We start from the raw sequence: 57671 nt of genomic DNA, 5'->3' as shown, positions 1-57671 counted from the left end.
GGTCGGTGCCGATGCCCGCTTCACCGCGGACCGGGTGATGCGGGAAATCACCACGATCTACGACATGCCGCTTTATGAGAGGTTGCTCTACCGTTTCGTTCTGATCCCGGCAACCCGCAAGGCATTTCAGGATCAGGCACGGCGGTTCGCTTGGCAGGACACTCGACCCGATTGGGGCCCGGGCCGCATCGATCCTTTCAACCCCGTCAAATTCCAGAACCTTGAGCTCCCGGACGACGGCACGATCGGCAATTCCGACATGATGCCGCTGTGGAACATGAGCGAGCTTGCCCCGACGAACATTCGCACCTTCTCGCTCCATTGGGACGGGTTGCAAACGGATGTGCGCGAAACCGCGGTATCGGGCGCCATCGGCGATGGCATGAGTTCCAAAACCGTTCTGCGGACCCAAGAAAACCTCGACCGGATGATCGCCTTCACCTCGGTGCAGCGGCCGCCGCCTTCGCCGTTCAAGAGTAGTCGTGAGACGGACGATCCCCTTCGGGTTGACGCCTCCGCCGTCGATGCGGGGCAGGGGGTCTACCAGGCGCAGTGTGCCGTTTGCCATGACACGAACGGTGCGCGCTACCGATCTCCGATCCCGATTGTCGAACTCGGAACGGATCGGCATCGCATCGACATGTGGAGCCCCGCGGCGAAGTCCCGATATGCCGATTACGAGACTGGCTACCGGTGGGGGTTCACGCATTTCCAGAAGGCGGAAGGCTACGTGGCCGTCGATATGGCGGGCCTGTGGTTGCGCGGGCCATATCTCCACAATGGCAGCGTTCCGACGCTTGCCGATCTCCTCAAATCGCCGGAACAGAGGCCGAAGCAGTTTTATCGCGGCTCCGATCTCGTCGACACGGTGAACGGGGGTTTCGTCAGCGCCGAGCGACCGGAAACGGGCGGGTTTCTCTATGACACGAGCCTGCCGGGCAACGGCAATGGCGGCCATCTCTGGGGCACGGACCTGCCGCAGGCCGAAAAGGACAATTTGCTCGCCTATCTGAAGACACTTTGAAACCGGGGAGGGGGACGCATGCACGGTTGGACCAAGAAAGCGAAGCGTTTCCTCTTCTGGCTGGTCACGGCCGCTGTCACTTTGGTGGTGATCGTTCTGTTTGTGGCCGGCTTCGTCGTCTGGTCGCTCATCCAGCCGCCATCCGATCAGTTCGGCAAGGTCGAGGACGAGGCCAAGCTTGCGCGGCGCGACGTGTCCAGTCTGCCAGCCGCAACAGAGCCCTATTTCGCCGAGATGGACAAGGGTCTCCTCAAGGGGATTGAGGGAGGGGAGTACCCGCAGGAAATCCGCCAGATTGCAGCCGCGACGGGGCTTGACCCCGAGGCGATCCGACAGGCGGCAATCCGCGGTCAGAATGCCTGGATTGTCTGGACCGGCGGCAATGATCGCTTCTGGGATTTTGCCGCGCGCAACACGATCGGAGCATTTGATCTTCTGAAGACGGTTTCCTCGCATCCGAGCCAGGCCTATGGCCGCGACAATCGCTTTCGGTATCTCGGGCTCGTCAATGAGCCGGGCTTTGACGAGGCGACGGGACCGGACCCGAAACACTTCGGACTGTGGCTCGACCAGCGCCGGACTGACACGCCTCCCGATCCGTTCGGCGGCAATCCGGACGCGGACAGGCGATACCCAGGCGTGGAAGTGGGTGCGCGGGGTAAACCGGTTGAGTTTGAAGCCCGGGAGGTGACCCTGCCGGTCGGCTCCTATTACGGGGAACCGACCGGCGTCATGGGGCTGCGCCTGTTTCCCAACCCGGATTTCGACTTGAAGGCCTCGAAAAAGTGGGACCCCGACCGCTACTATAACGACCCTTCCTACTACAACGACAAGGATCTGGTGCGTCCGTACCGCGTCGGCATGTCCTGCGCGTTCTGCCATGTCGGACCGAACCCGATCACGCCGCCGGCGGATGTGGAAAGGCCGCAGTTTTCGCAGATCACCTCGAACCCGGGAGCGCAGTACTTCTGGGTGGACCGGATCTTCTTCTGGAACACGCAACCGCGCGGCGAGGACGATAAGCCGACCTCCAACGAAGGCAATTTCCTTTTCCAGCTGTTCCACACCAATCCGCCGGGCTCGCTGGATACCTCGCTCGTTTCGAGCGATTACATCAACAACCCTCGCACGATGAATGCGGTCTATGAGACAGTAGCGCGCCTTGGAATTGCATCCGGTACGGGCTGGGAGAATTTGACCGGCGACGAGCTGGCGAACAAGCAGTTTCAGGATTACTCGCAGACCGCGGCACTGCATGCCTTCTTCAACAAGCGGGACGGCAAGTCTGCTTCGATGCGGGTGCTGAAGGATGGGTCTGACTCCGTCGGCACGCTTGGGGCGCTCAACCGTGTTTACTTGAACATCGGGCTGTTCAGCGAAGAGTGGCTTCTGCACTTCCGCCCCTTCCTGGGTGGCCAGAAGATATCGCCAATCCGCGTTCCGGATGCACAAAAGAACTCCGTCTATTGGCAGGCGACCGAGACGATGACGGCCGACATGGCGATCTTTTTTCTCGTCACCGGTCGCTCCGATCTCCTCAAGGACGCGCCGGGCGGAAAGGAGCTGCTGGCCGCGCTGGATCAGCAGCAGGTAGCCCGTGGTCGTGATGTCTTCGCTGAAAACTGCGCGGCGTGCCATTCGAGCAAACAACCCAAGGCTCCGGCCGAATTCGGCGTTGGCGAGGGCATCTGCGAGGGCGGCGGCGCGGGGCCGCAGTACCGTGAATGCTGGGACCGCTACTGGGCCTGGGCACAATCGGCGCAGTTCAAACAATTGATGCGTGCGCAGGCCGAGAAACCGGACTTTCTCGTCGACAACTATCTGTCAAATGAACGAAGGGTGCCGATCGATCTGGTGCGCACCAATGCGTGCAGTGCCATCGCCACCAATGGCCTGGCCGGCGATATCTGGGATAACTTCACCTCGTCGACATACAAAACCCTGCCTGCACCGAAGGAAGTGACGGTGCACCATCCGGTTTCGGGTGCAGCAACGCCGATGCAATCACCTGGTAACGGACGCGGCTATTTGCGACCGCCTTCGCTGATCAGCATCTGGTCGACGGCGCCCTATCTCCTCAACAATTCCGTCGGGCACGAGATCCCCTATTCCTATCCGCGTTATGGCAAGGATACGGAAAGCGGGCCGGTTGGGACGTCCGGTACGCAGGCGAACTCCGGCAACGGAAACTACCCACGATCTCCCAGCGCCTGCCCGGCTGCGGATCCCAAAGACCCCTACATGCCCTGTATCGAAAACCGGCTTTCGGCCTTCGACACGTCGATCCGGCAGATGCTTTCACCGGAAACGCGGCGGATGGACAAAGCGACCGAAGAGGCCGTGCCAGGCTATATCTATCGTACCAGCGCTCCTTCCTGCCTGATCATCCCAAAAGGCTTCGTGCCGGATCAGATCCGCCCCTTTAGCGGCTTGCTCAGCCGCATTGCGCCCTGGGCGTTCAAGGATGATGGATCGATTGCACTCGGGCCCTTCCCGTCGGGATTTCCGGTCAATGCGCTGGTCAATACCAAGCTTTTGCCGGATCATGACGAAGATGCCTGGCCCGTTTACAAGCGGCTGATCACCAATGGTCCCGGCCTGGTTTCGGCCTTCGCAGAGCTGGGCGGGCAATGCTCCGCGCAGGAACTGGCCGACCCGGCGGTGCGGAGCCATTCCGAGACGGTCGTGCGCGAGACCGGCCTGATCGATCGGCTCGTGACCCTCAGCAAGTGCCCCGATTACGTCGTCAATGCGGGACATGCCTTCGGCTCGGATCTGTCGCAGGCGGACAAGGACGCATTGATTTCATTTCTGAAGCAGCTTTGACATGGCAGGGAGCGAAGCGACCCACGACTACATCGTGATTGGCGCCGGTGCGGGTGGGGCGGTCGTGGCTGCGCGGCTTGTGGAGGCGGGGTGCACCGTTCTGGTGATCGAAGCTGGTGGTGATCCGCTCGCCGAACGGCCTTACAGCGATGCGGTTGCAGATGACGACCCCGATATGCCTCTGGCCGATGCTTATAAAGTGCCGGCGTTCCATGCTTTCGCGTCCGAACACGAGGGTTTGGCGCGTGATTACTATGTCAGGCATTATGAGGATACGGCCGTGCAGAAACGCGACTGGCGGTACTGCGATGAAAAGGGCGGAATTCTCTATCCCCGTGCACAGGGGCTGGGTGGCTGCAGTGCCCATCATGCGATGATCATCGTCAAACCGAATGCCTGCGACTGGAACCATATCCGCGACCTCACAGGCGACGAGAGCTGGCGAGCTGCGCATATGCAGACCTATTTCGAACGGATCGAACGCTGCCGCTACCGCATCTTTTTCTGGCGCTGGCTTTCCTTCCTCACGGGTCTCAATCCGACCGGACACGGCTGGTGGGGCTGGATGCAAACGGAACTGGTTTTTCCGCTGAGACCAATCCGCGACCGCCTGCTGTTGAGCTCGCTTCTGCGCTGTGTGCGCGCGGCAGCTGATGCCTTCGGTCATTCCGGGACGCAATGGGAGACGGCGGAAACCGATCCGAATGCGCACCGGGTCTGGAACCCCTTCGCAAGCGGCATCCGCATCGCGCCCCTTTCCACCCGCAGGCATGTGCGGCATGGGCCGCGCGAACGGTTGCTCGACGTCAAGGCGAGGTATCCCGACAGGCTCGATATCCGGCCGAGAACAGCGGTGGCGCGTATTGCGATTGAGGATAGGCGCGCCGTGGGCGTCCACGCGATCGATGCGAACGGCAACGAACTCTTCGTTGAGGCGCGGCGAGAGGTCATCCTCGCAGCCGGCGCTTTCGCATCGCCGAAGATCCTGATGCTGTCGGGAATTGGCGATGCCGCTCATCTCGCTCGACACGAGATCGCCGTCGTCGAAGATCTGCCGGGCGTTGGCCGCAATCTGCAGGACCGATATGAGATCGGCGTCGTCAGCCGCATGAACAAGCCCTGGGCGACGCTTAAAAAAGCAGCCTATTCGATCCGTGACGCAGAATACCGCAAGTGGCGGCGCTTTCGTCTTGGCAACTACACAAGCAACGGCCTGTTGTTTTCCATGGCGCTCAAATCGCGCGACAGCCTGAACGAGCCTGATCTCCACTGCTTTTCGCTGCTGGGTGATTTCCGCGGCTACTACAAAGGCTATTCGCAGCGGATCAGAAAGAAAGACTATCTGAGCTGGGTCGTGCTGAAGGCCTATACGGAAAACCGAGCCGGTACGGTGAGGCTGCGATCTTCGGACTGGCGGACAGACCCGGACATTCAGTTCCATTCGTTTGCCGAAGGCAGCGGTGATTACCGTCGCGATCTCGATGCGATGGTAAAGGGCGTCCGTTTCGTGCGCAAAGTGGCCGAAGGGATGGACGACCTCGTTGCCGAAGAGGAAGAGCCCGGCCGCTGGCGCGACAGCGACGAAGCACTGCGCAACTACGTGGCCGAAAACGCATGGGGTCACCACGCCTGCGGGACCTGCGCCATCGGGCCGCGTGACAGCGGCGGCGTGACGGACAGCCGGTTCAAGGTGCATGGCGTCGATGGGTTGCGGATCGTGGATGCGTCGGTCTTTCCCCGCATTCCCGGCTATTTCCTCGCCTGCGCGGTCTACATGATCGCCGAGAAGGCGGCCGACGTTTTGCTTTCGCCACCACAGGGAGAGATGGCGTGATGACGCAGGTTCAAGCACGCGGCTGGTCTCTCGTTCGGCAAGCCTATCCTTGGCTGAACGACAGGGTTGCGGATTTCGTTCGCGGCTGGCGACGTCTGGATGCGTGGGCCAACCGGCCGCTTCCGACAAGGCGACGCGCCTACTGGAAACTGCTCGCCCCGGACCGTTATCCCTGGTACGCGCCGGCGCTGTTTCTGGTTCTGACCGTCATGCTGGCGCTTGGCCCCACCATGGAAACCGATTGGCCGAACCTCATTCTGCTGGTGATCGGACTTGTACTTTTTTTGGGTCTCAACGCTCTTGCCGAGCGTCGCCAAGTCGCCAACAACTATCTGCTGACCGGGCAACTGACATGTCTGGTTGCGATGCTGGCATTGCTGTTGTGGAGTTCTCTGCCCGAGGTCTACGGAGAGATGGTCGCCGCACCCCGACTGCACGTGGGCGTGGCCGTCGTTCTTGCGATGACCGTCGCGCTTGCTGCTGCATTCGGTTTTGCCGCAGCGCTATTCAGGTCGACAGCCGATGGAGGATTGGCCGATGCCCTGCCAGAGGTGGAGCTGTTTCTTCCGAAGGATCGCTACAGTTTCGTGGGGGGCGGGGCGAAAGCTGCCTTCTTTTCCGCCTTGGCAATTGCTCCGGTTCGTTATCCGGTAGAACTCCTTCTGCCCGGGTCGCTGCTGACCCTGTTCGTACCCGACCATCTTCTTGCCCTGACTTTCCTTTTCGTCGGCGGGATCATGTGGATCTTGCTTTTCCTCGGCATTCTCTTCGAGCGGCTGATGGAAATCCTGAAGACGCTGGGCCGGATGTTTTTCATCGGTCCGCAGCGCGTGATTTCCATTCTCGTCATTGCCGTCGCCGGGGCACGGCTCGCGGAAATACATTTCATCACGTACCTCTTCAATGGCGGCAGCACGGGTTATGGCAACCCGGTCCTGATGCTTTACATCCTGCTTTCTTATGCGTGCGCCTGGTATTACGGATTTTGGACCGACCAGTTCGTTGCCCGCAGGCTCATGCGCATGCTCACACTCAAGCCCGACTGGCGCACCGCCATATCGGTCGCCTATCCCTACCACGGTGATCCGACACTCAGCCGCGTCGAAAGCGAAGGTCGCACGATCAGCCTGCATGGCGCCGGCCGCTTGAAGCTGCGGGGTCACTACGAAGACGGGTATGCCGGCGGCGGCACGGCGCTCCAGTTCATGACGCCCGCGGAGCTGATCGGTCAGTTCCGGCGCCAGATCGAGCTTCGCTCCCGCGACATAATAAAGGCAGACGATCTGCTGGCGAGCCTGCGCAATTTCGAGCGGGCGGCGGTGATCTATCCGGTCATCGTCGGAACGTTGGCCTTTGGCCTGATTGTCGGGCCGATTGTCCTGACGTTCTATTACGCGGTGCAACCGCCGGAGCTCACAGTCCATGCCGAGGGTGGGGGCGGTCGCGATGCTCTCGCGTTCATGAAGAACCAGGATTATGAAAATGGCGACTGCTCACCTCTGAAAGCGGGCATGCCTCGCATCGCCATCGCGGCTTCCGGAGGTGGTACACGCGCTGCGATCTATACCGCCTCGTTGCTGAGGGGCTTGGCGGAGGCGGGACATGTCTGCGACGTGGTGATGGCGAGCGGCGTTTCCGGCGGGAGCGCTGCGCTTGCGTATTTTGGCTTACACGAGGCGGAACTGCGCTCCCGCGGTGGCGTCGGCTTCATGGCTTGGGAGCGCTATTCGCGGGAAATGGCGCATCCTTATATTGAAGATGTCATCAATCGCGCCAGCGACCTGCGGATCACATTCGGTCGCTTTCAGTGGAGACGTTTTACATGCGGCGAGCCGGCGGTGCCGGATGGTTCTGTGAGCGGCATTGCACCAGCCCGCTCCAAACTCGGACATATCCTGGCGGAATCCTTCGCCTGCCGAATGGGGGCGGGAAAGATGGGCGACGTCTCGTTTGGATTGATGCTGAATTCGTCGATCGTCGGATCCTATCCCGATCCTGGAAATCCGTGCCGCCGAGGCGACGGGTATTCGCTGCCGGAACAGGCCAGCCGGTGCCAGGGGTTGCTGGATGGCGCGGGCGCGGGCGGGCGGCTTGTGCTGACCAACATCGGATCGACCCAGACGATGCAGGCAAATACGTCGCCCGGGATGGAAATCGTCACCATCGACGAACCCGACGTCTCTGTGTCACGGGCCGCAGCATTGAGCGCCAATTTCCCCCCTGTGTTTCCGGATGCCGCCGTGGATATCATGCCGAGCAGCGGCACGGCCAAACGCTATTGGGTGACGGACGGCGGGACGGTCGAGAATCGCGGTACAGTGACCATGTATCGTGCCTTGCGCGATGCGGCGAGACGAGAACCCAAATCTTGCGGGTGCGGCAATTCGCCAAGGTTCGCCCCGCTCCACGTCATCGTCGCGGATGTTTCCGCTCTCGCGGGGCCCTATAGCGAAAGTTTCGGTTTCGACTCTGTGCTTGGAGCCGGTGGACAGCTCGGGCTCGGCATGGAAGCGGAACTGCGCGCCGACCTCAAAACGCTCTACGAAACGACCCACTGCAGCAAGATCTACTTTCATGACATCGTGATACCGCCGGTTTTTTCGAGCAATGGAGGCATCGGAACGCACTGGCTGCTGCCGGGCTCGATGACGTTTCGCGATCCCAACCATTCGGGCGAACAGGTTACGCTCCATGCCGAGGACGTCGAAAAACTCGTGTTGTCTCTGCACAGCAGCCGGGCCTTCACCTATCAGGACAACGCGGGCGTCAAGAGGGTCTTGGGTTGGGCGCAGGATGGTCCCGGTAACCGGCATCGTGCCAATTGGGTCAGGCTGCTCGACATGTTGAACGGAAAGCTGCCGCCTCAACTCTGACCAGTGGTCTTGGACCTATCGTTCCTTCACCGCCTCCATGGCAACCGAGGTTGAGGTGCTTGCCACAAATGGCAGACTGGAGATTTTTTCGCCAAGCACTTCGCGATAGCGGCGGATGTTGGGTGTGCGGATCTTCAGGAGGTAATCGAAACGTCCGGCTATCATGTGGCACTCCTCGACCTCGGGAATTCGCCATACTGCTGCGTTAAACGCGTTGAGTGCCGTTTCGCGCGTATCGGACAGTTTCACCTCTGCGAAAGCCACATGGTCGAGGCCGAGTTTCTTCGGGTTGAGAACGGCGCGAAAGCCGAGAATGAAGCCATCCTGCATCAGCCGCTTCAGGCGCGCATTCACCGGGGTCTTGGACAAGCCGACTTTGTCGGCAAGATCCGTCACCGAGACCCGGCCATCGCCGACAAGGACATCCATGATCTTCCGGTCGAAGTGGTCGATATCCCCAGGTCTATCGCTCTTCCTCTCCATTTTCTCTGTCCTCCTCCCGAAACGTGGTGAATTTCTCCAAATTCTACCCATTTTCAGAGAAGCTATATAGAGCAGATTCGATTATTTTTCTCGCACCGCGGGATCGTCGCTGATCCGCTAGATTGGCTTGATATTCGGGAGGCGGAACAATGGCATCTGCGACGGAACACAACACATTCTTGCCTGGCTCTTTGGAGACCATGCCCTTTGAAGATTTCGCCCCGCCGATCCGGCCGCAGTCCGATTTGCGCAAGGCCATCACAGCGGCCTATCGCAGACCTGAAATCGACAGTGTGCTGCCGCTTCTCGAGCAGGCAACACTGCCCGCCGACCTCGCTGACAAAGTCCGTTCGACAGCGCGCGATCTGATTGTCGCGCTGCGCCGCAAGGCCAAGGGCTCGGGCGTCGAAGCGCTTGTGCAGGAATACTCGCTTTCCAGCCAGGAAGGCATCGCCCTGATGTGCCTGGCTGAGGCGCTGCTGCGCATTCCGGATATGGCGACGCGCGATGCGCTGATCCGCGACAAGATTTCCGGCGGAAATTGGAAGTCGCATGTGGGCGAGGGCCGTTCGCTCTTCGTCAACGCGGCGACCTGGGGACTTGTCGTGACCGGCAAACTGACCTCGACCGTCAGCGACCGCAGCCTTTCGGCGGCCTTGACGCGTCTGATCGCCCGCTGTGGCGAACCGGTCATCCGCCGCGGCGTCGATATGGCGATGCGGATGATGGGCGAGCAGTTCGTCACCGGTGAGACGATCGAGGAAGCACTGCGCCGCTCGCGGACCATGGAGCAGAAGGGCTTTCGCTATTCCTACGACATGCTTGGCGAGGCAGCGACGACAGGAGAGGACGCGGAGCGCTATTACAAGGATTACGAGAAGGCGATCCATGCGATCGGCAAGGCCTCTGCCGGACGCGGGATCTACAACGGCCCTGGCATTTCCATCAAGCTCTCGGCACTTCATCCGCGCTATACCCGCGCCCAGGCTGGCCGCGTCATGGAAGAACTTCTGCCGCGCGTGAAGGCGCTGGCCGCCATTGCCAAGTCCTACAATATTGGTCTGAACATCGATGCGGAGGAGGCCGATCGCCTCGAACTGTCGCTCGATCTTCTGGAGGACCTCTGCTTCGACCCTGCTCTTTCCGGCTGGGACGGCATCGGCTTCGTGGTGCAGGCCTATGGCAAGCGATGCCCGTTCGTGCTTGATTTCATCATCGACCTCGCACGCCGTTCCAACCGCCGCATCATGCTGCGTCTGGTCAAGGGCGCCTATTGGGATGCGGAAATCAAGAAGGCGCAGATCGAAGGCCTCGAAGACTTCCCGGTCTTTACCCGCAAGGTGCACACGGATGTCTCCTACATCGCCTGCGCCCGGAAACTGCTCGACGCACGCGACGCCGTCTTTCCGCAATTTGCATCACACAACGCCCAGACGCTTGCCACGATCTATCAGCTGGCCGGACCTGATTTCAAGGTTGGCGATTACGAGTTCCAGTGCCTGCACGGCATGGGCGAGCCGCTCTATGAAGAGGTCGTCGGTCAGGCAAAGCTCAACCGGCCGGCCCGCATCTATGCCCCGGTCGGGACGCACGAAACGCTTCTAGCCTATCTCGTCCGCCGTCTCCTGGAAAACGGCGCGAATTCGTCCTTCGTGAACCGGATCGGCGATGATCAGGTTTCGATCGACGATCTGATTGCCGATCCGGCTGCCGTCGTTCGCGCCATGCCCGTTCCCGGGGCCAAACACGATCAGATCTCGCTGCCCGCCGACCTGTTCGGCAAGGACCGTCAGAACTCCCTAGGGTTCGATCTCGCCAACGAAACGACGCTCGCCTCGCTTGCGGCAGTTTTCCAGGACGGCGCCCGGGCTCCCTTCACGGCGGCACCGGAGCTTGCTGATGGAACTTCATCAGGAGAAACGAGGCCGGTGCTCAATCCGGCTGACCATCAGGATGTGGTCGGCTCAGTCACCGAAGCAGGCGTGGAGGATGCGCAAAAGGCAGCGGCTCTCGCAGAGGAGGCTTTTGCCGAGTGGCAGTCCGTTGCGCCGCAGGAACGGGCGGCCTGCCTCGAAAGGGCTGCCGATGCCATGCAGGAAAGCATGCCTTCCCTTCTCGGCCTGATCATGCGCGAGGCCGGAAAATCCCTGCCGAACGCGATTGCCGAAGTGCGCGAGGCGATCGATTTTCTGCGCTATTATGCGGAACAGGCCAAGCGCACGCTGGGGCCGGGGCATAAGGCGCTCGGGCCGGTGGTCTGCATCAGCCCGTGGAACTTCCCGCTGGCAATCTTCACCGGTCAGATCGCGGCCGCTCTCGTCGCTGGCAACAGCGTGCTGGCAAAGCCTGCCGAAGAAACGCCGTTGATCGCAGCGGCAGGCGTGAAACTTCTCTATCAGGCCGGCGTACCACGCGGCGCGCTTCAGCTTTTGCCGGGTGATGGAAAGATCGGCGCAGCACTCGTGGCCGCCCCCGAAACACAAGGCGTGATGTTTACCGGTTCAACCGACGTCGCTCGCCTGATCCAGGCCGAGCTTGCCGGCCGGCTGTCGAACGCCGGAAAGCCGATCCCGCTGATTGCCGAAACGGGCGGCCAGAACGCAATGATCGTCGATTCCTCGGCTCTGGCCGAACAGGTGGTCGGCGATGTCATCGCGTCCGCCTTCGACAGCGCCGGTCAGCGTTGCTCGGCCCTGCGTGTCCTGTGCCTGCAGGAAGACATAGCGGACCGCGTGCTGACCATGCTCCGCGGCGCCCTTGCCGAACTGACCGTCGGGCGCACCGACCAGCTGAAGATCGATATCGGGCCGGTCATCACAGCCGAAGCGAAGGGTGTTATCGACGGCCACATCGGTGCGATGCGCGCCAAGGGCCGGCGCATTGAGCAGGTCGCTATCCCCGCTGCAACGGCCGCCGGAACCTTCGTCGCGCCGACGATCATCGAACTGGACAGCCTTTCCGACCTCGAGAGGGAAGTGTTCGGACCTGTCCTCCACGTCATCCGCTATCGCCGTGAGGATCTTGACCGGCTGAGCGACGATATCAACGCCACCGGCTACGGACTGACATTCGGCCTCCACACGCGTCTCGACGAAACGATTGCGCATGTGACGAGCCGTGTCCGGGCCGGCAATATATACGTCAACCGCAACGTCATCGGTGCTGTCGTCGGCGTGCAGCCGTTCGGCGGACGCGGCCTCTCGGGCACGGGGCCCAAGGCCGGCGGTCCGCTCTATCTCGGCCGCCTGCTGCAGCAGCCGCCGGTGCCGCCGCGCCACAGTTCGGTTCATGTCGATCCGGCGATCTCGTTGCTGGCCGAATGGCTGCGCGCCAAGGGCAAAACCGAGGACGCCGAAGCGATCCGCGAACTGGGTGGCGAATCAGCTCTCGGCATGTCGCAGGAACTTCCCGGCCCCGTCGGCGAGCGCAACACCTATAGTCTGCATCCGCGCGGGCGCATCCTGCTCGTGCCGCAGACAGAGGCGGGTCTCGTTTCCCAGCTGGGTGCCGCGCTCGCAACAGGCAACAGCGTCACCATCGACACGGACTCCGGCCTGGAGGGCAAGTTCTCCGATCTACCGGCCGAAATCGCTGCCCGGATCATCTGGTCTTCCGATTGGGCAAACCATGGACCCTATGCCGGTGCGTTGGTGGAAGGCGACGGCAATAGCCTGATCTCCGTCTCGCGCCGTATTGCCAGCCTTCCCGGCCCGCTGTTGCTGACGCAGGCGGCTTCCTCAGCTGACGTCGCCGGCATGGATGATCCCTATTGCCTGAACTGGCTGCTTGAAGAAGTGTCGGTCTCCGTGAATACGGCGGCCGCTGGCGGCAATGCGAGCCTGATGGCGATAGGGTGAGGACAGCATGGACGATCTTCAGACGGCGCGCGTCATCATAGGCAGCTACACGGAATCGATGCCGCATGTGGAGGGAAAGGGAAAAGGCGTCAGCCTGCTTTCCCTCGATTTCCAGACGGGCCGGTTCGAAGAGGTCGCGGCGTTTGAAGCGATCCGCAACCCGACCTATCTGGCGCTGGCGCAGGATGGAAACGTCCTCTATGCCGTCGAGGAACTCGACGACGAGGCGCAGGCGGGCGTGGTTGTTCTGCAGATCGATGGGGACGGCGGTCTAAACTTGGCGAAGCGCATCTCGGCGAGAGGTTCAGCGCCGTGTCATGTCTCGCTCGACAGTTCAGGGAAACGGCTATTCGTTGCCAATTACGGCAGCGGAAGTGCGGTCGCTTACGGTCTTGATCATCAGGGTCTTCCTAATGACGACGAGGTCATGGTGATCCAGCGGACAGGATCCGGCCCCGTCACCGACAGGCAGGAAGGCCCGCATGTGCACCAGGTTTTGGTCATGCCTGGCGATCGGCATGTTCTCGTTTGCGATCTCGGGACCGACGAGATCGCCAGATATGCATTCGGCGATCAGGGAATAGGCTCAGAGCCGGATGTCGTGCTGCACGTGTCCGGCGGTTCGCTGCCACGCCATATCGTCTGCTCGCAGGATGGTCGCCGGCTCTACGTCGCGCATGAGGCCGCCTGCTCTGTCGGGGCCTATGCCATCGAGGGAGACAATTTCACGCTCCTGTCAGAAACCAGCACAGTGCCGGCCGATTTTGCCGGCACGTCGTCCTGCGCGGCGATCAAAATTCATCCGAATGGCAGGTTTCTTTATGTCTCCAACCGCGGCCATGACACGATCGTCGCCTGTGAAATTCTGGCCGATGGCGGGTTGAGAACCCTCGGCTGGTATCCCACCATGGGTAGAACCCCGCGGGATTTCGCCATCGATCCCACCGGTCGCTGTCTCATCGTCACCAACCAGGACAGCCACTCGCTGGTCTGCTTTGAGATCAATGGGGAACACGGGACGCTGACGACCATCGGCGAGCCGTTCGAGATCGGCAGTCCCGTCTGCGTCCTGTTCGCCTGACGTCTAGACCGGCTGCAAACGACCGAAATAGGCGACGAAGGCGAGCACTCCGAGGCTAAGCCCGATTTCCGTGACGGTCGCGCAGACGAGGCTTCGATACATCAGCGGGCTGCGGTCGAGCAGCCGCACGAAGACGTAACGGTTGACGATCGCCAGCGCGACCATGGTTGCAACGATCAGGATCTTGGCCGAAAGCAGCTGCTGATAGGGCAAGGACCAGTTAAGCGGCAGGCCGCCGACGATGAGCCATGTGCTGAACAGCCCTGTCACGATCACAAGTGCCACGGCAACATGACCTGCCCGGGAAAAGCCGATCAAAGCGGTCGTGGCATCGTGTCGCGTCGACTGGTCCCTGAGCGCGGGGAGAAGCAGAGCGACCGGTAACAGCGCCCCGAACCAGAACCCGCCCGAGAGAAGGTGCAGCAGATCGTTCGCCCGGTGCAGCAGGCGCAACGGTCCATCGTGGATAGCGGCGTGTCCGGAAATCGGAAGGCTGGCGAGAGCGACCAAAGCCGCCAGCGCCGTCGGCAGGATTTTCGAGCGCGAGGAGGGCGTAAGGGCCGCGAACAACAGGCCTGCAGCAATCGCCTGCACTATCCAGACGGTGCCGATACTGGTCTGGGTTATGACCGTCCACAGTATACCGAGATCCGCCGCATCCTGCCAGCCGTCGCCGAGAAGGGCGGCGTTGAGCGGCAGAGATGCAACCGTCGCACCCGCTATCACAAGCACCGACAGGCCGCGGATCGGTGTGAGCTTCGCCCACACCGATTGCCTTAGACCGTCCGGCACAAAACCGGCGATATAGGTTGCGGCGCCCCAGAGGAACAGGGCGCCTGCGTAGAAGCCGAAACGGCAGACTACAATGAGGGTCTCAGCCGTTGTCACGGCTTCACGGTGAACGTGTAAGTGCCGTTGGTCTTGTGGCCATCGACCGAAAGCACATTCCATCTGACCGTATATGTGCCGGGCTTCAGCGGCCCGGTGACCGGCGCAGTCAGCGTCTTGTCAGCGTCTTTCAGCACGCCTTTGCCGATCTCGATCTCCTTGCCGTCGGGGCCGAGAAGGTGAAGCTTGCTGAACGGCAGGTTCAGGGCTTCGGAAAATGTCAGGTCCAGTTCTTCCGGCGATGCAACGGATGCCTTGTCGGTTGGGGTCGTCGATTTGACGCTGGCATGGGCAGCAGCCTGGCCAGCGGCGGCAACAAAAGCCGCGAGTGCAAGCGAAGCGATGAGTGTGTTACGCATGTGTTTTCCTTTAAGCGAAGGCGCGTTTGAGCGGCGGAACGAAGCGGACGACGATCTGGTCGAAGGCGATCATCGCGACGATCGCAATCCCGCTCATCGGAAACGCGATGGCAAAAACCAGCGTGATCAGCCACAGACCGAAATAGACGGAACGGCTCGGCGGCATCGGCGGGACGCCAAGGCGGCCGGATGGACGGCGTTTCCACCACATGACGACAGCGGTGACGCAGGTAAAGACGATTGCAAGGCAGGTGGCGAGCATCAGCATCTGGTTAAACCGACCCCATTCCTGGCCCATATGAACATTGACACCCCACGCGACGGCCTTTCCAGGCGCCGGATAGAGCGGATAACCCATGTCGACCAGCGGTGTTCCGGAATACTGATCAATATGGATCGTCCTTTCCTTCGAAAGGTCGTCAGGAAAGATGGAAGCTGTATAGACGCCCGTTCCTGTCCGCGGGATCGCCGTATCGAAACCCGGGGCTATGCCTAGATCCTTCGCGATCGCGACGGCCTTTCCGAGGCCTATCGGTTCGCCGGTCAGCGTACCCGACATCGGCACCGGCGCCTTTTCGACGCTCCAGCCGCTATTGGGCGCGACATCGCCCGTCACCTTCTTCGACACCGGCACGTTGTCCCAAAGCTCTGCCGGATAGCCGAGGCCCTTGTTGGTGAGCCAGGCCTGGACATTGCTGCCCCAGGTGTTCGACCAGAACATGCCTGTGGCGGCGAGAAAGAAGATCAGCAACCCTGAGAAAGCGCCGGTGACCGCGTGCATGTCGCGCCAGAACACCCGCCGCGAAGGATTTCCGCGCACCGTCACCACACCGCCGGTCTGTCGCCGCGGCCACCAGAGATAGATCCCGGTCGCGACCAGAACCATGGCAAAGCCGCCGGCGATCTCTGTCAGGATGTTGGGAAATGTACCGAAATAGGCGAGGCTGTGGATGCTTCTGACCACCTGATTGAACTCTTCGGCGGACGCGACCGTATCCAGCACGTCGCCATCGTAGGGATTGACGAAGACGAGCGTGGAGCCGGCTTTGGACGACACGGTGACTATGGCGCTCCGTGTTGCCGAAGCAGGGTCCTTGTAAGAGCGCGCCACCGAACCCGGGACGGCGGATGCGGCGACTTCGACGATCCGGTCCGGCGAAAGCGGCGAACCGGCGGCTTCCACCTGGTAGCGATATGCAAAAAACGTATCGTTGATTTCGTCCTTGAACAGGTAGAGCCCACCGGTGATGGCTAGGTTGAGCATGAAGGGAATGGCGAGAAGACCCGCAAAGAAATGCCAGCGCCATAGGGCGCGGTAAAGCGAAACGCTCGAGGCGTCGCTTTCCGCGGGTGAGGCGGAAGTTAAGATGGTCATTCGGTATCATCCTGATGGCAGGCGGGGCTGTGCCGATCTGCAACATTGAACAAGCCGCGGGCAAAAGCCGCAGCGGAGGCTCAAATGATCATCAGGCGAAGGGGGGTGCTCGGGGACCGGTATTCGGCGGATATAACTGGCGGGTGATCTCGCCCACCGGGAACGGATACCTGGCCAGTTCTTGGGCGAGGAATACCCGTTCTGCGTGGATCGGCGCGGGTGGCACCATGGCCGCGGCGCTGATGCGGCAGGCTTCGCAGTCGGTCTTGGGGCCTTGGCTATGGTGGTGTTGTCCGTCGCGGTCAGGCCGATCGCTGTTTGACGTGACGCAGAGCGTCGGCAGCGTGCCGTCCGGCAGCACATACTCGGCATAGTCAGCCGGATCGAAACCGGTGGCTGCAAGGGCATGCGGCTGATGCGAGAGGCCGAGAACAACAAGCGCGATGGCGCATAGAATGCGCACCGCCCATTGTTCCGATTTACCGACCAGCCTTCCCATCGCGTCCTCGTGCACGGGGTTCGATCTTTCGATAGCACACCCCGGCGCAAGTACAATGCGGCATACTGTACGCGTGATGACGAACGGGATCAGGTCAGATCGCTACCTGCTCTCCCAGCTCGACGACACGGTTGGGTGGGAGCTTGAAATAGGCGGATGGGTCGATCGCGAAATCGGCCAGCGCCATGTAGATCTGCTCCTGCCAGGCCGGCAACCCGGTATTGGGTGTGCTGACCAGGTTGCGCCGTCCCAGATAGAATGAGGTCTGCATGATCTCGAACTTGAAGCCCGCCTTCCGACAGAGCGTCAGCGCTCTGGTGACATTTGGCTCGTCCATGTAGCCGAAGGTGATGTCGAGGCGGATAAAACGCTTGGAGATGCGTTTCATTTCCACCCGTTCGCGATCGGGAACGTAAGGTTTGTCCTGCGTCCAGATTGTCAGGATGACGTTTTGCTCGTGCAGGACATGGTTGTGCTTGATGTTGTGCAGCAGGACTGCCGGCGTCCGGTTGGGAACGCTGGTGAGAAAGATTGCAGTGCCGGGAACCACGACCGGCGAATGATCGGATTCCTTTTCGATCATCGGAATGAAGACTTCCAGCGGGATGTCGTTCCTGGCGGTCTTGTCCTTGATGTATTTCGAACCCTTCGTCCACGTCCACATCAGGATCATGATGAAGAAGGCAAGCGCCACGGGCACCCAGCCACCGTCGTGGATTTTGAGAAGGTTTGCGGCAAGGAACACCGCTTCGATCAAGAGCAGCGGCAGCAGAAGTGCGCCGGCGATGAGGGCCGAGTATCCGCGCACCGCCCGCAGAAACTGGAACGACATCAGCGTTGTCACGACCATCGCGCCGGTGACCGAGATACCGTAGGCGGTTGCCAGCGATTCCGAATCGCCGAAGGAGAAGATCAGCACCAGGACGCCGATGAACAGAATCATGTTCACGGCCGGAACATAGATCTGCCCGGTATTGGTTTCCGAGGTGAACTTGATCATCAGCCGCGGCAGGAAGCCGAGATGCACGGCCTGGCGCGCAAGCGAAAACGCGCCCGTAATGACAGCCTGGCTGGCGATGACGGTTGCCATCGTCGCCAGAATGACCATCGGCAGCAACGCCCAGTCAGGATAGAGCAGATAGAACGGGTTCTCGATGGCGGCCGGGTTGCTCAGGACCAACGCGCCCTGCCCAAGGTAATTCAATGCCAGCGCGGGAAATACGAGGATGAACCAGGCGACACTGATTGGCTTGCGACCGAAATGGCCGAGATCGGCGTAAAGGGCTTCCGCGCCCGTCACGGTCAGAAATACCGCGCCGAGCACGATGAGACCCGCCCAGCCGGCGTGGGTGATAAACCAGAGCGCATTAATGGGGTTGAGGGCCTCGAGGATGGTCCAATCGTCGCCGATATGGATCATGCCACCCCATGCCATCGCCAGAAACCAGACGACCGTGATCGGGCCGAAGAATTTGGCAACTGCTTCCGTCCCCTTGGACTGGATTGCAAACAGGCCGACCATGATTGCGGCTGAGAGCGGCAAAACATAGTCGGAAAAGGCGGGCGTCACGAGCTTCATACCTTCAAGCGCCGACATGACCGACAGTGCGGGTGTGATCATCGCATCGCCGATGAACAAAGCCGAACCTATTAGACCTGCGAAGAACAGGACAGGCATGTAGCCGCCTGTCTTCTTCATCAACAGGGCAAGCAGCGACAGCGTGCCGCCTTCGCCGTCATTATCGGCGCGAAGCAGGAACAGGACGTATTTGAACGTGACGATGATCGTCAGTGTCCAAACCATCAGAGAGATCAGTCCGATGACATGTTCGGGCTGGACGCCATTCTCTGAAAATGGTCTCAGAGCCTCCCGGAACGCGTAGAGCGGACTGGTGCCAATATCACCGTAGACGACGCCGATCGAGCCCAAGAGCAGGACAAGAAATTTCCGGTGGCCTGCGGCTTTGTCGGCCGAACCGGCGGTCGAGGATGTCATGCGGACTCCAGTCTGAGGGTTTTCCAACCGAACAAGCTTGAACGGTTTACTGCCGGAATAGACGCGTAAACACGTGTTGAACGAATTCGATCCACGCATTCCTATTTCATCTGAAGTCGCAGGTCGATATCCTTCAGCAGGCCGTCATTCGCGTGGTCACAGAAAAGCAGGGCGGAGTGATCCGCCCTGCTGGTGAAGGTCCGAAAGGTGTCTCGGAACCGGTTGTTCTTGTCGTCTATTCTTCGCGCTGGCCGGTGAAATTGAGCAGCAATTGGAAGATGTTGACGAAGTTCAGGTAGAGAGACAGCGCGCCCATCACGGCCATTTTCTGCTGGCTTTCCTGATCGTAGTTTTCTGCATACTGCTGCTTGATGTTCTGGGTATCCCAAGCAGTCAGGCCGACGAATACGACGATACCGATCACCGATACGGCAAACTGCAGGGCGCTGGAGCCGAGGAAGATGTTGACGATCGAAGCGATCATCACACCGATCAGACCCATGATCATGAACGAGCCGAACTTGGCGAGGTCACGCTTGGTGACGTAGCCGTAAAGGCTGGTCGCGCCGAACATGGTTGCGGCGATAAAGAAGGTGCGTGCGATGCTTGCGCCGGTAAATACAAGGAACACCGAAGCAAGGGACAGACCCATGACGGCGCAGAACGCCCAGAAGGTCATCTGCGCGGAGGCGGCCGACATGGACTGGATCTTGAACGAGAAGAAGAACACGAAGGCGAGCGGCGCAAGCATCACCACCCACTTCAGCGGGCTGGAGAAGATCGGCACGTAAAGCGCCGGCGTGGTGCCGACGATGAAGGCGACGATACCGGTGATGACGAGGCCAAGCCCCATGTAATTGTAGATGCGCAGCATGTGTTGGCGAAGGCCTTCATCGAAGACTGCGCCGGATTGTGCTGTCGTGGCGCCCCAGCGCCGGTCGTTTTCATACATTCGGAATCTCCTGTTGATCAGTAAAGGGAATTCTTGAGAAGCTCGGCCTCGTCTGCGAGGCCGATATCGGTCGTGCTCGACACCACGGCGTAAGCCACGTCGCCGATCTGCCACCAGGCCGCTTCGGCCTTCGGCATATTCATGTCCTTGATCGGCTCGACCGCGAAATGGCCAGGTCGCACGGCATAGAGAGATACCCTGATGCCATCGGCGGTGCGCATGCTCGCCTCGACGCTCGGGCCGTAATCCGAGGGAAAGATCTGCACGTCGGTCACCTGCCAGCCCTTTGGCAATTCGGGCATGACGATTGCCGTTGCGGCGCGGATGTCCTCCCGGTCGTAGGTCCTTGCTTCCGGCTGGGATGGCATTTTTTCGCGAACGAGCGACGTCTCGTGCGCCCGCACCGCGTTTTCGATCAGTGCTGGCGGCTGGACCGAAGCATTGACTTCGCTCGGACCGAACGGACCGATCGAGGAATTGGCAAACCATCCTGCCGAAACAAGCATGGCAATCGCCGCGACGCGCCTGAGAGCGGTGAAGGTGCGCCGGCTTTCAAGGCTCGCGGAAAGTCGTCTCGCCGCCTCGCGGGTCTCCGTCCTGCCATGCACGGCGTCATCGGTGAGAGCGAGCTTCAGCGTCGTCCGCATTCCGAGATCGGCCATGACGCGTGCGGCGTCTTCCGGGTGGCTGGACAGGTAGTTCTCGACACGCAGGCGTCCCGCCGCGTCGAGCTGGTTGTCCACGTAGGCGTCGAGGTCATTCAACACGACCGTTCCGGTCTCATTCATCTTTGCCTCCAACGATTTTCAGGTGGCCGCCACGCCCTTTGTCATCTTCCATGCTGCGCAGCCGAGCCCGCGCCCTCGATATCCGCGACATCAGCGTGCCGACTGGAATACCCAACGTGTCGGCGGCTTCCTGATAGGACAGGTCTTCCACCGCAACGAGGTGCAGCGCTTCGCGCTGATCCTCCGGCAAGGTCATGAAAGCCTCGCGAACCTGCTGTAGGCGAACCGAATGTTCCTGCGCTGCCGGATAGGACGGCTCGGTTGCGGTCGAGCCATCATCGGCAAACAGGTCGTCGCGGCGGCGACGGGCAAGAGCGTTGCGGCGACCGTCCAGATGCGTGTTGTGGACGATCGAGAGCAGCCAGTTCCGCAGATTTCCACCCGAGTGGAAGGTTGAACGCTTCTCATACGCTTTGACCAACGCGTCTTGCACCAGGTCTTCGGCGTCGACAGAGTTGCGCGCAAGCGAACGTGCGTAGCGTCTCAGCGCGGCAAGCTGTGCGATCACGTCGAATGAGCGTTTGTTCGGGTCCATACCTGCTTATACGAACGCCGGCCGGATTTTATTCCATTAGTCAGAAATTATTTTCGTGATTTTTTGCCCTTCAAAGACGTAGGGCAAACCCTCGTTTTGACGGCCAAGGGAGGTATGCGCCCGGTGCATGTCTGCCCTGACAATTCCTGCCTAGAAAATGAGCGGGTTTAGCGTATCTTCCATCTTGTCGAAACGATTTACCTCCTCCCAAATCGTCAGACACGCAGAACCCTCCCGCCTCCTCCCAGAGGTTTCTGCAGCAGAGCACCGGCACTCCTCCTCCCAGCCGTTGCTCTCGTCTTTTGAAGAGCCTGCCGCACCTCCTCCCGCGGCGGGCTCTTTTCGTTTTCACCCCATGGCAACGTCCTTAGGCGACCTCCTTCGTAAAGGCTGTTGCCTGCGCGCGGCTTTTGTCTCAAAGTGAAAGAAAACGAAAGCACGGGGACGAGATGCATCTGACGGACAGGCAGGCAAGGATCGTCGAGGTGGCGAGGATGACCGGGCGGGTCCTGGTGGAGGATCTGGCCACTCAGTTCTCCGTCACGCCGCAGACGATCCGCAAGGACTTGAATGATCTCTGTGAGGCGGACGTCCTCAACCGCATCCATGGTGGAGCCACGTTTCCGCGCAGCATCGAGAACATGCGCTATGAAGCGCGCCGCCAGATCGCTGCCGTCGAGAAGCAGGCGATCGGCGAGGCTGCGGCAGCCCTCATTCCGGACGGAGCGTCCCTGTTCATCAATATCGGGACCACGACGGAGGCCGTCGGTGAAGCGCTGGCCGCCCACAAGGACCTTATGGTCATTACAAATAATATCAACGTTGCCAACAGGTTGAGAGTAGTCGACGATATCGAGGTCGTCATTGCCGGCGGTGTCGTTCGCCAGTCTGATGGCGGCATCGTCGGCGAGGCGGCCGTCGACTTTATCCGGCAGTTCAAGGTTGACTATGCGGTCATCGGTGCGTCGGCCATCGACCACGACGGCGCTCTGCTCGACTACGATTTTCGCGAAGTGAAAGTGGCACAGGCGATCATTGCCAACGCCCGGCATGTGATCCTCGTGGCCGACTCGACAAAATTCGAACGAACGGCGCCGGTTCGTATCGCCCAGATCTCCCAGGTTCATACGTTCATCACCGACGCCTGCCAGTCCGAACTGATCCGTGATCTTTGCCATCAGACGAATGTTGCGCTGATCGAAACAGCCACCGCGGATGCTGCAACGCACGCGTCTTCTTTCGTTTGACATTCGAGATATTTTCACTCTAATGGGGCTAGCTTTCGATTTGCCGCTGCCGGCATGTCGAGCCGGGCTCTGTGAGGGGACAGGGCTTAGCGAGGGGATGATGAGTAAGGCAATTCACGACGTCTTTGTGATCGGTGGAGGGATCAACGGTTGCGGTATCGCGCGCGATGCTGTGGGTCGCGGCTATTCGGTCGCCTTGGCAGAAATGAACGATTTTGCCTCAGGCACGTCGTCAGGCGCCACCAAGCTTATCCATGGCGGGCTGCGCTATCTCGAACATTATGAATTTCGGTTGGTGCGCGAGTCTCTCATGGAGCGCGAAGTGCTCTGGGCAATGGCACCGCATATCATCTGGCCGATGCGCTTCGTTCTCCCCTATCACAAGGGTGGCGTCCGACCCGCCTGGCTGATCCGGCTGGGGTTGTTTCTCTACGATCACCTGGGTGGCCGCAAGCTCCTGCCGCCGACGGCAACGCTTGATATGCGCAAAGATCCGGCCGGAAAGCCTTTGAAATCAGTGTTTACGAAGGCCTTCGAATACTCCGATGGCTGGGTGGACGACGCGCGGATGGTGGTGCTGAACGCCCGTGACGCTGCCGACAAGGGTGCCCTGATCCTTCCGCGCACGAAAGTCGTTTCGGCGCGGCGCGAAGAAGGCATTTGGACGATTGTTACCCGAAGCACGGTCACCGGCTCCAGTCAGACCCACAAGTCTCGTATGCTGGTCAATGCCGCCGGCCCGTGGGTGGACCAGGTGATCCGCTCCGCCTTCGGCGAAAACGAAGCGCACCATGTCCGGCTGGTTCAGGGCAGCCATATCGTCGTCAAGAAGAAGTTCGACGACCCTCGCGCCTATTTCTTCCAGAACCCGGATAACCGGATCATTTTTGCTATCCCCTATGAAGAGGATTTCACGCTGATCGGCACGACCGATCGCGACTTCAAGGAGGATCCGAAGGACGTTCGGATCTCCGAAGAGGAAACCAACTATCTCTGCAAGGCGGCGAGCGAGTATTTCAAGGAGCCGGTGCGCAAGGAAGATATCGTCTGGACCTACTCGGCTGTCCGACCGCTGTTCGACGACGGCGCCTCGAAAGCGCAGGAGGCAACCCGCGACTATGTACTGAAGCTGGATACGGTCGGCCTCGGGGAGGGCGGAGCGCCGCTTCTCAACGTGTTCGGTGGAAAGCTCACCACCTATCGTCGGCTTTCGGAACATGCGCTCGAAAAGATCGGCGAAGCCATCGGCGTCAAAGGCAAGCCCTGGACCGCTGACAGCCACCTCCCGGGTGGCGATTTCCCTGCCCGCGGCTACGAAAGCGAAGTCGCTGGGCTGAAGGCACGATATCCCTTCCTGACCGATCGCCATGCGCGTAGGCTGGTCCGGCGTTACGGTACGAGGGCCGCGACTTTGCTCGGCAACGCTGCTCGAGCAGAGGATCTTGGGCATAATTTCGGCGGCGAACTCTATGAGGTGGAGGTTCGCTATCTTGCTGATCAGGAATGGGCGTTAAGCGCCGAGGACGTCCTTTGGAGGAGAACAAAGGACGGGCTACGGCTCGACGCTGACGAGAAGAGGGTTTTGGAGGAGTACATGGCCGCAATACCGGAAAGGATCGCCGGATAAGCGGCATGTGTTCCCGCTGTGAGGAGGCAGGGGAACAAGAATGTTGGAATTGCGAAAAGCTGCGAAAATGGTGGCGGGCGAATATCATATTCACCCGAAAGACCTTACGCTCGAGCGTGGCAGTCTGAATGTGCTGCTCGGCCCGACGCTTTCGGGCAAGACATCGCTGATGCGGCTGATGGCTGGATTGGACCGGCCGACAGAGGGTGCTGTCTATTTCGATGGAATAGACGTGACCGGCATGCCGGTGCAAAAACGCAATATCGCGATGGTGTACCAGCAGTTCATCAACTATCCGCTCCTGACCGTCTATGAAAACATTGCCTCGCCGATGCGCATTTCCGGCAAGGACAAGGCGACCGTCGACCGCGAGGTGCGCAAGGCTGCGGAACTCTTGCGGTTGACGCCCTATCTCGACCGTACGCCGCTGCATCTCTCCGGCGGCCAGCAGCAGCGCACCGCGCTTGCCCGCGCCCTGGTCAAGAACGCCAGCCTCGTGCTGATGGACGAGCCCCTTGCCAACCTCGATTACAAGCTGCGTGAAGAACTGCGCGAAGAGCTTCCCAAGATCTTTGCCCAGTCCGGCGCAATCTTTGTCTATGCGACGACCGAACCATCGGAAGCGCTGATGCTGGGCGGCAATACGGCAACCCTTTCCGAGGGCCGCATCACCCAGTTCGGGCCGACGATCGACATTTATAGAAGGCCGGCGGATCTGACGACCGCGAAGACCTTTGCCGATCCGCCGCTGAATTTCATCGAGGTGGTCAAGTCGGGTGGCGGGCTCCGCCACCGCGAAGGCGACGTTCTTCCCTTGCCTGCGCATCTTGGAACCATACCGGACGGTCCCCTGACGGTTGCGTTTCATCCACATCATCTGGGCTTCACGCAGCAGACCGAGAATTCGGCCCGCCTTGCCGCCCGCACGCAGATCTCGGAAATCACCGGTTCGGAAAGCTTCGTGCATCTTGAATATGACGGCGTGAAATGGGTCATGCTGGCGCCCGGCATTCACAACATTGATCCAGATACCGGCATCGAAGTCTTTCTCGATACCCGACATCTGATGGCGTTCGGCAGCGATGGCCGGGCAATCGCTGCGGCTGCGGCTTAGGGGGAAACATCATGGCACGCATCACCCTCGACCATATCCGCCACGCCTACGGCGCCAACCCTGTCGCCGACAGCGACTATGCGCTTCGCGAAGTTCATCACGAATGGAACGACGGTGGCGCCTACGCGCTGCTTGGCCCCTCCGGCTGCGGCAAGACCACGCTGCTGAACATCATCTCCGGGCTGCTGCAGCCGTCGCACGGGCGTATCCTGTTTGATGGCAACGACGTGACGGAAGTCTCGACACAGGGCCGCAATATCGCGCAGGTCTTCCAGTTCCCGGTCATCTACGACACGATGACGGTCTACGACAATCTGGCCTTTCCGCTGCGCAACCGAAAAGTACCGGAGGCAGAAGTCGATCGGCGCGTTCGCGACATGCTGGAGATCATCGATCTTGCCGATTGGGCCGACCGCAAGGCGCGGGGCCTGACCGCCGACCAGAAGCAGAAGATATCACTCGGCCGCGGCCTCGTGCGCAACGACGTCAACGCCATCCTGTTCGATGAACCGCTGACCGTGATCGATCCCCATATGAAATGGGTGCTGCGTTCGCAGTTGAAGCGGATCCACAAGCAGTTCGGCTTTACCATGGTCTATGTCACCCACGACCAGACCGAGGCCCTGACCTTCGCAGACAAGGTCGTCGTGATGTACGAGGGCGAGATCGTGCAGATCGGCACGCCTGCGGAATTGTTCGAGAAGCCCAGCCATACATTTGTCGGCTATTTCATCGGATCGCCCGGTATGAATGTCCTGCCGGCGCAGCTGAACGAGCGGTCTGTCGTGGTCGGCAGTCAACGAATGGACCTCAATGTGCCGCCGAAGACGAAGCTGGGCGACCGGATCGAACTCGGCATCCGTCCGGAGTTCATCCATCTCGGTCGAGAAGGCATGCCGGTGAAGATCAGCCGGATCGAGGATATTGGCCGACGGCGCATCGTCCGCGCCGAATTCGAGGGAAAGCCGCTTGCGATCGTCGCCGACGAGAATACCGAAATTCCGGCGGAAGCCCGCGTGAGCTTTGATCCTGCAGGTATCAATATTTACGCCAATTCCTGGCGCGTCGGCGGGGAGGCGTGAACGGCATGGAAAAGACCTATAACAACAAGGCCTGGTTCTTCGTTCTTCCGGTGCTGCTGCTGGTCCTGTTTTCAGCGGCGATACCGTTGATGACCGTTGTGAACTACTCGGTGCAGGACACGTTCGGCAACAACGAATTCTTCTGGGCAGGCACTGGCTGGTTTACCGAAATCCTGAATTCGGATCGGTTCTGGGCGGCGTTGCAGCGCAACCTGCTGTTCTCTGTCATCATTCTTGCGCTGGAAATACCGCTCGGCATCTTCATCGCGCTGAACATGCCGAAAAAGGGTCTAGGCGTCCCGGTCTGCCTCGTTCTGATGGCGCTGCCGCTGCTGATCCCGTGGAACGTAGTCGGCACCATCTGGCAGGTGTTCGGTCGCGTCGATATCGGCCTTCTCGGCCGCACGCTCGCCATCCTCGGCATCGACTACAACTATGTCCGGGATCCGATCGATGCCTGGGTCACCGTCATCGTGATGGATGTCTGGCACTGGACGAGCCTTGTCGTTCTCCTCTGCTATGCCGGTCTCGTGTCGATCCCGGATGCCTACTATCAGGCCGCGAAAATCGATGGCGCGTCGCGCTGGTCGGTGTTCCGATTTATCCAGCTTCCGAAGATGAAGCGGGTGCTGCTGATCGCCGTGCTCCTGCGCTTCATGGATAGTTTCATGATTTATACCGAACCCTTCGTCGTCACCGGCGGCGGGCCCGGCAACTCGACAACCTTCCTGTCGATCGATCTCGTCAAGATGGCGGTCGGGCAGTTCGACCTCGGGCCGGCCGCGGCGATGTCGATCATCTACTTCCTCATCATCCTGCTGATGTCGTGGATCTTCTACACGGTCATGACCAGCAGCGACAAAGACGCGTGAGGAGGACGGTTACGATGGCTCAAGTCAACACATTCAAGCCGGCGCGCAGCTACTCCTGGCTCGTCTCGACGATCTACATCATCTTCCTGCTGCTGCCGATCTACTGGCTGGTCAATATGAGCTTCAAGGAGAATGCCGAGATCACCGGTACCTTCTCCCTCTTCCCGCATAACCCGACGCTGCGGAATTACACAGTGATCTTCACCGATCCGTCCTGGTACAACGGCTATATCAACTCGATTATCTATGTGGGTCTGAACACGCTGATCTCGGTGGCGGCGGCACTTCCCGCGGCCTACGCCTTCTCGCGCTACCGGTTTCTCGGCGACAAGCACCTGTTCTTCTGGCTGCTGACCAACCGGATGGCGCCACCTGCGGTCTTTGCGCTGCCATTCTTCCAGCTCTATTCCGCCTTCGGACTGATCGACACGCATATCGCCGTTGCACTCGCCCACTGCCTGTTCAACGTCCCGCTGGCCGTCTGGATTCTCGAAGGCTTCATGTCCGGAGTGCCGAAGGAAATCGACGAAACAGCTTATATCGACGGCTATTCCTTCCCGCGCTTTTTCGTGAAGATCTTCATGCCGTTGATCGCGTCCGGCATCGGCGTCGCGGCCTTCTTCTGCTTCATGTTTTCGTGGGTCGAACTGCTGCTTGCCCGCACGCTGACGACGACTGCCGCGAAGCCGATTTCGGCCATCATGACCCGCACCGTTTCGGCGTCCGGCATGGACTGGGGCGTTCTGGCAGCCGCCGGCGTGCTGACGATCGTGCCGGGCGCGCTCGTGATCTACTTTGTCCGCAACTACATCGCCAAGGGCTTTGCCCTGGGTCGGGTCTAGAGGGAGAACGCACATGAGTTTTTCATGGATGGCCTGGACGCTGCCGACGACGCTTTTCTTCGTGACCATCTTCGCCTTGATTGCAGCGATGGGCATCTGGGAGTATTTTTCTCCGGGGGGAGCGCCACGGGTTGGGATCCTGCGCTTCGAGACAACGCGGGGGGACCGGCTCTTCATTTCGCTGCTTGGTGCAGCATTCATCAATCTCGCATGGTTGGGGCTGATCGGCCCCAATCTGTGGTGGGCTCTTGCCCTCGCTGTGGTCTACGCCGTCGGCGTTTTCCGCTTCGTCTGAAGGCAAGTTTGATACGGCGCGCGGGAGGACTGGCGCCGAAACGAAATCGCAATCGCAACTCTGGGAGGACATTATGCGACGGCATCTTTTGACAACGACAGCAGGCATATTGCTGGCACTGGCAGGCACGGCTCACGCCGGCATGAACGAGGCGAAGCAGTTCCTTGACAAGGAAATCAAGGACCTTTCTTCCCTCTCGCGCGCCGAGCAGGAAAAGGAGCTGCAATGGTTTATCGATGCGGCGAAGCCCTTCTCCGGTCTCGACATCAAGGTCGTCTCGGAAACGCTGACCACGCATGAATACGAGTCGAAAGTGCTGGCGCCAGCCTTCACGGCGATCACCGGCATCAAGATCACCCACGACCTGATCGGCGAAGGCGATGTCGTCGAAAAGCTGCAGACGCAGATGCAGTCGGGCGAGAACATCTATGACGCCTATGTCAACGATAGCGACCTGATCGGCACGCATTGGCGTTACCAGCAGGCCCGTTCTCTGACGGACTTCATGGCGAAGGAAGGTAAGGACGTTACCAATCCCGGCCTCGATCTCGACGACTTCATCGGCCTGAAGTTCACCACCGCGCCCGACAAGAAGCTCTACCAGCTTCCGGACCAGCAGTTCGCCAACCTTTACTGGTTCAGGTACGACTGGTTCAACGACGCCAAGAACAAGGCTGATTTCAAGGCCAAATACGGCTACGACCTCGGTGTTCCCGTCAACTGGTCCGCTTACGAAGACATCGCGGAATTCTTCACCGGCCGTGATATCGGCGGCAAGAAGGTCTTCGGCCACATGGACTACGGCAAGAAGGACCCGTCGCTCGGCTGGCGCTTCACCGACGCCTGGCTTTCGATGGCTGGCAACGGCGACAAGGGTCTACCGAACGGTCTGCCGGTCGATGAATGGGGTATCAAGGTCAACGAAAAGTCACAGCCGGTCGGCTCCTGCGTGGCGCGCGGCGGTGACACCAATGGTCCTGCCTCCGTCTATTCGATCCAGAAATATCTCGACTGGATGAAGGCCTATGCACCGCCAGCTGCCCAAGGCATGAACTTCTCGGAATCCGGTCCTGTCCCCGCGGGCGGCGAAATCGCTCAGCAGATGTTCATGTACACGGCCTTCACCGCCGACATGGTGAAGCCAGGCCTGCCTGTCATGAACGAGGACGGCACGCCGAAATGGCGTTTCGCGCCAAGCCCCCACGGCGTCTACTGGAAAGACGGCATGAAGCTCGGCTATCAGGACGTCGGTTCCTGGACGCTGATGAAGTCCACGCCCGATGACCGCGCAAAGGCGGCCTGGCTCTACGCCCAGTTCGTCACGTCCAAGACCGTCGACCTGAAGAAGAGCCATGTGGGCCTGACGCTGATCCGCGAAAGCTCGATCCGCCATCAGAGCTTTACCGATCGCGCACCGAAACTCGGCGGCCTGATCGAGTTCTACCGCTCGCCGGCACGTGTTCAGTGGTCGCCGACCGGCACCAACGTTCCTGATTATCCGAAGCTCGCACAGCTTTGGTGGCAGGCGATCGGCGATGCCGCATCGGGTGCAAAGACGCCACAGTTGGCGATGGACTCGCTTTGCGCCGAGCAGGAGAAGGTGCTCCAGCGTCTGGAACGCGCTGGCGTCCAGAAGGACATGGGCCCCAAGCTCGCCGAAGAGCATGACCTGGCCTACTGGAACAAGGATGCGGTCGCCAAGGGCAATCTGGCTCCGCAGCTGAAGATCGAGAACGAAAAGGAAAAGCCGATCACCGTCAACTACGACGACCTGGTGAAGAGCTGGGCTGACGCGAAGAAGTGATCTGACCGATCAAGGCTCCCGAAGGGGAAGCGGCGGCAAGAGACGACCGCGTCGAACATCATCGGCGCGGTCGTTTCGCGTTCGTCACTGTTGCGGACACACGGCAGAGCCTCCCAACCTGCCTTGATCCGGTCCTATGCCTTGTTCAGCTTGGCATCGACACTGATCGGTCCGGCTCCGGACGTGACGAAATACAGGAACACGAAGCAGAGCACGGCAGCGGCCATTACGCCGTTTTCGGGCGGGAAAATGCTTTTGGGAAAGTGGCTGATGAAGTAAGCCGCGGCCATTAGTCCGGACAGGAGGAATGCCGCTATCCGTGTCTGGAAACCGACCAGGAAGAGGAAGCCGCAGACAAGCTCAAAGAGACCCGCGATCCAGGGCAACGAGCCCGTGGGCGGCATGAAGGTACCGGCGTGGAAATGAAAGATTTTTGCCATGCCGAAGGAGAAGATGACAAGGCCGACGGCAATACGCAGGATGCTGAGAAGAACAGGCTGGTAAGCCTGGATTTTGTTGACCATTGGGAAGCTCCGTTAAATGTCGATGCTCTTCTGACATCGACCAAACGAAGGTCAACTGCACGTCTTCGTGAAACAGTTATGGAATGCGCGAGACCTCTAGAGCGCCGAAGCGTCTTCTCAAATGGTGACCGCGTTGACGATCATCAAAACGGGGACACAGCCCAAGGCAATTGCCCCAATCCAGGCCATCAGTATCTTCATGAAATACCGCTGCTGCATAAAGATCTCGTTGTATTCGTGAAGCATTAAGCACCCCTACGCCGTTGAAGGGAATGAACCACCTCTTCAGAAGCGAGTCGAGTGCAGCCTTGCAACAGACTGAATCAGACGTATACGCGGACCACGTCCTCCAACGATAAAGTCAATTCACTGCAGGTTGAGAGGCAGTTGAATCCCCTTGGGAACATGCGGCTTGCGAAGATTGGCAATCTCGATCCGTCCATAGATCTCCTTGCGTTCCTTGTCATGACGTTCCCTGAGCGCCTTCGACTGAGCCACGAGTGCAAGAGCACGGGCGACGACCTCTTCAGTTCTCTGCATGGCGTTCTCCTCAATGTTCTTTCTTTGTTCTCATTTTCGCCGAAGGTTGTCAACAGTATTTTCTTCCCGTGCCGAGGCTGGCGGTTTCGGCGCATCTGCTGTGCATGTCTGCACGTGTCAATTTCTGAACGAACTGATATGCCTCATCTCAGTCGGGCCTGATGGTTCGGACCCACAACATGGTTTTTCGGAAGGGAAACGGAATGCAGATCGGAATGATAGGCCTCGGCCGTATGGGCGCCAATATGGTGCGACGGCTCCTGCGTGATGGCCATGAATGTGTGGTATTCGATGTCAGTCAGGCCAATGTCGAGGCTCTGGAGCGGGAAGGGGCCGTGGGCGCCACCTCGCTGGAAGATATGGTCGCCAAGCTCGCGAAACCGGCGACCGTTTGGCTGATGCTGCCTGCAGCGATCACCGACCAGACGATCGAGAAGCTCTCGGGTGTCATGGCGGCCGGCGACGTGCTGATCGACGGCGGAAACTCCAACTACCAGGACGATATCGATCGCGCAGGGCGTCTTTCGGGCATCGGCCTCGACTATATCGATGTCGGCACGAGCGGTGGCGTCTGGGGTCTGGAACGCGGCTATTGCCTGATGATCGGCGGACCGGATGAAGCGGTGAAGCGCCTCGATCCGATCTTCCTGTCGCTGTCCCCGGGAGCCGGCAAGGAGGCACAGCGGACCTCGGAACTTGGCTATATCCATTGCGGCCCGGCAGGATCAGGTCACTTCGTGAAGATGGTCCACAACGGCATCGAATACGGCATGATGGCGGCCTATGCCGAAGGCCTCAACCTGATGAAGTCTGCCAATATCGGCAAGGTGGCACGTAGCGCCGATGCGGAAACCAGCCCGCTCGCCAATCCGCACTACTATCACTACGATCTGGACGTGGCCGAAATCACCGAAGTCTGGCGTCACGGCAGCGTCGTTTCGTCGTGGCTGCTCGATCTTCTCGCCGGCTCTCTGCACAACGATCCGACGCTTGACGCCTTCAGTGGTCGAGTTTCGGATTCCGGCGAGGGACGGTGGATGATGAAGGCCGGTATCGATACCGGCGTGCCGCTTCCGGTCCTGTCGTCCGCTCTCTTCCAGCGCTTTTCGTCGCAGGGTCACGAGCAGTATTCGAACCAGGTTCTGTCGGCGCTTCGGGCAGCCTTCGGCGGCCACTCTGAAAAGAAATAGGCTGGGTCATATCCCATACGAAATCCGGCACCCCTCGGGTGCCGGACTCTTTTGAAAAGCTCGATAGACTGGGCTTAGTCCTATTCTACCGTCTTTGTCTCGTAGAACGCTTTCGCATCGCTCAGGAATGCCGCCCTCGACGACGGGTTGGTATAGAACATGTGGCCGCCGCTATAGGTCTTCAGTTCTGCCCGGCCGGCTGCCAACTGTGTCGGCAGATGATCAAGCACGTAGCGGCTCACACCATAGGGTGTCAGCGCATCGCTGTGACCATGCGCGACCAGCAGGCGGAAGGACGGGGTGACCGACAGCAGGTCGCGGATGTCAGTTGAAGCGCTGGCAAGCGCGCGAGCATCGCCGCCCCGGCTGCCATTCCATTCCCACCGGCGGTTCACATCCTCGTTCAAAAGCGAGTAGGTCATGTCGCTTGAAAACTTCAGCTCGCCTTTCGCATAGGAGGTGAAGGCTGCACTGTAGGCACGGGTGTAGCCCTCCAGAATGGGATCGTCGTTGCGCCCATACGCATCCTCGGGATAGGCGTCCGGTACGGCATAGGATGCATCATAGGGGCTGACGACCCGGCCCGGTCCACCCATCTGCTTCCCGTAGACATCGCCGACCAGCCCGCGCGTTCTGGCAACGACATCTTTCGGGATACCCGTGAGACCAGCGAGCTTTCCATAGAAAGCCTCGGCTTCTTCGCCCGTCGGAGCAGCACCCGCCACTGTCGGAAGATAATCGCGCAACGCAAAGCGTTCGGCTTCGGCGAGCTTTTCAGGCGTGAAGCTTTTGGTACGCTCCATCTCGGCTGCCGCAAGCGAGGGCAGTTGCAGTGCGGCGCTCAGCGGATCGTCGGAATTGGCGAGGAAGCGGCCCTCGATGAACGGCGAGAGCATGATGATGCCGGAGGGGATGATGCCCTGGTTGTTCTTCATCGCGATCGCGACTTTCGCCGCGCGAAAACCTCCGTAGCTTTCGCCGACGAGATATTTCGGCGTATTCAGCCGGTCGTTCTTCTGGACGTAGAGGGAGATCACCTTGGCAAGGCTGTCGGCATCCTGACGGACACCGTAGAAATTCTTGGCGACATCGTCGCTGGCGGCACGGCTCCATCCGGTGCCAACCGGATCGATCATGACGAGATCGGTGAACGCGAGCCAGCTCTGCGGATTGTCCCTGATCTCAGGTGCGGTGCCGTCGTTGCCGTTCTTGCCGAATTCGATGATCCGCGGGCCCAGCAGCCCGAGATGCAGATAGGCCGATGCGGCACCCGGGCCGCCGTTGAAGGCGAAGGTGAGCGGACGACCCGGCGTACGATCCTTGGCGATATAGGCCGTGTAGAAGATCTTGGCAGTTCGGTTGCCGTCCTGGCCGAACAGGTCAAGCGTCCCGGCGGTCGCTGTATAGGGCAGATCGGCGCTGCTCCCGGTTTTGAGAACATGCTCGGTCGTGCTGTCATCGGGGATAAGCCCGAGTATGCCAGGGGGCTGTTGCGCCCCAACCGGGGCGGAAAGCGCAAGAAGCACCAGGATGGATGCAAGGATCCGGTAAAGACGCAAAGCTGTTTCCTCCGTGACGGCTATATCAGTCATGTAGGGCGGCATGACCCATCCGGGAAACTCAATTCCGCTTGAGGCTCAAGTCAGCCCGCCAGTCGTCCGCCCTGCAGAGGCCGTGGCGCACCTGTCGTCGTCGGAAAACTGATCGGCAGACCGCGTAGCACGCGCACTGCGAGGAACGCGAACAGTTCCGCCTCGACGGCATCGCCCCGCCAACCGAACTCGTCGGCAGAGACGGCCTCGACGCCGGCGCGTTGTTCGAGCATCGCCATGATCGTCGGGTTGCGACGTCCGCCACCGGCCACGATCAGCCGTTTCGGACGTCTCGGCAAGAGATCGAGCGCCTTGCCGACCGCTGACGCGGTGAAGGCTGAAAGTGTGGCCGCGCCGTCTTCCGGCGAAAGACCGTCGGCCATGGCCGCGGTAAACGAATAGCGGTCGAGCGATTTCGGATAGGGCGCCGTCATGTACGGATGCTGGAGCAGACGTGCCAGGCGCTCTTCATCGACCGTGCCCGAAGCACCAAGCGCGCCGTCCCTGTCCATCTCGCCAAGCCCGAGCGACTTGATGAAATCGTTGAGCGGGGCGTTGGCCGGGCCGGTATCAAAGGCGATCACCAGATCCTCGCCATCCCACCAGCTGATATTGCCGACACCGCCGAGGTTGAGAACGGCGCTATCTCCCGATCGATCGACGCCACGCAGCAGCGCCGCGTGATAGACCGCGGCAAGCGGTGCGCCCTGACCACCGGCGCGAACGTCCGCGGTTCTGAAATCATAGGCGACCTTGCAGCCCAGGATCGACGCCATCAATTCGCCATCACCGAGCTGCCGCGTGTCGCCGAGGCGTTCCCGGGTCGGTGCACGGTGGAGAACGGTCTGGCCGTGAAAGCCGACAATGTCGATATCGGCCATCGTCATGCCGGCGCTTTCAACAAGATCCTGCACTGCGCGCGATTGCGCCCGCGTCAATGCCTCCTCGGCCACGGCGAAGATCGCGGGCTCCGGTCCTTCGAATTCCCAGACGCGCGCTTGGGCGAGCGTTTCCTCGAGAAGAGACCGGATCTCGGGCGGATAGGGCGCCAACGTATAGGCGCCTGCTGTCTCCACCGTTTCGCCGTCGGTCTTCAAGAGCGCAACGTCGATATTGCCGTCGAGGACGGTCCCGGTCATCAGGCCGACGGCCCAGATTGGCTCCATTGGAGATCCCCCTCGAGTTCAAGCGACGCAATTACCCGGGAGTAACAGAGACCGCCATCGCCCTCAACGTCCGAAGCGGAATTCCTCAAGCGTCTCTGCCTTCATCTCGATCGAGAAGCCGGGCATTTTCGGCGGCTTATAGGCGGCGTTCTCGATGACGCAGGGTTCGAGGAAATGCTCGTGCAGGTGATCGACATACTCGATGACGCGGCCTTCCATCGTGCCGCACACCGCAACGTAGTCGATCATCGAGAGATGCTGGACATATTCGCAAAGGCCGACGCCGCCGGCATGCGGCCAGACCGGGAGGCCATATTTGGCGGCAATCAGCAGGACGGAGAGAACCTCGTTCAGCCCGCCCATGCGGCAGCTGTCGATCTGCACGATATCGATCGCACCCTCGGCGATGAACTGCTTGAACATGATACGGTTCTGGCACATCTCGCCAGTGGCAACCTTCACCAACCCGATCGCCTGGCGGATCTTTCGGTGACCGGCAATGTCATCCGGGCTGGTCGGCTCCTCGATGAAGAAGGGCTTGGAGAACGCGAGCTTGTTCACCCAGTCGATCGCCTGGTCGACCTCCCAGACCTGGTTGGCATCGATCATCAGGTAACGGTCCGGGCCGATCACCTCGCGCGCGATGGTCAGACGGCGAATGTCGTCTTCCAGATCGCGACCGACCTTCATCTTGATATGATCGAAACCGGCATCGATCGCTTCCTGGCAAAGCCTGCGCAGCTTCTCGTCATCATAGCCGAGCCAGCCGGCGGAGGTCGTGTAGCAGGGGTAGCCCTTGCTTTCGAGATTGGCGATCCGTTCCGGCTTCCCTGCCTCGGCTTTTCTGAGAATGGCAAGAGCCTCGTCGCGTGTGAGGACGTCGGTCAGATAGCGATAGTCGATGATATCGGCGATTTCTTCCGGCGACATGTCCGCCACAAGCCGCCAGACCGGCTTGCCTTCTTCCTTGGCGAGCAGATCCCAGAAGGCGTTGACGACGGCGCCGGTCGCAAGATGCATGGCGCCCTTGTCCGGGCCGATCCATCGCAACTGGCTGTCGCCGGTCAGGTGCCGCCAGAATTTACCCGGATTGGCCTTCATCACCTCCGTATCGGCGCCGACCACGAGATGGCGCATCGCCTCGATCGCCATGCAGCAGATGTCGTTGCCGCGGCCGATCGTGAAGGTCAGGCCGTGTCCTTCAAGGGCCGGATCGTCGGTTTCGAGGATCACGTAGGCTGCCGAATAATCCGGATCCGGGTTCATGGCGTCGGAACCGTCGAGGCTCTGAGAGGTCGGAAAGCGCAGGTCGACAACCCGCATATCGATAACTTTGGCCATAGCTATTCCTTCCGCTGGTCGGCGGTTCAAGATGATCGGGTGGTGCGCCGTAAAGGACGGCAGAGGATTGAAAGGCTCAGATGGTCCAGCCGCCGTCGATGGCGAAGGCCTGTCCGCTCGTATAGGTGGCCGTGGCAATATAGACGGCGAGATCGGCGATCTCTTCCGGCGATCCAAGACGGCCCATCGGCTGGCGGGCGATGAAGGCGGCACGGGCCGTTTCGTAATCGCCTTGGGCGCGCATGCGGTCCTGAAGCGACGGGCTTTCCACTGTGCCCGGGCAGATCGCATTGCAGCGGATGCCTTGCGTCACGTAATCGGCCGCGACCGATTTGGTCAGTCCGATCACAGCTGCCTTGGTCACACCATAGGCGAAACGGTTCGGCACGCCCTTCACGCTGGAAGCCACGGAGGCCATGTTGATGATCGCGCCATCCCTGCGCTCCAGCATGCCCGGCAGCACGGCACGGATCGTGCGGATCATGGCCCGCACGTTGAGATCGAAGGCAAAATCGAGATCGCTATCCGGCATCTCCAGCACCGAACCGGCGTGCACGACGCCTGCGCAGTTGAAGAGCACGTCGACCTGACCGATATCAGAGACGCAGGCCTTGACCGCGTCCTCGTTCAGCACGTCGAGCTTTGCCGTTGTCAAGTTGTCGAGCTTCGGCAACTCGGAAAGAGCCGTCTCGTTGATATCGGTGGCATGAACCTTGGCGCCTGCCGCGATGAAGGCAAGCGCACTGGCGCGGCCGATCCCCTGACCCGCCGCGGTGATCAGAACTGTCTTGCCATTCAGATTTGCCATCGACTTCAACTCTCCTCTCTGCATGTCAGTCATGATGGAAAACTTCTTCCATCATCGCCCACCATTCACCTTCAGCCCGCGTTTCCAGGGGCTTCTGGCAGGGAATGGTAAAGGCCCACCATTCCTGGTTCTTCTCATTGGCCGCCATCCGCGCCATGTCGGCTGCGAAATCGGTGCCGTGATATTCCCATGTGCCGAACAGGAGGTTTTCCGGTTCGCGCAGGAAGATCGTATAGTTCCTGATGTTGCAGCGGGAAATCAAGTCGAGGATTTCCGGCCATACCGCCGCATGCAGTTCCCGATACTTGGCAAGCATCTCCGGCTGCACGCCGATCATCATTCCCATGCGTTGCATGACTTTACTCCTCAGGCGACTTCGATGAGCGCCTTGACCACCGCCTGCGCGGGGTCGGTCAGCTTGGAAAACCGGTCCGGGACCTCTGAGAGGTGCATGCGGTGCGTAATCAAGGCGTCCGGCACCTCACCAGCGCGCATCGCGTCCATCACCCGCTCGAAGTCTGTGATCGTCGCGTTGCGGCTGCCGAGAAGCGTCGTTTCGCGTTTGTGAAACTCGGGATCCGAAAAGCCGATCGTGCTGGAGACGATCGACACCAGGACATAGGTGCCGCCATGCCCGACAAAGGAGAAGCCGCGCTCCATCGCTTTCGGGTTACCGGTCGCGTCGAACACCGCGTCGAAAAAATCGCCATTGGTGATCGCGGAAAGCTGGTCGGCGTCATCAGCGGAAAGCGCGACCGTGGACGTAATGCCCAACTGGCTCTTGGCGAACTCCAGCCTGTCTTCACGACCGTCGATGACAGTAACCTCGGCACCTTCCAGCTGCGCAAAAATTGCGACCGACAGACCGATCGGGCCGGCCCCGACGACGAGAACCTTCTGACCGTTTTCGACCCGTGCGCGGGCGACGGCATGTGCGCCGATCGCCAGAAACTCGACCATGGCAGCCTGATCAAGCGTCAGTCCGTCTGCCTTCACCGCGAACTGCTCGGGAATGCTAAGATATTCCGTCATGCCGCCATCGCGATGGACGCCGAGCACGCCGATATTGCGGCAGCAGTTGGTCTTGCCCTTCAGGCAGGCATTGCAGTGGCCACAGGAAATGTAGGGGATGATCGAGACGATATCGCCGACCTGAAGCGAGCTTCCCTCAGGCGCTTCCTCGACGGTTGCCGCGAGTTCGTGACCCATGACGCGCGGATAGGAAAGATAGGGCTGGTTGCCGGTGAAGATATGCAGGTCGGTACCACAGACGCCGATACGGCGGACCTTCAGAAGCACCTCGCCTTCGCCACGTGCGGGCTTGTCTCGCTCGATCGCCGAAAGTTTGCCCGGTTCATCGCATATGATAGTCAGCATCCTAGATCTCTTTCAGTCGATAGAAACGTTTGGCATTGCCGCCGAAGACGGCCGCATGGTTCTCTTTCGGAACGATGTCCAGGCATTGCTGGAGCCACGCACCGTATTCACCGGCAAGCCTCAGGACCGGCCAGTCGCTGCCCCAGATGACGCGATCCGGTCCGAACAGGTCGAATATCGTTTCCGCATAGGGGCGCACGGATTGCGGCTTCTGGTCTCGCGCTTCGGTGAGAAGGCCCGATAGCTTGCAATGCACATTCGGCAGGGCCGCCAGCGCTTTCATGCGGGCGTACCAGTCGATAAACCGTCCCTCCGCGATCGGCGGCTTGGCGCCGTGATCGATGACGATCGGGAGTTCCTGATGGCGCCGCGCGAAGTTGCAAAGCGGTGCCAGATGCCTCGGAAGCACAAGGGCGTCGAAGACCAGATCATGTTCGATCACCGTAGCGATACCGATATCGAGCGCGGGATCATCGATCCACCGGTCATCAGCCAAGTCCTGCAGCATCGGGCGGAAACCCTTCAGCTTGCGGTGGCTTGCCAGCTGTCCAATATTCTCCTGCACATCCGATGCTTTCAAATCCGTCCAGCCGACCACGCCCAGGATGAAAGGGTGGTTGTCGGCGAGATCCAGCATGAACTGCGTATCGGCCTGCGTCTCCATCGTCTGCACCAGCACGGTGCCATCGACGCCGGCCTCTTCCAGCAACGGCCGCAGATCGTCCGGCAGGAAATCCCGGTGAATGGCAGCGAGCTCGGGCCCCGGCCATTGGCCTGTCCGGTCGGCGATCCGCCAGAAATGCTGGTGGGCATCAATGCGCATCGATCAGGCTCCGATGCCGGGTAGAGGGGTACCTTCGATCAGAAGCCCGCTTTCCCTCAGGCGCGACCAGAAGGATGCAGGGATTTCCTCGGCAAACCAGTCGACATTCGAGGTGATCTGTTCGGCATTGCGGGCGCCGGAGACGATCGTCGCGACAGCCGGATGCGCCAGCGGAAACTGGAGTGCGGCCGCCTGCAACGTCACGCCTTCTTCCTCGCAGACGGCACGCAACTGCTCGACGCGCGCAAGGATCTCAGCCGGCGCTTCGGTATAGTTGAACTTCTTGTTGCCGGCGAGAAGCCCCGAATTGAACGGTCCTGCGGCAACGATCGCAACACCTTGCTTCGCGCATTCATCCATAAAGGCGAGGCTGTCCTGTTCAAGCAGCGTGTAGCGACCGGCGAGCATCGTGCAATCGATGTCGAAAACCTTCATCGCGTCGGCGACGACTTCCCATTCGTTGACGCCGAGGCCGACAGCCTTGGTCGACCCTTCGTCCCGCAACTTGCCCAGCGCCTTGAAGCCGCCGCCATCGGTCAGTTGCTGCCAGTAATGGTCGTGGCGGTCGCCATGCGTCATGCGACCAATATCGTGAATATAGAGTATGTCGGGCTTCAGGATTCCAAGGCGCTGCTGGCTCGCCTCGAAGGACCGCAGAATGCCGTCATAGCTGTAGTCGTAGACAGGACGGAAGGGCAGGGGCTCGGCGTAGCCGTCCTCTTCCGGACCAACCGTCTCATCCGGCGTCATGACGCGCCCGACCTTGGTGCTCAGAACATAGTCTTCGCGGGGAAGATCGGTCAGCATCGTTCCAAGGCGGCGTTCGGAGCGGGTAAAGCCGTAGAAGGGTGCGGTGTCGAAATAGCGGATACCGGCATCCCACGCGGACTTAAAAGCGCCGGCGGATTCCGCATAGGGCGTGACGCGATAAAGGTTGCCCATCTGGGCGCAGCCGAGGCCGATCAGCGTCACATCCAAATCGACACGCGGGAATTTGCGGGTATCACTGGCGTTCATCGGGCAACCTTCGTTTCATCATTGCAGAGAAAGACGATACGCGCCATTCGCGACGCGTATCGAGGCGGGGAGGCTTAGTAGAGAACGTTCTTGGCTTCCGGCTTGTCGATATTGTCCTTGGTGACGACGACGACACCCGTATCGACAAACTTCTCGACCTTTTCCTTTTTCAGGAGCTTGGAGATCGTCTTGACGCCGAGATCGCCCATCTGGAACGAGCCCTGGACTGCGATCGCCTGAAGCGTGCCGTCCTTGACGAATTCCTGCAGGTCCTGGTTACCGTCGAAACCGATTGCGACAAGCTTGCCCGACTTGCCGGACTGCTTGATGGCGCGGCCCATGCCGATCGCCGTAGGCTCATTGGCGCCGAAGATGGCCTTGAGGTCGGAATTGGCGGCTAGAACGTCCGTGGTCTGGTTCAGCGCCGTCGCCATCTGCGACTGCGAGTAGAACGGGCCGACGATCTGGAGCTTCGAGTTTGCCTTGATATAATCGGTGAAGCCACCGACACGGCCGATTTCTGAGCCGGCGCCTGCCACATAGGACATGACGGCGATCTTGCCGTCCTTGCCGACCTTCTCGATCAACGCCTTGGCAGCCAGTTCGCCGGCGGTCTTGTTGTCGGTCGCAAGGAACGACTGGTAATACTGTTCCGAGCCTTTGCTCAGCATCGAGTCGACGATTACGACCGGAATACGGGCTTCCCAGGCCTTCTTGACGGCGGGGATCAGCGCGTCCGGATCGGACGGCGCAAGTACGATGCCGGCGACGCCGCGGTTGACGGCGTTTTCGACCATGTTGACCTGGTCGGCAATGGCCGATTCCGATGCCGGACCCTGGAAGGTCATCGTGTTCCCGGCGCCGACTTCCTTCATGGCGGCATCAGCGCCCTTCTGGACGTTCTGCCAGAAGGTCGAGTTGACGGTCTTGACGATGACAGCGATCTCGGCTGCCTGTGCGGAGGCCGCACCCAAGATCATCGCCGAGGCAAGCAACGCGGTTGCTAGTTTCTTCATGTTCAATCCTCCTCAAATGGACGGCTTTGGCCGCCCCGGGGAACTCCCACCCCCATTATCGCGGAAAGGGTCCGCACCCTTCTTCACCGGCGGTTGCGCAGTTGATCGATCCAGACGGTGATCAGGATGACGAGGCCGATGATGATCTGTTGTGTGAAGGCGGAAACGCCGTTCATGTTGAGCCCGTTGCGCAGGATGCCGATGACGAAGGCGCCGATTGCCGTTCCGGAAATCGTGCCGACACCGCCAATCAGCGAGGTGCCGCCGATGACGGCGCTGGCGATGGCATCGAGTTCGTACATCACGCCTTCGTTCGGCTGCGCCGTCACGAGGCGGGACATCAGCACGCAACCGGTCAAACCAGCGAGCGTGCCTGACAATATATAGGTGAAATTGGTGACGCGGGCGACGTTGACGCCGGACAGCCGGGCTGCATCCGCATTCGAACCGACCGCATAGATATGGCGGCCGAGCACGGAGCGGTTCAGCATGAAGGACACGGCGATCGCGATCACGATCATCAGGATGACGGGATAGGGAATGCCTGGGAAGACCACCGTCGGAAAGCCATCGTCGCCGATGGTGACGACGCGAAACAACGAGCCGTTGCCGAGCACGCCGAAGGATTCGCCGAGGCCTGAGACGGCGCGGGCACCGGTGATCTGAAGTGCCACGCCGCGGGCGATCAGCATCATGCCGAGCGTCGCGATAAAGGGCGGCAGTTTCATCTGGGTCACCAGAATGCCGTTGATCAGGCCACACAGGCTGCCGACGAGAATGCCGACGAACATGCCGAGCGGAACCGGCAGGCCGAGCTCCTTGACGCAGAGAGCCGCGACGACGCCTGCCAGCGCGAGCACGGAGCCGACGGACAAATCGATGCCGCCGGTAATGATGACGCAGGTGGCACCGATGCCGAGAAGCGCGATCGAGGTGACCTGCAAGGCGATCGTCATCGCATTGTTGACCGTGAAGAAGGCGTTGCTGCTGAAGGAGAAAACCAGCACGAGAACGAACAGGCTGCCGAGTGCGGCAAACTTCTGGATGATGTCCTTTTGCCGGTCGCTCAGCGAAACACTGCGCGACTTCGAGGGTTCGGTAATATCAGCCATGCTTGCTCCTTGCGCCAGCGTCCGCACCTGATGTCCGGCTGTAGCCGGAGGCGTAGCGCATTATCTCTTCCTGGTTGGTCTTTGCCGTTTCCAGCACGCCGGTGATGCGGCCATGATGAAAGACCGCAACCCGGTCCGTCATGCCCATGATTTCGGGCAGTTCCGAACTGATCAGCACGACGCCGATGCCGTTTGCCGCCAGTTCGTCCATGATCCTGTAGATCGCGAGCTTGGCGCCCACGTCGATGCCGCGGGTTGGCTCATCGAAGAACAGGACCTTCGACTTGCGGAAAAGCCATTTGCCGATGATGATCTTCTGCTGGTTACCGCCCGAGAGAAGCCGCACCTGCTGCCGGATCGACGGCGTGCGGATGTTAAGGAGCTCGACATACTCGTTGGCGACCTTGTCCTGCGCCTTGAAATCGATCAGTCCCAAGCGATCGGAGAGCGCTTCCATGTTGGCGAGCGTCATGTTCGCATCAACAGGCATCTTGATCGCCAGCCCTTGTGCCTTGCGGTCTTCCGAGAGGTAGGCGATGCCCGCATCGATCGCATCCCGCGGCGAGGAGATCGACAGTGTCTGGCCATGCAGGGTGATCGTGCCGGCATCGATCGCATCGGCGCCGAAGATTGCGCGTGCGACTTCCGTGCGCCCGGCACCCATCAGGCCTGCAAAACCGAGAATTTCGCCGCGTCGAAGCGTGAACGAGATGTCGCTGAAGACACCGGTGCGATTGAGACCTTGCACGCCGAGAATGACGTCGTCACTGGGCGTCGAGGTTCTGTCGGGAAACTTTTCTTCCAGCGAGCGGCCAACCATTTTGGCAACGATGTCATCGACGGTCGTCGCGGCAAAATCGTCTGTGGCGATGTAACGACCGTCACGCAGGACGGTGACGCGATCGACGATTTCGGCCATCTCGTCAAGCCGGTGGGAAATGTAGACGACCCCGACGCCCGATGCCTTGAGATCACGGATGACCTTGAACAGAAGCCGCGTTTCCTGCTCGGTCAGAGACGAGGTCGGCTCGTCCATGATCAGCACTTCGGCATCCAGCGACAATGCCTTGGCGATTTCCACCATCTGGCACTGCGCCACGGAAAGCCCACGGACGGAGACATCGGGACTGATATCCACGCCGAGCCGGTCGAGGCAGCGTTTGGCATCTGCCCGAAGCTTCTTGCGATCGACCAGAAAGCCGCGGCGGGGCTCGCGGGCCAGATAGATGTTTTCGGCGACGGTCAGATGCGGAACGAGATTGAGTTCCTGGTGGATGATGGCGATGCCAGCGGATTCGGACTGCCGCGTCGACGAGAAATTCCGCTCTTCGCCCTTGTAGGTGATGGTTCCGGATGTGGGCTGATAAACGCCGCTGATGATCTTCATCAGCGTTGATTTGCCTGCGCCGTTTTCGCCGCACACGGCATGCACTTCGCCGCGACGAAGGTCGAAGCTGACGTCGGCCAGAGCTTTGACGCCCGGAAATTCCTTTGAGATGTTGTCGAGCCGCAGAAGTGCGTCAGCTGCTGGCACGCCAACGGCCGGGCGCAAACGCGCCTCGAGTACCGAATGATCGGTCTGCATCCTCCACATCCTCCTCTTGTCGCAAGCTTGCGACTGCCGGTCAGCTCCACCCATCCGGTCTGGCCAATATTGCTAGGCGGCCTTACCAAAATGGTCAAGCCAGTTTCGTGGCGAAGGGCGAAATTTGTGTTTTCTCAGGGTTACGGAACATATAGCTGTCGTCATTGGCCTTGCCAGTTCAACGGTCAGGCAATATGGTAAGGCCAGTTTTGGAGCGCTTATGAACGGAATTCGGATCCCGGAACGCCGGCTTTATCAACAGATCGCAGACCAGATCCGCGGCTTGGTGCAGAATGGGCAGTTTCGTTTCGGCCAGCGCCTGCCGGCGGAACGCGAGCTTGCGCAGCAGCTTGGTGTGTCGCGCCCGTCGCTACGCGAGGCGTTGATCGCGCTTGAACTGGACGGCACTGTCGAGATCCGCATGGGGTCTGGTGTCTATGTCGTTCCGGCCGCCGAGCGGCGCGCTGCATGGTCGGGGTCCATGGGAGAGAGCCCGGCCGAGCTGATGCAGGCGCGTGCGACAATCGAGGGTGCCGCCATCGTTCTTGCCTGCGCGCGCATCACGCCGGAGGCCCTTGCTACGCTTCGTCAGACGCTCGACGCGATGGCGATCGAGATAGAGGAAGGCCGCAAACCGGTCGACCAGGATCGCCAGTTCCACCTGACGATCGCCACCCAGTCGGGAAACAGTGTCATTGGCCGCATCATCGGCGATCTGTTTGACGATCGGCACAGCCCTCTTTCCGCCCAGCTTCGGGAGCATTTCGAAACACCGGAAACATGGAGTTGCGCCCTCGCGGAGCATGAGGAAATCCTGACCGCGCTGGAGGCGCGTGACGGGCTGCTAGCCCAGGCAATGATGCGCATGCATCTGGAGGAATCGAAACGCCGCTGGCTTGACCACTAGCAGCGGAAAACCATAACCAACCCCGATTTTGATACCTCCAGGGAGGAGGTCCATTATGAATGACATGACATCCCCGGTCATCGTGCTCAATACTGCCGATGACGTTGCCGTTGCCCGCCGGTCGATCCAGCAGGGTTCGCCCGTTGGTATCGAGGCCTTAATGGCGCGCGATCTGATCGGCCGTGGCCACAAGGTTGCGCTGCGGGCGATTGCGGCCGGCCAGGAAGTCAAGAAATACGGTCAGGTGATCGGTCTTGCGACGCAGGACATCGCGCCCGGCAATCACGTGCACCTGCACAATCTGGCCATGCTCCCATCCACCCATGAGCACCAGTTCTGCGTCGATGGTGGCGAACGCGCCCTTTTGCCGCTCGAGCAGCGCCGGACTTTTATGGGTTTCGATCGCGGCCTCGGCGGCGCCGGAACGCGCAACTACATCGGCATCATTTCTTCGGTGAACTGTTCCGCCACCGTCTCCCGTTACATTGCGGACTATTTCAACCGCATGGGTGGGTTGGACGGGTTCGGCAATATCGATGGCGTCGTGGCGCTGACGCATAGCAGCGGCTGCGCGATCAACAACAAGTCGGAAGGCTATCGCCTGCTGATCCGCACCATCCAGGGCTACGCCCGGCATCCCAATTTCGGTGGGATCCTGATGATCGGCCTCGGCTGCGAGACCAACCAGATCGCACCGATCCTCGAACATTACCGTATGGAGGAGGGCGAGCGGCTGCGGACGATGACGATCCAGCAGCATGGCGGTACCAAGAAGACGATCGACGCCGCGATCGCCATCATCAAGGAAATGCTGCCCATGGTGAATTCCGCGGTGCGCACGGAGCAGCCGCTGTCCAAACTGAAGCTTGCTCTCGAATGCGGCGGCTCGGATGGCTATTCGGGTATTTCCGCAAACCCGGCGCTCGGCCATGCTTCGGATCTGATCGTCCGCAATGGCGGCACGACCGTTCTTGCCGAAACGCCTGAGATCTACGGTGCAGAACATCTGCTGACGCGTCGCGCGTCGACACCTGAGGTCGCGCAGAAGCTTCTGTCGCGCATCGATTGGTGGCGCGACTATACGGCGCGCAACGGTGACGAGCTGAACAACAATCCCTCCTACGGCAACAAGCTTGGCGGTCTCACGACCATTCTCGAGAAGTCACTCGGTGCTGTCGCCAAGGGTGGCTCCATGCCGCTGAAGGCGGTCTACGAGTTTGCCGAGACGGTGACAGAGCAGGGCTTCGTCTTCATGGACACGCCCGGCTATGATCCGGTCGCCGTGACCGGCCAGGTCGCCGGCGGCTGCAACGTCATCTGTTTCACCACCGGCCGCGGCTCGGTTTCCGGCTTCAAGCCGGCCCCTTGCGTCAAGATCGCCACCAATTCCGAAATGTACGATCACATGAAGGAAGACATGGACATCAACTGCGGTGGGATCGTCACCGGCGACGAGACGATCGAGCAGTCCGGCGAGCGTATTTTCGAGCATGTGATCGCGGTCGCCTCCGGCGAAAAGACCGTGAGCGAGATCTACGACTATGGCGACAACGAATTCGTGCCATGGCAGGTCGGAGCCGTGACCTGACGGAAAACGGATATTGCCCGTGCTGAAAACCGTGCTTACACCTGAGGGATAAGCCAAGCATGGGGAATCGCAGCGCATGACGACCAGCCGTTACTACTCGAATATGGGTGGCCTGCCGCCCCAGACGGACCTTCTCAGCAGCAAGGCGGTGTTCACCACCGCCTATGCGGTCATCCCGCGTACTGTCATGAGCGACATCGTCACCAGCATGCTGCCGCATTGGGAGAATGCGCGGGCCTGGATCATTTCCCGGCCGCTCTCCGGTTTCGCCGAAACCTTTGCGCAATACATCATGGAAGTCGCTCCGCAGGGCGGTAGCGCTCGTCCCGAGCCCGACCCGCGCGCCTCGGCCGCCATCTTCGTCGTGGATGGGGAAATGACGATCGAGATGGACGGCCAGCAAAACCAGTTGCGGACCGGATCGTTTGCCTATCTGCCGGCAGGCTCGGAATGGCAGATCTGGAACCGCAGTGACGCTCCGGTGCGGTTCCACTGGGTTCGCAAGGCGTTCCAGGTGGTCGATGGTCTGGACATGCCGCCGGAGATCTTTACCCATGAAGACGACTGCGTGCTCGACCCTATGCCCGATACGGACGGCAAATGGGCGACGACCCGCTTCATCGATCCCTCAGACATCCGCTATGACATGCACCTCAACATCGTCACCTTCGAGCCGGGTGCGGTGATCCCGTTCATGGAAACCCACATCATGGAACACGGGCTCTATGTTCTCGAAGGCAAGGCCGTCTACCGCCTGAACCAGGATTGGGTCGAGGTGGAAGCCGGCGACTATATGTGGCTGCGCTCCTACTGCCCGCAGGCCTGCTATGCCGGTGGTCCCGGTCGCTTCCGCTACCTGCTCTACAAAGACGTCAACCGGCATCCCGCACTGTAACGGGACCTGCCGAAGCCGTTGCTGCACACGGCTTCGGCAGATCTCCCACCGAAAAATTTATCAAATGGTCAAAAATTTATCAGCCGATAAAATATCTTCGAGGCGCCGTCTGGCAAGTCATTGAAACTTATGAGAGGCTACAACTGGCACGTAGCTTGCGTCCGTTCTGTTTATCGCATTGCCTGGAAATCCAGCATGGAAGGATCGGAATATGGAAGTCGGAGTCTTCATCCCAATCGGCAACAACGGTTGGCTGCTTTCGGAAAACGCACCGCAGTACAAGCCGTCGTTCGAGCTGAACAAGGAAATCACGCTCAAGGCCGAAAAATACGGGTTTGATTTCGCGCTGTCGATGATCAAGCTGCGCGGCTTCGGCGGCAAGACGGAATTCTGGGACTACAATCTGGAATCCTTCACGCTGATGGCAGGCCTTGCCGCCGTCACGTCCAAGATCAAACTGTTCGGCACGGCCGCAACACTGATCATGGCACCGGCAATCGTTGCGCGCATGGCAACGACGATCGACAGCATTTCCGGCGGACGCTTCGGCATCAATCTGATCACCGGCTGGCAGCGCCCCGAATACAGCCAGATGGGGCTCTGGCCCGGCGACGACTATTTCGCCGATCGCTATGCCTATCTCGGCGAATACACGACCGTTCTGAAGGAACTCCTGACCACCGGTCAGTCGGATCTCAAGGGCAAGTATTTCCAGATGGACGACTGCCGCATGAAGCCGATCCCGGAAGGGGATGTGAAGGTGATCTGCGCGGGCTCATCCAATGCCGGCATGGCCTTCTCGGCGGAATATGCCGATTACAGCTTTTGCTTCGGCGTCGGCGTCAACACACCGAAGGCCTTTGCGCCGACCAACGAACGGCTGCTGGCAGCCACCGAAAAGACCGGCCGCGACGTGCGCTCGTTCGTGCTGACCATGGTTCTTGCCGAGGAGAAATCCGAAGACGCTTGGGCCAAGTGGGAGCACTACAAGGCCGGTGCCGATCAGGACGCGATCAAGTGGCTCGGCCTTCAGAGCGCTGTTGATACCAAGTCCGGCTCCGATACCAATGTCCGCCACATGGCAAACCCGGTTTCGGCGGTCAACATCAACATGGGAACGATCATCGGCTCCTACGCCGAAGTCGCGGCGATGCTGGACGAAATGGCGGAAGTGCCGGGCACCGGTGGTGTCATGCTGACCTTCGACGATTTTCTCGAAGGCATCGAAAAGTTCGGACAATTCGTGCAGCCGCTGATGAAAAGCCGCCAGCACATCAAGATGGAACTGGAGGCTGCGGAATGACTGCTGTCGCAGGATATCAGGCACCGGCAAGCCGTCTGGAAAGCGTGACGCTTCCCGCACGCCCGGAACCGATCTCGATGAAGCCATCGGAAACCGCCGTCGTCGTCGTCGACATGCAGAACGCCTATTCGACGGAAGGCGGCTATGTCGATCTTGCCGGCTTCGACATCGCCGGCGCCAAGGGTACGATCGCGAATATCAAGAAGACGCTGGATGCAGCGCGCGAGAACGGCGTGCAGGTGATCTATTTCCAGAACGGTTGGGACAAGGACTATGTGGAAGCCGGCGGCCCCGGCTCTCCCAACTGGCACAAGTCGAATGCGCTGAAGACCATGCGGGCGCGGCCGGAACTGCAGGGCCAGCTTCTTGCCAAGGGCACCTGGGACTACGCGATCGTAGACGAGCTGCAGCCGAAGCCTGGCGACATCCTCGTGCCGAAGACCCGCTACTCGGGCTTCTTCAACACCAATATGGACAGCGTTCTGCGCGCACGCGGCATCCGCAATCTCGTCTTCGTCGGCATTGCCACCAATGTCTGCGTTGAAAGCTCGCTGCGCGACGCGTTTCACCTCGAATATTTCGGCGTCATGCTGGAGGATGCGACCCATCATCTGGGGCCGGATTTCATCCAGCAGGCGACCGTCTACAACGTCGAGAAATTCTTCGGCTGGGTCGCGACCGTCAATGATTTCTGCGGCGCCATCAGCCAGGCCGCTCCCACCGATATGTGAACGTCAAGACAATAGAGGAGAACGCTATGCCAAAGTCGATCATCGTTCCGGAAGGAACCCAGAAGCCGATCGCGCCCTATTCGCCGGGAACGCTGGCAGACGGCATTGTCTACGTCTCGGGGACCTTGCCCTTCGACAAGAACAACGACGTCGTCCATGTGGGTGATGCCGGAGCACAGACACGTCACGTCCTGGAGGTCATCAAATCCGTCATCGAGACCGCCGGCGGCACGATGGAGGATGTCACGATGAACCATATCTTCATCACCGACTGGGCGAATTATCAGGCCGTGAACAAGGTCTACGCGGAGTATTTCCCGGGCGACAAGCCAGCCAGGTATTGCGTTCAGTGCGGCCTGGTGAAGCCGGACGCTCTGGTTGAGATCGCCACAGTCGCCCACATCGGCAAGTAACGGCATGGTTCACTACGATATTTTCGGCGCGTCGGGAGAGGACGCGCCGACCATCATCCTGTCCTCCGGCCTCGGCGGCAGCGGCGCCTACTGGACGCCGCAGATCGAGGCGCTTTCCGAGCACTTCCGGGTGGTCACCTACGATCATTTCGGGACCGGCCGTTCACCCGGCGAGGTGCCCGAGCAAGGCGGCATCGCGGCCATGGCGGATGACGTCCTGGAGCTCGCGGAAGAGCTCGGCCTCACGACATTCAGCTTCATGGGCCATGCGCTTGGTGGTCTAATCGGGCTCGAAATCGCCGCACGACAGCCGGAGATGATCGACAGGCTTGTGCTGATCAATGCATGGGACAAGGCCGATCCGCATTCCGGCCGCTGTTTCGACGTGCGGATTGCGCTTCTCAAAAACTCCGGCGTCCCGGCCTTCGTGAAGGCGCAACCGCTGTTTCTCTATCCGGCCGTCTGGATGTCTGAAAACGCCGAACGCATGAATGCCGAGGAGGCGCATGCAGCGGCCCATTTTCAGGGCGAGCAGAACATCATGAGGCGCATTGCAGCTCTGAGAAGCTTCGACATCGGCGACCGGCTTGCCGAAATCACCCATCAGACCTTGCTGGTCGCCACTAAGGATGATCTCCTTGTGCCCTACACCCGCTCGGTACGGCTTTCGAACACGATGCCCAATGCCGAACTCGCTTTGCTGGATTTCGGCGCACATGCGGTGAATATCGTTGATGCACCGAAATTCAACAAACTCGTGGTAGATTTTCTAAGCCGGGTTTGATTTCATCTGTACGCTCGAGCTGAAAGTTTTGAGATAGCCATGTCCGTGAATGCATCTGCCCCTGCGCTCGACGTTAATCCAGAAGTCGTTGACGCACGGATGAACTTCCGAAACGCGATGTCGCGCCTCGGCGCCGCCGTTCATATCGTCACCACGGATGGACCGGGTGGCCGTGCCGGATTTGCCGCCACCGCAGTTTGCAGCGTTTCCGACAGTCCCCCGACGCTTCTCGTTTGCCTCAACCGAACCTCGAGCGCCTATTTGCCGCTTAAGGAAAACGGCGTCCTCTGCGTCAACGTCCTCTCGGCCGACCATGCAGACCTCAGCCAGCTTTTCGGGGGTAAGACGCCCGTCGATGAACGGTTTGCCGGAGCAACGTGGGCGCCGCTAACAACGGGCAGCCCGGCACTCGAGGACGCTCTCGTCTGTTTCGATTGCCGCGTTGTGTCCGTTGCCGACGGTCACACGCATGACATCCTGATCTGCGAAGTGCTCACCACGGTGCAGCCAAAGGCTGGTCAGTCGCTTATCTATCTCGATCGAAAGTATCACGCGCTTTAGTGGGGAGTGACATTGGGGTTTATTCAGACGAGCAATGCTCGGATGATCGCCCAAGGTCAAAGCGCATGGTCTGAACGTAAGGGCAGGAGTTCATGGGAAGCACAATGTGGTGCCTGGCAGCTGTCGCGGAAATCGCGATTGTCGTCGCGGCGGTCGTCTATACGGCGCGCGACCGCCGGAAGCAGCAGCGGAAAAGCCGCCGAAACGCGTACAGAAACGGCAACCGTTAAGACGTTTGTTCTGCGGTAGAAAATCGATGTTCACCGGCAGACTTTAAACCGATCCGGTCATCGAGATCTTCTGCGACCGACCGGGTTCCCGAGAATGCCGCGCGAATATGTCTCGGGGTCCCGTACGGTCAGCGTTGAAGCACGCTGATTCTCATGGATCGACGCTTTGCAGGTGAACGGACCGGTTGTCCCGAATTGGAACGCACACCCTCGTGCATGGTCCTTTTTGGTAAGCATCTGAGTGAATATCAACCACCTCATTCGCGTTGTTTTTCAACGAGTTCTGACATTGTTTCAGAATTAACTATCGCACTACATATCAATTGAGTGATGGACGGCGAGGGCTATATCTCATCGTAGAAAGGTCCCCGCAAGCCGTGGTCTGACCTTCCAAACGAGGCAGATATGGGTAAGCCATCACTACATCCTGGCGACGTTTACGCACAGGAAAGCACGATGGGCCAGTGGCCCACGACGCTGCTTGGCGGTCTTCCCGTTGTCCGCTGCAGCATGGATGAGGCGGCGCAGGGTTTCATCGATGAAGCGCTCCTTCACCGGGGCAGCAGTGCCAAGCCGTTCTATTCCACCTCGGCAAACGGACAGGTGATCGCGATGTGCGCGAAGAAGGCCGACTTCCAGGAGTTGATGCTGGAAGCCGACCAGATCCACGCCGATGGCATGCCCATGATCATGTATTCCAGAATGTTTTCGTCGCATCCTGTAACTGAACGGATCGCGACGACCGATCTCGTGCATTCCGTGGCAGTCAAGGCAGAGCGGGCAGGTGTCAGTTTCTATTTTCTCGGCGGAACCGAAGAGGTCAACGCCAAGGCAGTCGCCGCAATGCGGACCAGGTATCCAAACCTAACCTTCGCTGGGCGCAGAAACGGCTACTTCAAGCGTGGCGAAGAGGATGCGGTGATCGCCGACATCCAGGCAAGCAAGCCCGATATTCTATGGATCGGGTTGGGCTTTCCACTTGAGCAGGCCTTTGTCAGCCGGAACATCGACCGGTTGCGATCTGTCGGTGTGATCAAGACCTCAGGCGGTCTGTTCGACTTCGTCTCGGGGAAAAACGCCCGCGCGCCGTTGTGGATGCAGCGGTACGGGTTGGAGTGGGCCTACCGGATGTATAATGAGCCGCGCCGGCTGACGATGCGGTATCTGCTGTCAAACCCGGCTGCCATTCGAGCGCTGTTCACCCACTCGAATTGATCGGGTGCTGACTTCCGATAAAGGCAGGTCATTGATGCGCTCATTACGAGCCTCGCGTCACGCGACAGGTTTGTAGAAGCTGTCGACGATGCCGGCCGCGAACGACCATTTCGGGCGGATAATGCTTCCGTCGATCGCTTCCATGTAACCATTGCCATTCAACGTATGCAGCTTTCGGCCGGGCCAGTGCTTGCCGGGGCTTAAGTGCTTTACGATCTCCTGATCGAACCGTTCGTCATCCAGGCGCGTCACTTCGGCAATGCTCAAAGCTGCCCCATAGCCATTGCGGCAATCCTGCACGGGACGCAGCAGTTTGCCGTCGCGCCATATCATGTTGCCCGCGGGTCTCGCGGATCGGTCGTTGATGACAAGCGGGTTCACGGCGTGCGGTCGCCAGGGGCCGAGAAGCGTTTCCGCCGACCATAAGCACAGCGTATCGGAATAGCCGCCGATACCATCCCTTGTCACAGCAAACATCCAGAACTTTCCCGCGTGCTGGATGATCGTCGCATCGGCGGCCTCGATGCCGGAAACGAGTGTCGCGTGTTTTTCCCAGCCGAACGGAAAGCGCGTTGCCCTGTAGATGGAAATCTCGCCGCTGAGAGACGCCTCCGGAACCATCCAGATCTCACCATCCGCTTCGATGAGGAACGGATAAGACAGATGCCAGGACTCTTCCAGAACAGGGATGGCTGGGCCCGGCCGTCCTTGTTCGTCAAACTCGACGACGCTGATGATGCCCTTCTGGGTCTTCTGATCAAGATCCTCGAAGAAGAGATAGTCCTTGCCCTGCCAACGAAACGGAAACGGGTCTGCGTAAAAATGGTCGATTGGGTCCGCGAGAACCTCCCAGGGTGTCCCGCCGAGGTCGCGTCGTTGCCAAACGTCATTGTCAGAGGCGACCCGACGCCAGCCGATGCGCCAGTGGGGAGCGTGGCAGCATAGCCGATACGCAGCGCGGGCCGCGGCAGATGCCAGCATCTTGGCGCTACGAACAGTCACCGCTTTGCGGGTGATAGCGCGTGCGTGTGGCTGGGCCGTGTTGTCTGCAATACGCGGCGCGCACGGTTCTTCCGGCAAAGCCTTGATGAGAAGGATGGCTGTCCGTGACCAAACGGCCTCCATCGCGCCACCGATACCAGCCGCAGCTTCGAGGGACGCAAAGCCATCGGCAACAATCCAGCGCTCGCCGGAAGGCAGGGTGCACTCAATCTCGATATGCGGTGTTCCCTCGAAAAACAGCGCCGAAGCGAGACTGAATTCACCGGCGTGGCCGTTGAACAACGGCCGATAGATCCGTGTCGATCGGGGGGATGCGCTCCGGTTCGATGTGAGGTCGATGACAATATCCGGAGCTGCGTTGTCCGACCGGGTTCGCCAGTCCGCCAGCGCATCCGGCTCAATACGGTCGCAGAGGCAGGGCTGGTGGCGTCGAAGCACCATCTTCTCAAGCTGCAAAAGGCTTTCGAGGGCAGGCTGCGCTGCCTGATCAGCCCCTTGGACCAATTGAAGGCGCACCGTGGTACCGGCGGCGCGCTGCTCAAGCCGACGGCAGAGCCACTGTATCCACGCCGATGTGGAGGAGCGCTCCGCCACAATCTCGATGTTCAGCGGAGGGACGGAGTTTGAAACGCTGTCCATCGTCATTTATTTCTGAAGCTGTCCGGACGCCTGCAACCTGTCTTCCGATGTTTTCGGCTGTCGCCGGATCAGGCGCCGGTAGCCGTCGACCATTGCATCGAGCGAGTGTTGTTCGCGCAGCCGCTGCCCGCACTCCGATAGCCTTTGCCGCAGAAGGGGATCGGAAAGTACAGCGCGAACTGCTTTTGCAAATGACGCCGTATCGGTCGTATCGACGAAAAGGGCACAGGGCTCTCCCCTGACCTGCAAGACTTCTCGCATGACGGACAAGTCGGAACTCACAACCGGAATGCCGGCCTGAGCGGCTTCCACCGGCGCGAGGCCGAACGTCTCTCCAGACGTCGGGAAAACGAAGACGTCGAGGCTTTTCAGGAAGGCGCCGATTTCGCTGGACGGCATCTCGCCTGCGAAATGAAGCCGATCCGAAACGCCGAGTTCTGCGCCGAGAGCTCGCAGTCGTGGTGCCTCCGGTCCCTGACCTGCCAGTGCCAGATGGACATCCGGCATGACCGGCAACAATCTGATGGCGAGATCAATTCGTTTGATGGCGTTGAGACGGGCGACGCTTCCGATGATCGGGACGTCGGCTGGAAGGCTGAATTTTGCCCGCGCTTCCTGCTGCGTCATCGAAACGGTTCTGTCGGCAAAGCCGTGCGGAACATAGGTCAGTCGACGCTTGTAGGATGCCGGGTGTCCTTGGTAGTCCAGCCAGGTGGCCTTCGAATTTACAGTGATCTCGTCGTAGCAGCCGGCAATGCCAAGCACCTTATCGACAAGGGCGACCGGCCGGGAAATCGTCGCCTGCGGTGAGACGTGGTTGGCAATGATCAGTGGTACGCCGAGCAAGCGACCGACCGGAGCTGCGACAACATTGCCGAAATGCTGAAAGGTCAGCATCACGTCGGGCTTTATCGTGCGCACGAGCTGCGACAGACGACGAAGCATGGCAAGGTTCTGCGAAATCCCCTGCGGTCTCGGATCGGCCGCAAAATGCGCATTTTCGAAGTGGTCGCAGCCGCTGGTCTTGCGATAGAGGAACAGGTGATGCGCCTCGAATTCGGGCTGTCCGGAAATCGCTGGTTTCGACAGCTGTTCGGCGAGAAGGCGCGTGATCTCCTGAGCGCCCGCTGCTTCAGCTTGCGTCTGGATAAAGAGAAGACGTGTCGGACGTCGCTGCGCGCTCTCGGCCATAGGTTTTCCGGTTCACTCGTATAGTGACGATAAAGACAGCGAAAGCTCAAGAGAGGCTAAACACGATACTTAGCTTTCGAACGATACTGCGTATTACTGGGATTTTCTTGGAAGTCGTGAGGCGCGGACGTTTTGCGCGGCGCATGACCTCAACTCGACGTCTTGAACGCAGAAGAGCGGCGGGGAGCCCCTTTTTCAGCGTTGCTCTTGATGATGATCTTTGTGTACTCGCTGACCATCAGATTGAGAGAGTAACGTTCGGCGAGTTCGCGTCCCGATGCGGAGAGCCGGTCATACAGCGCCTTGTCTGCAAGCAGCAACTCGATGCAGCTGACGAATTTATCAGTGTTTTCGGCATCGACGAAGAGGGCACAGGCGGATCTTTCCACCTGCAGGACTTCGCGCAGCACCGGCAGGTCGTTCGCGATGACAGGCACGCCTGCCTGCGCGGCCTCAACGGCTGCGAGCCCGAATGTCTCTGCGGCCGTCGGAAACGCGAAGACGTCGAGACACGCAAGGAAAGTCCCGATCTGCTCCGGGTTGACCTCTCCTGCGAAATGGACACGGTCTGCAACGCCAAGCGTATGGGCGAGAGCCTCGAGGCATTCTCTGTGTGGGCCTTGGCCGGCAATGGCCAGGTGCAGATTTGGCAAATGCGGCAGCGTTGAGATTGCCAGATCAATGCGCTTCAGAGGATGCAACCGGGCGACCGTTCCCATGATCGTCACATCCTTGGGCAGATCGAAACAGTCCCTTGCCTTCTCTTTCGATAACGACGTGGTTTTCTGCGCAAAGCCATGCGGAATATGGACCAGCCGTTTGCGGTAGCTTCGTGCATAGGACTGGAAGTAATTCCAGGTCGCATGGGAGTTGACGGTTATCACGTCATAGAAACCAAGTGTGCCGAGGATGCGATCGGCCAGGCCAACAAAGCGGTTCACGGTTGCGGGCGAGGACACCTGATTTGCGACGATATAGGGAATGCCCATTACCCGCCCGACAAGTGCACCGAGCACATTGCCGTAGTGCTGAAAGGTCAACATCGTATCCGGCTTGATCTTGCGCACGATGGAGAAAAAATTCCGCGCGAAGGTGAGACATTCGCCGAGGCTTTGAGGCCTGCGGGGTGCTGCAAAATGGACATTGGGGAAGTGATCGCAGCCATCGGTCTTCCGGTACAGGAAAAGATGGTGCGTTTCGTATTCCGGCACACCCGTCAGTTGCCCACGCGAAAGCTCCTGGCCGAGAAGCCGCGAGATCTCCTGCGCGCCCGCCAATTCCGCCTGAGTTTGCAGAAAAAGCACACGCCTCGGCTGCCTGGCTCGGTTGGACAATTTCAACTCCTAATTGGTGGGGCAATAGTAGATTGTTCGTCTAAACAATAGGCTAACAGCATCGTTTCCAACAGTAACGATGATTTGTGCGGGTATCGTAAACGTACTATTTCACTTCTCACGTTGATGCCGGCAAACGACCGCGATGAACTCGGACGCCGCCATGCAGATAGGCTGCGTCTGCTTTTTGAAGTCCTGGATAGTGCTGGTACACTTGTCGCCTGATCGAGAAGACAAGGATGAGAAAGATGAAGATCAGGAGAGACGTCGACCGACCGATTTCGTTCTCGACGAGGTTGTTGACGGTGTACATGTTGACGTAGGCAAACGACAGGCCGATGAACTTGTCTCTGACATTTCCGACCGATACGACGAGCAGAAGATAGGTCGCTGACAGTGCTGCGAGAAACAGCAGGAAGCCGGCGATGCCGCCTTCGATGATGAGCGTGATATAGCCGTTGTGGAAGTTGTCGAGCACCCAGCCATAGACGCTTTTGAAGCTCGTCAGGCGTTCCGGAGTCCAGAAGCTGTCAA

General features: G+C 59.9%; 50 protein-coding genes (2 of these 50 cut by a window edge). 24 read left to right on the top strand and 26 right to left on the bottom strand.

Going from position 1 to position 57671, the window contains the following annotated elements; genetic code table 11:
- The 4 genes in view from ACQY1P_RS03335 to ACQY1P_RS03320 are tightly spaced (at most 18 nt apart) and all read left to right on the top strand, a layout consistent with a single transcriptional unit that may run on beyond the window.
- Positions 1 to 1024: the 3' portion of a cytochrome c gene (locus ACQY1P_RS03335; protein ID WP_430252880.1), read on the top strand. The gene continues 458 nt to the left of window position 1, outside the view; the window shows 1024 of its 1482 coding nt (coding positions 459-1482); the start codon falls outside the window, past its left edge; its stop codon occupies positions 1022 to 1024.
- 18 nt (positions 1025 to 1042) lie between these two features.
- Complete coding sequence (locus tag ACQY1P_RS03330) at positions 1043 to 3850, top strand: c-type cytochrome (RefSeq protein ID WP_430252878.1); 2808 nt, start codon at positions 1043 to 1045, stop codon at positions 3848 to 3850.
- A 1-nt stretch (position 3851) separates the two neighbouring features.
- Positions 3852 to 5684: a GMC family oxidoreductase gene (locus ACQY1P_RS03325; protein WP_430252877.1), complete on the top strand. Its 1833-nt coding sequence runs from the start codon at positions 3852 to 3854 to the stop codon at positions 5682 to 5684.
- Positions 5684 to 8557 (top strand): hypothetical protein, encoded by a 2874-nt coding sequence (locus ACQY1P_RS03320; RefSeq protein ID WP_430252875.1) that lies wholly within the window; start codon positions 5684 to 5686, stop codon positions 8555 to 8557. The genes ACQY1P_RS03325 and ACQY1P_RS03320 overlap by 1 nt, the downstream gene beginning before the upstream one ends.
- Before the next feature lie 15 nt (positions 8558 to 8572).
- Here ACQY1P_RS03320 and ACQY1P_RS03315 read toward each other — a convergent pair whose 3' ends face one another.
- Positions 8573 to 9040: an Lrp/AsnC family transcriptional regulator gene (locus ACQY1P_RS03315; protein WP_430252873.1), complete on the bottom strand. Its 468-nt coding sequence runs from the start codon at positions 9038 to 9040 to the stop codon at positions 8573 to 8575.
- Between the two features lie 200 nt (positions 9041 to 9240).
- Here ACQY1P_RS03315 and putA point away from each other — a divergent pair, with 200 nt between their 5' ends.
- Together putA and ACQY1P_RS03305 are read left to right on the top strand one after the other, a co-directional pair.
- Positions 9241 to 12897, top strand: a complete 3657-nt coding sequence (putA, locus tag ACQY1P_RS03310) for a trifunctional transcriptional regulator/proline dehydrogenase/L-glutamate gamma-semialdehyde dehydrogenase (RefSeq protein WP_430252871.1) — start codon at positions 9241 to 9243, stop codon at positions 12895 to 12897.
- Positions 12898 to 12904: 7 nt separating this feature from the next.
- Entirely contained in the window at positions 12905 to 13978 is a 1074-nt protein-coding gene (locus ACQY1P_RS03305) for a lactonase family protein (RefSeq protein ID WP_430252869.1), read from the top strand.
- Positions 13979 to 13981: 3 nt separating this feature from the next.
- Here the strand turns inward: ACQY1P_RS03305 and copD are convergent, their stop codons facing one another.
- From copD to ACQY1P_RS03265, 8 genes are all read right to left on the bottom strand, one after another.
- A complete protein-coding gene (gene copD, locus ACQY1P_RS03300) occupies positions 13982 to 14866 on the bottom strand; it encodes a copper homeostasis membrane protein CopD (protein WP_430252867.1) in 885 nt (294 codons plus the stop codon).
- Positions 14863 to 15225, bottom strand: a complete 363-nt coding sequence (gene copC, locus ACQY1P_RS03295) for a copper homeostasis periplasmic binding protein CopC (protein WP_062458865.1) — start codon at positions 15223 to 15225, stop codon at positions 14863 to 14865. Before copC ends, copD begins: the two co-directional genes overlap by 4 nt.
- A 10-nt stretch (positions 15226 to 15235) precedes the next feature.
- On the bottom strand, positions 15236 to 16600 hold the full coding sequence (locus ACQY1P_RS03290) for a PepSY-associated TM helix domain-containing protein (RefSeq protein WP_430252865.1): 1365 nt from the start codon (positions 16598 to 16600) through the stop codon (positions 15236 to 15238).
- A gap of 91 nt (positions 16601 to 16691) precedes the next feature.
- Complete coding sequence (locus ACQY1P_RS03285; RefSeq protein ID WP_430252863.1) at positions 16692 to 17099, bottom strand: hypothetical protein; 408 nt, start codon at positions 17097 to 17099, stop codon at positions 16692 to 16694.
- Between the two features lie 94 nt (positions 17100 to 17193).
- Positions 17194 to 19095: a potassium transporter Kup gene (locus tag ACQY1P_RS03280; protein WP_062458874.1), complete on the bottom strand. Its 1902-nt coding sequence runs from the start codon at positions 19093 to 19095 to the stop codon at positions 17194 to 17196.
- 235 nt (positions 19096 to 19330) lie between these two features.
- Positions 19331 to 20047 (bottom strand): Bax inhibitor-1/YccA family protein, encoded by a 717-nt coding sequence (locus ACQY1P_RS03275; RefSeq protein ID WP_062458877.1) that lies wholly within the window; start codon positions 20045 to 20047, stop codon positions 19331 to 19333.
- Positions 20048 to 20064: 17 nt separating this feature from the next.
- Positions 20065 to 20835: an anti-sigma factor family protein gene (locus ACQY1P_RS03270; RefSeq protein ID WP_062458880.1), complete on the bottom strand. Its 771-nt coding sequence runs from the start codon at positions 20833 to 20835 to the stop codon at positions 20065 to 20067.
- Entirely contained in the window at positions 20828 to 21370 is a 543-nt protein-coding gene (locus ACQY1P_RS03265) for a sigma-70 family RNA polymerase sigma factor (protein WP_325264498.1), read from the bottom strand. Before ACQY1P_RS03265 ends, ACQY1P_RS03270 begins: the two co-directional genes overlap by 8 nt.
- A gap of 449 nt (positions 21371 to 21819) precedes the next feature.
- Between ACQY1P_RS03265 and ACQY1P_RS03260 the strand changes: the two genes are divergently transcribed.
- The 8 genes from ACQY1P_RS03260 (at position 21820) to ACQY1P_RS03225 (ending at position 30253) form a co-directional block, all read left to right on the top strand.
- Complete coding sequence (locus ACQY1P_RS03260) at positions 21820 to 22617, top strand: DeoR/GlpR family DNA-binding transcription regulator (protein ID WP_062458885.1); 798 nt, start codon at positions 21820 to 21822, stop codon at positions 22615 to 22617.
- A 100-nt stretch (positions 22618 to 22717) separates the two neighbouring features.
- A complete protein-coding gene (glpD, locus tag ACQY1P_RS03255) occupies positions 22718 to 24244 on the top strand; it encodes a glycerol-3-phosphate dehydrogenase (protein ID WP_430252861.1) in 1527 nt (508 codons plus the stop codon).
- A 40-nt stretch (positions 24245 to 24284) separates the two neighbouring features.
- A complete protein-coding gene (locus tag ACQY1P_RS03250; protein ID WP_430252859.1) occupies positions 24285 to 25358 on the top strand; it encodes an ABC transporter ATP-binding protein in 1074 nt (357 codons plus the stop codon).
- An 11-nt stretch (positions 25359 to 25369) separates the two neighbouring features.
- Positions 25370 to 26440, top strand: a complete 1071-nt coding sequence (locus ACQY1P_RS03245) for an ABC transporter ATP-binding protein (protein WP_430252857.1) — start codon at positions 25370 to 25372, stop codon at positions 26438 to 26440.
- A 5-nt stretch (positions 26441 to 26445) separates the two neighbouring features.
- The gene (locus ACQY1P_RS03240) at positions 26446 to 27312 is read left to right on the top strand and encodes a carbohydrate ABC transporter permease (protein ID WP_062576486.1); all 867 of its coding nucleotides are present in this window, start codon (positions 26446 to 26448) and stop codon (positions 27310 to 27312) included.
- A gap of 14 nt (positions 27313 to 27326) precedes the next feature.
- Positions 27327 to 28154, top strand: coding sequence for a carbohydrate ABC transporter permease (locus ACQY1P_RS03235; protein WP_062576484.1), 828 nt, complete (start codon positions 27327 to 27329; stop codon positions 28152 to 28154).
- A 13-nt stretch (positions 28155 to 28167) separates the two neighbouring features.
- Positions 28168 to 28449, top strand: a complete 282-nt coding sequence (locus ACQY1P_RS03230; RefSeq protein ID WP_062458904.1) for a DUF2160 domain-containing protein — start codon at positions 28168 to 28170, stop codon at positions 28447 to 28449.
- 73 nt (positions 28450 to 28522) lie between these two features.
- On the top strand, positions 28523 to 30253 hold the full coding sequence (locus ACQY1P_RS03225; protein WP_113165103.1) for an extracellular solute-binding protein: 1731 nt from the start codon (positions 28523 to 28525) through the stop codon (positions 30251 to 30253).
- Positions 30254 to 30387: 134 nt separating this feature from the next.
- On the opposite strand, the gene ACQY1P_RS03220 is transcribed toward ACQY1P_RS03225, so the two are convergent.
- Entirely contained in the window at positions 30388 to 30777 is a 390-nt protein-coding gene (locus ACQY1P_RS03220; RefSeq protein ID WP_430252854.1) for a DoxX family protein, read from the bottom strand.
- Positions 30778 to 31143: 366 nt separating this feature from the next.
- Positions 31144 to 31317: a hypothetical protein gene (locus tag ACQY1P_RS03215; RefSeq protein WP_165699857.1), complete on the bottom strand. Its 174-nt coding sequence runs from the start codon at positions 31315 to 31317 to the stop codon at positions 31144 to 31146.
- 203 nt (positions 31318 to 31520) lie between these two features.
- On the opposite strand from ACQY1P_RS03215, the gene gnd reads away from it, so the two are divergent.
- A complete protein-coding gene (gene gnd, locus ACQY1P_RS03210; RefSeq protein ID WP_174197496.1) occupies positions 31521 to 32507 on the top strand; it encodes a phosphogluconate dehydrogenase (NAD(+)-dependent, decarboxylating) in 987 nt (328 codons plus the stop codon).
- An 80-nt stretch (positions 32508 to 32587) separates the two neighbouring features.
- On the opposite strand, the gene ACQY1P_RS03205 is transcribed toward gnd, so the two are convergent.
- The 11 genes from ACQY1P_RS03205 to ACQY1P_RS03155 all read right to left on the bottom strand — a co-directional run bounded on the left by ACQY1P_RS03205 (position 32588) and on the right by ACQY1P_RS03155 (position 44344).
- The gene (locus ACQY1P_RS03205; protein WP_325264509.1) at positions 32588 to 34099 is read right to left on the bottom strand and encodes a S10 family serine carboxypeptidase-like protein; all 1512 of its coding nucleotides are present in this window, start codon (positions 34097 to 34099) and stop codon (positions 32588 to 32590) included.
- Between the two features lie 50 nt (positions 34100 to 34149).
- Positions 34150 to 35265 (bottom strand): anhydro-N-acetylmuramic acid kinase, encoded by a 1116-nt coding sequence (locus ACQY1P_RS03200; RefSeq protein WP_430252852.1) that lies wholly within the window; start codon positions 35263 to 35265, stop codon positions 34150 to 34152.
- A gap of 63 nt (positions 35266 to 35328) precedes the next feature.
- Entirely contained in the window at positions 35329 to 36606 is a 1278-nt protein-coding gene (locus ACQY1P_RS03195) for an L-fuconate dehydratase (protein WP_430252850.1), read from the bottom strand.
- A 76-nt stretch (positions 36607 to 36682) separates the two neighbouring features.
- Positions 36683 to 37414: an SDR family oxidoreductase gene (locus ACQY1P_RS03190; protein ID WP_062576470.1), complete on the bottom strand. Its 732-nt coding sequence runs from the start codon at positions 37412 to 37414 to the stop codon at positions 36683 to 36685.
- Between the two features lie 25 nt (positions 37415 to 37439).
- Positions 37440 to 37769, bottom strand: a complete 330-nt coding sequence (locus tag ACQY1P_RS03185) for an L-rhamnose mutarotase (protein ID WP_092664237.1) — start codon at positions 37767 to 37769, stop codon at positions 37440 to 37442.
- Positions 37770 to 37780: 11 nt separating this feature from the next.
- Positions 37781 to 38791 carry a zinc-binding alcohol dehydrogenase family protein gene (locus ACQY1P_RS03180; protein ID WP_430252848.1) on the bottom strand — a complete coding sequence of 337 codons (1011 nt, stop codon included), beginning with the start codon at positions 38789 to 38791 and terminating at the stop codon, positions 37781 to 37783.
- A 1-nt stretch (position 38792) separates the two neighbouring features.
- Positions 38793 to 39614, bottom strand: coding sequence for an amidohydrolase family protein (locus ACQY1P_RS03175; protein WP_430252846.1), 822 nt, complete (start codon positions 39612 to 39614; stop codon positions 38793 to 38795).
- A 3-nt stretch (positions 39615 to 39617) separates the two neighbouring features.
- Entirely contained in the window at positions 39618 to 40631 is a 1014-nt protein-coding gene (locus ACQY1P_RS03170; RefSeq protein WP_430252844.1) for an aldo/keto reductase, read from the bottom strand.
- Positions 40632 to 40705: 74 nt separating this feature from the next.
- Positions 40706 to 41647: an ABC transporter substrate-binding protein gene (locus ACQY1P_RS03165; RefSeq protein ID WP_113110057.1), complete on the bottom strand. Its 942-nt coding sequence runs from the start codon at positions 41645 to 41647 to the stop codon at positions 40706 to 40708.
- Positions 41648 to 41730: 83 nt separating this feature from the next.
- On the bottom strand, positions 41731 to 42759 hold the full coding sequence (locus tag ACQY1P_RS03160; protein WP_062458936.1) for an ABC transporter permease: 1029 nt from the start codon (positions 42757 to 42759) through the stop codon (positions 41731 to 41733).
- Positions 42752 to 44344, bottom strand: a complete 1593-nt coding sequence (locus ACQY1P_RS03155) for a sugar ABC transporter ATP-binding protein (RefSeq protein WP_430252842.1) — start codon at positions 44342 to 44344, stop codon at positions 42752 to 42754. The genes ACQY1P_RS03160 and ACQY1P_RS03155 overlap by 8 nt, the downstream gene beginning before the upstream one ends.
- A gap of 220 nt (positions 44345 to 44564) precedes the next feature.
- Between ACQY1P_RS03155 and ACQY1P_RS03150 the strand changes: the two genes are divergently transcribed.
- The 9 genes from ACQY1P_RS03150 to ACQY1P_RS03110 all read left to right on the top strand — a co-directional run bounded on the left by ACQY1P_RS03150 (position 44565) and on the right by ACQY1P_RS03110 (position 52971).
- Entirely contained in the window at positions 44565 to 45251 is a 687-nt protein-coding gene (locus ACQY1P_RS03150) for a FadR/GntR family transcriptional regulator (RefSeq protein WP_062458943.1), read from the top strand.
- 55 nt (positions 45252 to 45306) lie between these two features.
- Positions 45307 to 46839 carry a UxaA family hydrolase gene (locus tag ACQY1P_RS03145; RefSeq protein ID WP_430252840.1) on the top strand — a complete coding sequence of 511 codons (1533 nt, stop codon included), beginning with the start codon at positions 45307 to 45309 and terminating at the stop codon, positions 46837 to 46839.
- A 76-nt stretch (positions 46840 to 46915) separates the two neighbouring features.
- A complete protein-coding gene (locus ACQY1P_RS03140; protein WP_325264532.1) occupies positions 46916 to 47734 on the top strand; it encodes a bifunctional allantoicase/(S)-ureidoglycine aminohydrolase in 819 nt (272 codons plus the stop codon).
- Between the two features lie 211 nt (positions 47735 to 47945).
- Positions 47946 to 49037 carry a pyrimidine utilization protein A gene (rutA, locus tag ACQY1P_RS03135; protein WP_430252838.1) on the top strand — a complete coding sequence of 364 codons (1092 nt, stop codon included), beginning with the start codon at positions 47946 to 47948 and terminating at the stop codon, positions 49035 to 49037.
- Positions 49034 to 49768: a pyrimidine utilization protein B gene (gene rutB, locus ACQY1P_RS03130; RefSeq protein WP_062576451.1), complete on the top strand. Its 735-nt coding sequence runs from the start codon at positions 49034 to 49036 to the stop codon at positions 49766 to 49768. The genes rutA and rutB overlap by 4 nt, the downstream gene beginning before the upstream one ends.
- Before the next feature lie 26 nt (positions 49769 to 49794).
- Positions 49795 to 50181 (top strand): pyrimidine utilization protein C, encoded by a 387-nt coding sequence (gene rutC, locus ACQY1P_RS03125; protein ID WP_062458958.1) that lies wholly within the window; start codon positions 49795 to 49797, stop codon positions 50179 to 50181.
- A gap of 4 nt (positions 50182 to 50185) precedes the next feature.
- Positions 50186 to 50965 (top strand): pyrimidine utilization protein D, encoded by a 780-nt coding sequence (rutD, locus tag ACQY1P_RS03120; protein WP_430252836.1) that lies wholly within the window; start codon positions 50186 to 50188, stop codon positions 50963 to 50965.
- Between the two features lie 39 nt (positions 50966 to 51004).
- A complete protein-coding gene (locus tag ACQY1P_RS03115) occupies positions 51005 to 51526 on the top strand; it encodes a flavin reductase (RefSeq protein ID WP_092664216.1) in 522 nt (173 codons plus the stop codon).
- A 686-nt stretch (positions 51527 to 52212) separates the two neighbouring features.
- Positions 52213 to 52971 (top strand): WecB/TagA/CpsF family glycosyltransferase, encoded by a 759-nt coding sequence (locus ACQY1P_RS03110; RefSeq protein ID WP_430252834.1) that lies wholly within the window; start codon positions 52213 to 52215, stop codon positions 52969 to 52971.
- 57 nt (positions 52972 to 53028) lie between these two features.
- Here the strand turns inward: ACQY1P_RS03110 and ACQY1P_RS03105 are convergent, their stop codons facing one another.
- From ACQY1P_RS03105 to ACQY1P_RS03090, 4 genes are all read right to left on the bottom strand, one after another.
- Positions 53029 to 54612, bottom strand: a complete 1584-nt coding sequence (locus tag ACQY1P_RS03105; RefSeq protein WP_430252832.1) for a glucosamine inositolphosphorylceramide transferase family protein — start codon at positions 54610 to 54612, stop codon at positions 53029 to 53031.
- 6 nt (positions 54613 to 54618) lie between these two features.
- Positions 54619 to 55803 (bottom strand): glycosyltransferase family 4 protein, encoded by a 1185-nt coding sequence (locus ACQY1P_RS03100; protein ID WP_430252830.1) that lies wholly within the window; start codon positions 55801 to 55803, stop codon positions 54619 to 54621.
- A 149-nt stretch (positions 55804 to 55952) separates the two neighbouring features.
- On the bottom strand, positions 55953 to 57137 hold the full coding sequence (locus ACQY1P_RS03095; RefSeq protein WP_430252828.1) for a glycosyltransferase family 4 protein: 1185 nt from the start codon (positions 57135 to 57137) through the stop codon (positions 55953 to 55955).
- Positions 57138 to 57255: 118 nt separating this feature from the next.
- A protein-coding gene (locus tag ACQY1P_RS03090; protein ID WP_430252826.1) for an O-antigen ligase family protein crosses the window boundary here: on the bottom strand, positions 57256 to 57671 show its end. Its footprint extends 880 nt past the window's final position; 416 of the gene's 1296 nt are visible here — the last part of the coding sequence; its start codon lies off the right edge, out of view; the stop codon is at positions 57256 to 57258.

The sequence above is a fragment of the Neorhizobium sp. DAR64872/K0K18 genome, from assembly GCF_050500175.1.
Lineage (GTDB): Bacteria > Pseudomonadota > Alphaproteobacteria > Rhizobiales > Rhizobiaceae > Neorhizobium > Neorhizobium soli.
This window is presented reverse-complemented; position numbering and strand designations above follow the sequence as displayed.

What these genes read in the sequence shown, in the direction of transcription:
- ACQY1P_RS03330 (WP_430252878.1), top strand. Translation starts at nt 1,043, where the DNA reads ATGCACGGTTGGACCAAGAAAGCGAAGCGTTTCCTCTTCTGGCTGGTC.
- ACQY1P_RS03325 (WP_430252877.1), top strand. Translation starts at nt 3,852, where the DNA reads ATGGCAGGGAGCGAAGCGACCCACGACTACATCGTGATTGGCGCCGGT.
- ACQY1P_RS03320 (WP_430252875.1), top strand. Translation starts at nt 5,684, where the DNA reads ATGACGCAGGTTCAAGCACGCGGCTGGTCTCTCGTTCGGCAAGCCTAT.
- ACQY1P_RS03315 (WP_430252873.1), bottom strand. Translation starts at nt 9,040, where the DNA reads ATGGAGAGGAAGAGCGATAGACCTGGGGATATCGACCACTTCGACCGG.
- putA (WP_430252871.1), top strand. Translation starts at nt 9,241, where the DNA reads ATGCCCTTTGAAGATTTCGCCCCGCCGATCCGGCCGCAGTCCGATTTG.
- ACQY1P_RS03305 (WP_430252869.1), top strand. Translation starts at nt 12,905, where the DNA reads ATGGACGATCTTCAGACGGCGCGCGTCATCATAGGCAGCTACACGGAA.
- copC (WP_062458865.1), bottom strand. Translation starts at nt 15,225, where the DNA reads ATGCGTAACACACTCATCGCTTCGCTTGCACTCGCGGCTTTTGTTGCC.
- ACQY1P_RS03290 (WP_430252865.1), bottom strand. Translation starts at nt 16,600, where the DNA reads ATGACCATCTTAACTTCCGCCTCACCCGCGGAAAGCGACGCCTCGAGC.
- ACQY1P_RS03285 (WP_430252863.1), bottom strand. Translation starts at nt 17,099, where the DNA reads ATGGGAAGGCTGGTCGGTAAATCGGAACAATGGGCGGTGCGCATTCTA.
- ACQY1P_RS03280 (WP_062458874.1), bottom strand. Translation starts at nt 19,095, where the DNA reads ATGACATCCTCGACCGCCGGTTCGGCCGACAAAGCCGCAGGCCACCGG.
- ACQY1P_RS03275 (WP_062458877.1), bottom strand. Translation starts at nt 20,047, where the DNA reads ATGTATGAAAACGACCGGCGCTGGGGCGCCACGACAGCACAATCCGGC.
- ACQY1P_RS03270 (WP_062458880.1), bottom strand. Translation starts at nt 20,835, where the DNA reads ATGAATGAGACCGGAACGGTCGTGTTGAATGACCTCGACGCCTACGTG.
- ACQY1P_RS03265 (WP_325264498.1), bottom strand. Translation starts at nt 21,370, where the DNA reads ATGGACCCGAACAAACGCTCATTCGACGTGATCGCACAGCTTGCCGCG.
- ACQY1P_RS03260 (WP_062458885.1), top strand. Translation starts at nt 21,820, where the DNA reads ATGCATCTGACGGACAGGCAGGCAAGGATCGTCGAGGTGGCGAGGATG.
- glpD (WP_430252861.1), top strand. Translation starts at nt 22,718, where the DNA reads ATGAGTAAGGCAATTCACGACGTCTTTGTGATCGGTGGAGGGATCAAC.
- ACQY1P_RS03250 (WP_430252859.1), top strand. Translation starts at nt 24,285, where the DNA reads ATGTTGGAATTGCGAAAAGCTGCGAAAATGGTGGCGGGCGAATATCAT.
- ACQY1P_RS03245 (WP_430252857.1), top strand. Translation starts at nt 25,370, where the DNA reads ATGGCACGCATCACCCTCGACCATATCCGCCACGCCTACGGCGCCAAC.
- ACQY1P_RS03240 (WP_062576486.1), top strand. Translation starts at nt 26,446, where the DNA reads ATGGAAAAGACCTATAACAACAAGGCCTGGTTCTTCGTTCTTCCGGTG.
- ACQY1P_RS03235 (WP_062576484.1), top strand. Translation starts at nt 27,327, where the DNA reads ATGGCTCAAGTCAACACATTCAAGCCGGCGCGCAGCTACTCCTGGCTC.
- ACQY1P_RS03230 (WP_062458904.1), top strand. Translation starts at nt 28,168, where the DNA reads ATGAGTTTTTCATGGATGGCCTGGACGCTGCCGACGACGCTTTTCTTC.
- ACQY1P_RS03225 (WP_113165103.1), top strand. Translation starts at nt 28,523, where the DNA reads ATGCGACGGCATCTTTTGACAACGACAGCAGGCATATTGCTGGCACTG.
- ACQY1P_RS03220 (WP_430252854.1), bottom strand. Translation starts at nt 30,777, where the DNA reads ATGGTCAACAAAATCCAGGCTTACCAGCCTGTTCTTCTCAGCATCCTG.
- ACQY1P_RS03215 (WP_165699857.1), bottom strand. Translation starts at nt 31,317, where the DNA reads ATGCAGAGAACTGAAGAGGTCGTCGCCCGTGCTCTTGCACTCGTGGCT.
- gnd (WP_174197496.1), top strand. Translation starts at nt 31,521, where the DNA reads ATGCAGATCGGAATGATAGGCCTCGGCCGTATGGGCGCCAATATGGTG.
- ACQY1P_RS03205 (WP_325264509.1), bottom strand. Translation starts at nt 34,099, where the DNA reads ATGACTGATATAGCCGTCACGGAGGAAACAGCTTTGCGTCTTTACCGG.
- ACQY1P_RS03200 (WP_430252852.1), bottom strand. Translation starts at nt 35,265, where the DNA reads ATGGAGCCAATCTGGGCCGTCGGCCTGATGACCGGGACCGTCCTCGAC.
- ACQY1P_RS03195 (WP_430252850.1), bottom strand. Translation starts at nt 36,606, where the DNA reads ATGGCCAAAGTTATCGATATGCGGGTTGTCGACCTGCGCTTTCCGACC.
- ACQY1P_RS03190 (WP_062576470.1), bottom strand. Translation starts at nt 37,414, where the DNA reads ATGGCAAATCTGAATGGCAAGACAGTTCTGATCACCGCGGCGGGTCAG.
- ACQY1P_RS03185 (WP_092664237.1), bottom strand. Translation starts at nt 37,769, where the DNA reads ATGCAACGCATGGGAATGATGATCGGCGTGCAGCCGGAGATGCTTGCC.
- ACQY1P_RS03180 (WP_430252848.1), bottom strand. Translation starts at nt 38,791, where the DNA reads ATGCTGACTATCATATGCGATGAACCGGGCAAACTTTCGGCGATCGAG.
- ACQY1P_RS03175 (WP_430252846.1), bottom strand. Translation starts at nt 39,614, where the DNA reads ATGCGCATTGATGCCCACCAGCATTTCTGGCGGATCGCCGACCGGACA.
- ACQY1P_RS03170 (WP_430252844.1), bottom strand. Translation starts at nt 40,631, where the DNA reads ATGAACGCCAGTGATACCCGCAAATTCCCGCGTGTCGATTTGGATGTG.
- ACQY1P_RS03165 (WP_113110057.1), bottom strand. Translation starts at nt 41,647, where the DNA reads ATGAAGAAACTAGCAACCGCGTTGCTTGCCTCGGCGATGATCTTGGGT.
- ACQY1P_RS03160 (WP_062458936.1), bottom strand. Translation starts at nt 42,759, where the DNA reads ATGGCTGATATTACCGAACCCTCGAAGTCGCGCAGTGTTTCGCTGAGC.
- ACQY1P_RS03155 (WP_430252842.1), bottom strand. Translation starts at nt 44,344, where the DNA reads ATGCAGACCGATCATTCGGTACTCGAGGCGCGTTTGCGCCCGGCCGTT.
- ACQY1P_RS03150 (WP_062458943.1), top strand. Translation starts at nt 44,565, where the DNA reads ATGAACGGAATTCGGATCCCGGAACGCCGGCTTTATCAACAGATCGCA.
- ACQY1P_RS03145 (WP_430252840.1), top strand. Translation starts at nt 45,307, where the DNA reads ATGAATGACATGACATCCCCGGTCATCGTGCTCAATACTGCCGATGAC.
- ACQY1P_RS03140 (WP_325264532.1), top strand. Translation starts at nt 46,916, where the DNA reads ATGACGACCAGCCGTTACTACTCGAATATGGGTGGCCTGCCGCCCCAG.
- rutA (WP_430252838.1), top strand. Translation starts at nt 47,946, where the DNA reads ATGGAAGTCGGAGTCTTCATCCCAATCGGCAACAACGGTTGGCTGCTT.
- rutB (WP_062576451.1), top strand. Translation starts at nt 49,034, where the DNA reads ATGACTGCTGTCGCAGGATATCAGGCACCGGCAAGCCGTCTGGAAAGC.
- rutC (WP_062458958.1), top strand. Translation starts at nt 49,795, where the DNA reads ATGCCAAAGTCGATCATCGTTCCGGAAGGAACCCAGAAGCCGATCGCG.
- rutD (WP_430252836.1), top strand. Translation starts at nt 50,186, where the DNA reads ATGGTTCACTACGATATTTTCGGCGCGTCGGGAGAGGACGCGCCGACC.
- ACQY1P_RS03115 (WP_092664216.1), top strand. Translation starts at nt 51,005, where the DNA reads ATGTCCGTGAATGCATCTGCCCCTGCGCTCGACGTTAATCCAGAAGTC.
- ACQY1P_RS03110 (WP_430252834.1), top strand. Translation starts at nt 52,213, where the DNA reads ATGGGCCAGTGGCCCACGACGCTGCTTGGCGGTCTTCCCGTTGTCCGC.
- ACQY1P_RS03105 (WP_430252832.1), bottom strand. Translation starts at nt 54,612, where the DNA reads ATGGACAGCGTTTCAAACTCCGTCCCTCCGCTGAACATCGAGATTGTG.
- ACQY1P_RS03100 (WP_430252830.1), bottom strand. Translation starts at nt 55,803, where the DNA reads ATGGCCGAGAGCGCGCAGCGACGTCCGACACGTCTTCTCTTTATCCAG.